At 61.7% G+C, this 54,151-nt stretch carries 48 protein-coding genes and 1 pseudogene (1 of these 49 cut by a window edge); 39 read left to right on the top strand and 10 right to left on the bottom strand.

All coding sequences use genetic code 11. The features are described from left to right. The 8 genes and pseudogenes from BLR51_RS18725 to BLR51_RS27805 all read left to right on the top strand — a co-directional run. Positions 1–233, top strand: a 233-nt coding sequence (locus BLR51_RS18725; protein ID WP_375342690.1) for a tyrosine-type recombinase/integrase, incomplete at its 5' end; no start/stop codon positions are given. Positions 234–421: 188 nt separating this feature from the next. Continuing rightward, a pseudogene (locus BLR51_RS28260) lies at positions 422–664 on the top strand (recombinase family protein); the annotation flags it as partial. A 366-nt stretch (positions 665–1,030) separates the two neighbouring features. Further along, positions 1,031–2,230 carry a plasmid partitioning protein RepA gene (gene repA / locus BLR51_RS18715; protein ID WP_028288490.1) on the top strand — a complete coding sequence of 400 codons (1,200 nt, stop codon included), beginning with the start codon at positions 1,031–1,033 and terminating at the stop codon, positions 2,228–2,230. Continuing rightward, a complete protein-coding gene (gene repB / locus BLR51_RS18710; RefSeq protein WP_233678008.1) occupies positions 2,230–3,198 on the top strand; it encodes a plasmid partitioning protein RepB in 969 nt (322 codons plus the stop codon). The genes repA and repB overlap by 1 nt, the downstream gene beginning before the upstream one ends. A gap of 240 nt (positions 3,199–3,438) precedes the next feature. Continuing rightward, positions 3,439–4,494 carry a plasmid replication protein RepC gene (gene repC / locus BLR51_RS18705; RefSeq protein WP_089849822.1) on the top strand — a complete coding sequence of 352 codons (1,056 nt, stop codon included), beginning with the start codon at positions 3,439–3,441 and terminating at the stop codon, positions 4,492–4,494. Between the two features lie 106 nt (positions 4,495–4,600). Then, positions 4,601–6,769 (top strand): ParB/RepB/Spo0J family partition protein, encoded by a 2,169-nt coding sequence (locus tag BLR51_RS18700; protein ID WP_089849819.1) that lies wholly within the window; start codon positions 4,601–4,603, stop codon positions 6,767–6,769. A gap of 99 nt (positions 6,770–6,868) precedes the next feature. Then, a complete protein-coding gene (locus BLR51_RS18695; RefSeq protein ID WP_038068687.1) occupies positions 6,869–7,342 on the top strand; it encodes a UCP036055 family protein in 474 nt (157 codons plus the stop codon). A 388-nt stretch (positions 7,343–7,730) separates the two neighbouring features. Beyond that, positions 7,731–7,895: a hypothetical protein gene (locus BLR51_RS27805; protein WP_009574204.1), complete on the top strand. Its 165-nt coding sequence runs from the start codon at positions 7,731–7,733 to the stop codon at positions 7,893–7,895. Positions 7,896–8,261: 366 nt separating this feature from the next. On the opposite strand, the gene BLR51_RS18690 is transcribed toward BLR51_RS27805, so the two are convergent. Both BLR51_RS18690 and BLR51_RS18685 read right to left on the bottom strand, forming a co-directional pair. Then, positions 8,262–9,599, bottom strand: a complete 1,338-nt coding sequence (locus BLR51_RS18690; protein WP_038147426.1) for an ATP-binding protein — start codon at positions 9,597–9,599, stop codon at positions 8,262–8,264. Then, positions 9,596–10,255, bottom strand: coding sequence for a response regulator transcription factor (locus BLR51_RS18685; protein ID WP_089849816.1), 660 nt, complete (start codon positions 10,253–10,255; stop codon positions 9,596–9,598). Before BLR51_RS18685 ends, BLR51_RS18690 begins: the two co-directional genes overlap by 4 nt. 145 nt (positions 10,256–10,400) lie before the next feature. Between BLR51_RS18685 and BLR51_RS18680 the strand changes: the two genes are divergently transcribed. The 9 genes from BLR51_RS18680 to BLR51_RS18635 all read left to right on the top strand — a co-directional run bounded on the left by BLR51_RS18680 (position 10,401) and on the right by BLR51_RS18635 (position 19,905). Further along, positions 10,401–10,718 (top strand): PepSY domain-containing protein, encoded by a 318-nt coding sequence (locus tag BLR51_RS18680; RefSeq protein WP_054540793.1) that lies wholly within the window; start codon positions 10,401–10,403, stop codon positions 10,716–10,718. After that, positions 10,675–12,060 (top strand): ferredoxin reductase family protein, encoded by a 1,386-nt coding sequence (locus tag BLR51_RS18675; protein WP_089849814.1) that lies wholly within the window; start codon positions 10,675–10,677, stop codon positions 12,058–12,060. The genes BLR51_RS18680 and BLR51_RS18675 overlap by 44 nt, the downstream gene beginning before the upstream one ends. 181 nt (positions 12,061–12,241) lie before the next feature. After that, positions 12,242–12,622: a PepSY domain-containing protein gene (locus BLR51_RS18670; RefSeq protein WP_038070264.1), complete on the top strand. Its 381-nt coding sequence runs from the start codon at positions 12,242–12,244 to the stop codon at positions 12,620–12,622. 38 nt (positions 12,623–12,660) lie between these two features. Continuing rightward, positions 12,661–13,131: a DUF2271 domain-containing protein gene (locus BLR51_RS18665; protein WP_054540790.1), complete on the top strand. Its 471-nt coding sequence runs from the start codon at positions 12,661–12,663 to the stop codon at positions 13,129–13,131. 11 nt (positions 13,132–13,142) lie between these two features. Then, a complete protein-coding gene (locus BLR51_RS18660; protein ID WP_089849811.1) occupies positions 13,143–15,350 on the top strand; it encodes a PepSY domain-containing protein in 2,208 nt (735 codons plus the stop codon). Beyond that, on the top strand, positions 15,331–16,311 hold the full coding sequence (locus BLR51_RS18655) for an FAD:protein FMN transferase (RefSeq protein ID WP_089849808.1): 981 nt from the start codon (positions 15,331–15,333) through the stop codon (positions 16,309–16,311). The genes BLR51_RS18660 and BLR51_RS18655 overlap by 20 nt, the downstream gene beginning before the upstream one ends. Before the next feature lie 5 nt (positions 16,312–16,316). After that, positions 16,317–18,224: a heavy metal translocating P-type ATPase gene (locus tag BLR51_RS18650; protein ID WP_089849805.1), complete on the top strand. Its 1,908-nt coding sequence runs from the start codon at positions 16,317–16,319 to the stop codon at positions 18,222–18,224. Beyond that, the gene (locus BLR51_RS18645; protein ID WP_038070015.1) at positions 18,221–18,922 is read left to right on the top strand and encodes a VIT1/CCC1 transporter family protein; all 702 of its coding nucleotides are present in this window, start codon (positions 18,221–18,223) and stop codon (positions 18,920–18,922) included. The genes BLR51_RS18650 and BLR51_RS18645 overlap by 4 nt, the downstream gene beginning before the upstream one ends. A gap of 578 nt (positions 18,923–19,500) precedes the next feature. Next, positions 19,501–19,905 (top strand): single-stranded DNA-binding protein, encoded by a 405-nt coding sequence (locus tag BLR51_RS18635; RefSeq protein ID WP_089849802.1) that lies wholly within the window; start codon positions 19,501–19,503, stop codon positions 19,903–19,905. Positions 19,906–20,043: 138 nt separating this feature from the next. On the opposite strand, the gene BLR51_RS18630 is transcribed toward BLR51_RS18635, so the two are convergent. Further along, positions 20,044–21,183: a hypothetical protein gene (locus BLR51_RS18630; RefSeq protein ID WP_235939876.1), complete on the bottom strand. Its 1,140-nt coding sequence runs from the start codon at positions 21,181–21,183 to the stop codon at positions 20,044–20,046. Between the two features lie 303 nt (positions 21,184–21,486). Here BLR51_RS18630 and BLR51_RS18625 point away from each other — a divergent pair, with 303 nt between their 5' ends. From BLR51_RS18625 to BLR51_RS27205, 10 genes are all read left to right on the top strand, one after another. Next, entirely contained in the window at positions 21,487–22,686 is a 1,200-nt protein-coding gene (locus BLR51_RS18625) for a DUF932 domain-containing protein (protein ID WP_089849796.1), read from the top strand. 93 nt (positions 22,687–22,779) lie between these two features. Then, a complete protein-coding gene (locus BLR51_RS18620; RefSeq protein ID WP_038147453.1) occupies positions 22,780–23,280 on the top strand; it encodes a hypothetical protein in 501 nt (166 codons plus the stop codon). A gap of 96 nt (positions 23,281–23,376) precedes the next feature. Next, a complete protein-coding gene (locus BLR51_RS18615) occupies positions 23,377–23,895 on the top strand; it encodes a hypothetical protein (RefSeq protein WP_038147455.1) in 519 nt (172 codons plus the stop codon). Between the two features lie 97 nt (positions 23,896–23,992). Next, positions 23,993–24,484, top strand: a complete 492-nt coding sequence (locus BLR51_RS18610; protein ID WP_089849792.1) for a DUF6878 family protein — start codon at positions 23,993–23,995, stop codon at positions 24,482–24,484. A gap of 10 nt (positions 24,485–24,494) precedes the next feature. Beyond that, positions 24,495–24,872, top strand: a complete 378-nt coding sequence (locus tag BLR51_RS18605; RefSeq protein ID WP_066707390.1) for a DUF6915 family protein — start codon at positions 24,495–24,497, stop codon at positions 24,870–24,872. Between the two features lie 274 nt (positions 24,873–25,146). Further along, entirely contained in the window at positions 25,147–25,566 is a 420-nt protein-coding gene (locus BLR51_RS18595) for a hypothetical protein (protein ID WP_089849789.1), read from the top strand. Then, positions 25,559–26,203, top strand: coding sequence for a DUF8835 domain-containing pootine (locus tag BLR51_RS18590; protein ID WP_089849787.1), 645 nt, complete (start codon positions 25,559–25,561; stop codon positions 26,201–26,203). Before BLR51_RS18595 ends, BLR51_RS18590 begins: the two co-directional genes overlap by 8 nt. Before the next feature lie 65 nt (positions 26,204–26,268). After that, positions 26,269–26,670 (top strand): MbcA/ParS/Xre antitoxin family protein, encoded by a 402-nt coding sequence (locus BLR51_RS18585; RefSeq protein ID WP_028095451.1) that lies wholly within the window; start codon positions 26,269–26,271, stop codon positions 26,668–26,670. After that, positions 26,667–27,368: an RES family NAD+ phosphorylase gene (locus tag BLR51_RS18580; protein WP_089849784.1), complete on the top strand. Its 702-nt coding sequence runs from the start codon at positions 26,667–26,669 to the stop codon at positions 27,366–27,368. Before BLR51_RS18585 ends, BLR51_RS18580 begins: the two co-directional genes overlap by 4 nt. 36 nt (positions 27,369–27,404) lie before the next feature. Continuing rightward, positions 27,405–27,581 (top strand): DUF1778 domain-containing protein, encoded by a 177-nt coding sequence (locus BLR51_RS27205; protein ID WP_110506215.1) that lies wholly within the window; start codon positions 27,405–27,407, stop codon positions 27,579–27,581. A gap of 82 nt (positions 27,582–27,663) precedes the next feature. Here BLR51_RS27205 and BLR51_RS18575 read toward each other — a convergent pair whose 3' ends face one another. From BLR51_RS18575 to BLR51_RS18565, 3 genes are all read right to left on the bottom strand, one after another. Further along, positions 27,664–28,581 carry a nucleotidyl transferase AbiEii/AbiGii toxin family protein gene (locus BLR51_RS18575; RefSeq protein WP_089849781.1) on the bottom strand — a complete coding sequence of 306 codons (918 nt, stop codon included), beginning with the start codon at positions 28,579–28,581 and terminating at the stop codon, positions 27,664–27,666. Continuing rightward, positions 28,571–29,383 (bottom strand): type IV toxin-antitoxin system AbiEi family antitoxin domain-containing protein, encoded by an 813-nt coding sequence (locus tag BLR51_RS18570; protein ID WP_089849778.1) that lies wholly within the window; start codon positions 29,381–29,383, stop codon positions 28,571–28,573. The genes BLR51_RS18575 and BLR51_RS18570 overlap by 11 nt, the downstream gene beginning before the upstream one ends. 365 nt (positions 29,384–29,748) lie before the next feature. Next, positions 29,749–30,045, bottom strand: coding sequence for a hypothetical protein (locus tag BLR51_RS18565; RefSeq protein ID WP_038070220.1), 297 nt, complete (start codon positions 30,043–30,045; stop codon positions 29,749–29,751). Positions 30,046–30,222: 177 nt separating this feature from the next. On the opposite strand from BLR51_RS18565, the gene BLR51_RS18560 reads away from it, so the two are divergent. From BLR51_RS18560 to BLR51_RS18520, 9 genes are all read left to right on the top strand, one after another. Then, entirely contained in the window at positions 30,223–34,611 is a 4,389-nt protein-coding gene (locus BLR51_RS18560) for a strawberry notch family protein (RefSeq protein WP_089849776.1), read from the top strand. Positions 34,612–34,614: 3 nt separating this feature from the next. Then, on the top strand, positions 34,615–35,646 hold the full coding sequence (locus BLR51_RS18555) for a DUF7146 domain-containing protein (protein ID WP_089849774.1): 1,032 nt from the start codon (positions 34,615–34,617) through the stop codon (positions 35,644–35,646). A gap of 363 nt (positions 35,647–36,009) precedes the next feature. Then, positions 36,010–36,942: a DUF2493 domain-containing protein gene (locus BLR51_RS18550; RefSeq protein WP_089849772.1), complete on the top strand. Its 933-nt coding sequence runs from the start codon at positions 36,010–36,012 to the stop codon at positions 36,940–36,942. 84 nt (positions 36,943–37,026) lie between these two features. After that, positions 37,027–37,293, top strand: coding sequence for a WGR domain-containing protein (locus BLR51_RS18545; protein WP_074855038.1), 267 nt, complete (start codon positions 37,027–37,029; stop codon positions 37,291–37,293). A gap of 183 nt (positions 37,294–37,476) precedes the next feature. Beyond that, positions 37,477–38,334 (top strand): BrxR family helix-turn-helix transcriptional regulator, encoded by an 858-nt coding sequence (locus tag BLR51_RS18540; protein ID WP_089849828.1) that lies wholly within the window; start codon positions 37,477–37,479, stop codon positions 38,332–38,334. Further along, complete coding sequence (locus BLR51_RS18535; RefSeq protein WP_089849768.1) at positions 38,321–41,593, top strand: helicase-related protein; 3,273 nt, start codon at positions 38,321–38,323, stop codon at positions 41,591–41,593. The genes BLR51_RS18540 and BLR51_RS18535 overlap by 14 nt, the downstream gene beginning before the upstream one ends. Beyond that, entirely contained in the window at positions 41,590–42,351 is a 762-nt protein-coding gene (locus BLR51_RS18530; protein WP_089849764.1) for a DUF4391 domain-containing protein, read from the top strand. Before BLR51_RS18535 ends, BLR51_RS18530 begins: the two co-directional genes overlap by 4 nt. Before the next feature lie 10 nt (positions 42,352–42,361). Continuing rightward, positions 42,362–44,335, top strand: a complete 1,974-nt coding sequence (locus BLR51_RS18525; RefSeq protein WP_089849762.1) for a site-specific DNA-methyltransferase — start codon at positions 42,362–42,364, stop codon at positions 44,333–44,335. Positions 44,336–44,343: 8 nt separating this feature from the next. Next, a complete protein-coding gene (locus tag BLR51_RS18520; protein WP_089849760.1) occupies positions 44,344–47,478 on the top strand; it encodes a type III restriction-modification system endonuclease in 3,135 nt (1,044 codons plus the stop codon). On the opposite strand, the gene BLR51_RS18515 is transcribed toward BLR51_RS18520, so the two are convergent. The 4 genes from BLR51_RS18515 to BLR51_RS18500 all read right to left on the bottom strand — a co-directional run bounded on the left by BLR51_RS18515 (position 47,450) and on the right by BLR51_RS18500 (position 50,482). Continuing rightward, a complete protein-coding gene (locus tag BLR51_RS18515; RefSeq protein ID WP_089849758.1) occupies positions 47,450–48,589 on the bottom strand; it encodes a Fic family protein in 1,140 nt (379 codons plus the stop codon). The genes BLR51_RS18520 and BLR51_RS18515 overlap by 29 nt on opposite strands. Positions 48,590–48,709: 120 nt before the next feature. Then, positions 48,710–48,949, bottom strand: coding sequence for a hypothetical protein (locus tag BLR51_RS18510; protein WP_089849756.1), 240 nt, complete (start codon positions 48,947–48,949; stop codon positions 48,710–48,712). Between the two features lie 161 nt (positions 48,950–49,110). Next, on the bottom strand, positions 49,111–49,752 hold the full coding sequence (locus tag BLR51_RS18505; RefSeq protein ID WP_089849754.1) for a hypothetical protein: 642 nt from the start codon (positions 49,750–49,752) through the stop codon (positions 49,111–49,113). Between the two features lie 10 nt (positions 49,753–49,762). Then, positions 49,763–50,482, bottom strand: a complete 720-nt coding sequence (locus tag BLR51_RS18500; RefSeq protein WP_089849752.1) for a ParA family protein — start codon at positions 50,480–50,482, stop codon at positions 49,763–49,765. Positions 50,483–51,070: 588 nt separating this feature from the next. On the opposite strand from BLR51_RS18500, the gene mobC reads away from it, so the two are divergent. The 3 genes in view from mobC to BLR51_RS18485 are tightly spaced (each overlapping or abutting the next) and all read left to right on the top strand, a layout consistent with a single transcriptional unit that may run on beyond the window. After that, complete coding sequence (gene mobC / locus BLR51_RS18495) at positions 51,071–51,622, top strand: plasmid mobilization relaxosome protein MobC (RefSeq protein ID WP_235939880.1); 552 nt, start codon at positions 51,071–51,073, stop codon at positions 51,620–51,622. Next, positions 51,609–53,957: a relaxase/mobilization nuclease domain-containing protein gene (locus BLR51_RS18490; protein WP_089849745.1), complete on the top strand. Its 2,349-nt coding sequence runs from the start codon at positions 51,609–51,611 to the stop codon at positions 53,955–53,957. The genes mobC and BLR51_RS18490 overlap by 14 nt, the downstream gene beginning before the upstream one ends. Then, positions 53,950–54,151, top strand: partial view of a type IV secretory system conjugative DNA transfer family protein gene (locus tag BLR51_RS18485; RefSeq protein ID WP_089849742.1) — the start only. It continues 1,754 nt past the right edge of the window; 202 of the gene's 1,956 nt are visible here — the first part of the coding sequence; it begins with the start codon at positions 53,950–53,952; its stop codon lies beyond the right edge, outside the window. The genes BLR51_RS18490 and BLR51_RS18485 overlap by 8 nt, the downstream gene beginning before the upstream one ends.

Below are 54,151 nucleotides of genomic sequence, written 5' to 3'. Positions count from 1 at the left end.
GACTGATCAAAGCGAGCGTTCTAAAAAGCGGCGTCAGGTCCGATCTGCCGGACGCCAAACGGCTGGCAATGTTCTCCGGCCATTCCTTACGCGCCGGGCTCGCCTCGTCGGCAGAGGTTGATGAGCGCTATGTTCAAAAGCAACTCGGACATGCGTCGGCCGAGATGACCCGGCGCTATCAGCGCAGGCGCGACAGGTTCCGAGTGAACCTAACCAAAGCCGCAGGGCTGTGATGCCCAGGATTCTTGACGTGTTTGGTGAAGCGCTAAGATGAAATTCCAGCGCTTCAGTTTCAGCTTACTGCTTCAATTGAAATCGGGAACTAAACGCGACAATTCTTGACGTGTTTGGTGAAGCGCTAAGATGAAATTCCAGCGCTTCAGTTTCAGCTTACTGCTTCAATTGAAATCGGGAACTAAACGCGACAGTGGCGGACGAATTCCTGCCCGCTGAAGTGCTTGGACGCGCTGGACGTCGCGAAACCGACGATCGCCTGCCTGCGATTGTCACCGCAATCAAAGGTGCTGACCCCGAGATCACCTTGCAGGCAATCTGCGACCGACTGGAATCTATGCGTGAGCGCACCCCTCGCGGTCGCACCAGCTGGCAGCCTTCCTCAGTCAGAATGCTGCTGGAGCGTGCAGAGCGCCTCGGCCTTTTGTAGGCGCTAATGGTCGGCAAACCACTCTGTTCGCTCGGCCCAAATCTTCCAGAATCATCGCCTCAATTGGACGAAAACCACGTAAATATCCAACAATGCCTAGAGGTTAGTTCGCGCGAGCAGAAAATATCTCGAAGGGTGTCGGCTGCGACCGACACGGTCTTTATCGTTGATAATCAATGCGTTATCTAGCGCACGCCCCGCGCGACCAAATTGGTGCTGTGGATAACTTTTCCACTACATCTAGATTCTTCTTGCCGGACTCAGATGTTCGTGGCATTTCCATTCTGACGGCAAAACGCGTCAGACGTGGCTTCGACCGTCAGAACGACGAAGAGCCTTAGCAAAGGCCATGAGAGGCGGCAGAACATGGATGATCGAAATACGGGCTACGCGCAAGGCATCGGCTCTTCCGACATCGGAGCATTCGCAGACAGTCTTGCCGAGTCGCTTGACCGGCAGATGAAAGTTGCGTTCGAGCCAGAAGAACGCAAGTCCTTGCGCCGCTTCAGCTCGACCGAGGTCGCCGAGTTGCTGCGCGTTAGTACGTCGAACCTGCGCAACCGCCACAAAGATGGCAGCTTCCCTGAAGTTCACACTGACGGTCGCGGTCATAGGTTCTACACGGCCGAAGAAGTTGACGACCTCCGCAACATTTTGGCGCGGACAGGCAAAAATGCTGACGCGTACAGACCTGGCCGCCGGGACGGCGACCGTCTTCAGGTCATTTCGGTCGTGAATTTCAAAGGCGGCAGCTCGAAGACAACAGCGACGATCCATTTGGCACACAGGTATGCCCTGCGTGGCTACCGCGTGCTTGTGCTGGACCTCGACCCGCAAGCCAGTTTGACGACATTTTTCGGCTTCCGGCCTGAGCTCGAATTTGCCGAAGGCGGCACAATCTACGACGCATTGAGATACGATGATCAGGTTCCGCTCTCGGAGGTCATCCAGAAAACATACTTCCACAAGCTCGACATGGTCCCGGCTGGCTTGATGTTGTCCGAGTACGAAACCGAGACAGCGAATGCCCTTGCGCGCAGGGTTCAGCCGATTTTTGCAGAGCGTCTTGCTCTGGCGCTAGAGGAAGTCGACTCAGACTATGACATCGTGCTGATCGATTGCCCTCCGCAGTTGGGCTTCCTGACATTGACAGCATTGGCAGCGTCCACGGGCTTACTTGTGACGGTCGTCCCCGGCATGCTCGACATCGCTTCGATGAGCCAGTTCCTCAAACTCGCTTCGGAAACGGTCAAAGCTGTCGAAGAGGCGATTGGACGACATGTCACTTGGGACTTCGTAAAGTTTCTGATCACACGCTACGAGCCGTCGGACGGACCACAAACGCAAATGGCCGGGTACCTGCGTTCAATCCTTGCGGGCCAAGTCATGACTGAACCGATGCTGAAGTCGACAGCCATTTCTGACGCCGGCATGACTCAGCAAACCATCTATGAGGTAGACCCGAGCCAGCTCATTCGGAAGACCATTGATCGGGCTTTGACCAGCGTGAACAGCGTTGCCGATGAGCTGGAGCAGACAATCCAAATGGCATGGGGGCGTCGCTGATGGCTCGAAATATCTTCAACCAGCCACCGAAAGACGAAAAAGAGTCGGCAGCACCCTCCCCTGCCCCGGTCAAATCCTCGAAGCTACCTGGCTCGGTTGGCGGATTGCGGGATTCTCTCCGGGAAATCACTGCCAACTCAATCCGAGATATCGAACCCGACCGGATCGATATGGATGGTCTCCGAGATCGCCTGATCCTGGAAGATAGTAGCATTGAAGATCTCGCCGAAAGCATTCGCAAGCATGGTCAGCAAGTGCCGATCATGGTTCGCCCCTCTGACCAACCGGATCGATACCGCATCATCTACGGGCGTCGCAGGCTTGCAGCCATTCGAAGAGTTGGTGGAACCGTCAAAGCGATCGTTCGAACGCTCGATGATGATGCTTCTCTGATCGCGCAAGGTCAGGAAAACAACCTGCGGCTGGATCCGTCCTTCATTGAAAAATCTCTTTTTATCAAAGAGATGCAGGAAGCCGGTTACAAACCTGGCGTCATTCAGGACGCCCTAGGCCTCACCCGGCAAGGTGTGTCGAACCATCGTGTAGTCATCGAGCAGCTGCCTGACGAACTTGTCCGGCTCATCGGCCCGGCTCATGGCGTAGGTCGACGCCAATGGGGTGATCTTGCTGCACTTTCAGAGAAGGTTCCGCTTGTCGACATTGCGCGTGAGACACTTGCCTCTCTGCCTGACACCACTCCAAGCTCGGACAAGTTTCAAGCCGTCTATGTTGCTTGCTCCAGCAAGGCGCGTGGCGCAGCCGACCAAAGCGCCCGTGGCCAAACGACCGTGGTAAAGGACAATAGTGGTAGCCCTGTCGGCACACTTTCAGTCGATGGCAAGTCGATCGCTATCAAGATCACCCGCAAGGACAACCCGGAATTCGGCCAATGGCTCGAAGAGCGCGCGGAAACCACGCTGCGACAGCTTTTTGAACAATGGCAGAATGAGAGAGGCTCGGGAAGCTGATCCCCGGTCATAACCAAAAACACGAGCAGAGGAGAAAGGCGAAGACCAAAAAGAAAAGAGCCCCCCAAGGTTTCCCCCGGAGAGCCCTCATCATCTGATTAGCACCTGTGATGTAGCAATCTCCGACATACCGGTCAAGAGTCACCGATTCGGTGGACGTCTTTTTGTTGCCTTTTCTCGCCAAGAACAGCGGGAAGAGCCGGGGAAGTTGTGGGCCGCAACGGTCGTCGTTCAACAAACATGGCATTCACAAAGCTTTCCGTTCAGACCTTTGGCGTCGGCAAGGGCACCCCCGCCACGTCAACACCTGAAACCGACATCTGGGCAGTCTTCCGCGCGCTCAGAGATACTCGCAGCCTGTTCGGTCTCCGTCCAGGACATGTTCAAACGCTCCAAGCGATGCTGAGCTTTCTCAAGCCTGGGCATGGAGACACAGTCTTCGCTTCCAACGACGAGATCTGCCGTCGAGTTGGCGGGATCGATGAACGAACCCTCCGTAGGCACATCGATCGCTTTGTTGAACTCGGTTTCATGAAGCGCCACGACAGCCCAAATCGCAAGAGATACCGAGTGAAGTCCTCCGAAGGTCAGTCCATTAGCTATGGGTTGTCGCTGGCTCCGTTGCTCGCGCGTGCCGGCGAACTACTTGCGACAGCCCAAGCGATGGAAAACGCTCGTCGGGATCGCGTGTTTTTGCGAAAGCAAATCCTAACCAAACTTGCTCAGATCGACGAAGCTGACCCCGAGAACGAACTCACTCATCAGGTACGCCGAGTTCTTCGGAGGAAGCTCTCGATCGCGGAGTATCGTACTTTGCTCGGCGAACTGGAGGCTCAATGCAAACAGATGTCCACCGCGGTGGACGCAACAGAAACAATGAAACTGCCCGCCAATGACGGGCAAACTGTCCGCCACCATTCTAAGTCTAAAAAAGAACAAAAAGATTTAGAAAGCGGGACCAACAGCCAAACACCTCCCCTGCAAACGCTCACAACAGTTTGTGACCAGGCTACATCGTTCGCAACGAACTCACTTAGGAACTGGCACGATGTCGAAAGCCACGCGAGAACGCTCGCTCCAATGATGGGAATCCACGAAAGCACCTTCGAAAAGGCTGCTAAGAAGATAGGCTCTCAAAAAGCATCATGCGCCATCTTCATAATTCTCCAGATGAGCAATCGCATCCGAGACTTTGGAGCGTATTTCCACAGCATCACGCTCGGTCGCAGAGAAACTGACTTCAACCCATCACTGTTGTTGGAGAGGCTTTCTCGTTCTGGGGCAGCAACTGCGTGATGTCCACCGCGGTGGACATGTCGAGAGATAGAGATGGGCTGTGAAAGGGGTGACGGGAAGTGAGATCGGGAGAGTGGCTTCCGGCGCCCGTCGCGGAGAAGATCTAATGGCGAAATCTGCCCAGAAAGTCACCCTGTCCCCGTCCCGGGACATTCCCTTCGACAAGCTCGTGCTGAGCCAGTCCAACGTCCGGCGCATCAAGGCCGGCATCTCGGTCGAGGAACTGGCCGAAGACATCGCCCGCCGCGGGTTGCTGCAGAGCCTGAGCGTTCGGCCCGTTCTGGCGGATGACGGGTCCGAGACCGGCAAGTTCGAAATCCCCGCTGGCGGTCGGCGCTTCCAGGCCCTGTCTCTCCTGGTGAAGCAGAAACGCTTGGCCAAGACGACGCCCATTCCCTGCATCGTGCGAGATGCCACTTCCGCGATCCTCGCCGAAGACGATTCGCTCGCTGAGAACATGCAGCGTGCAGCCTTGCATCCGCTCGATCAGTTCCGCGCCTTCGTGGCGCTTCGGGATAAGGGTCAGGGCGATGAAGAGATCGCTGCCGCTTTCTTCGTCACGCCGCAGGTGGTCAAACAGCGCCTGAAACTCGCCGCCGTGGCCCCTGCCCTGCTCGATCTCTACGCCGAGGATCTGATGACGTTGGAGCAGCTGATGGCCTTCACGGTCAATCCGGATCACGAGCGTCAGGTTCAGGTCTGGGAGGCGATCAAGTCGTCCTGGAACAAGGAGCCTTATCAGATCAGACGCATGCTGACCGAAACCTCGGTGCGGGCCTCCGATCGTCGTGCCGTCTTTGTCGGCGTCGATGCCTATGAGGCTGCTGGCGGCACCATGTTGCACGACCTCTTCCAGGGCGATGACGGCGGCTGGCTGGAAGACCCGGCCCTGCTGGATCGTCTGGTTAGCGAGAAGCTTCAGGCTGAAGCCGAAGCGATCGCGACCGAGGGCTGGAAGTGGATCGAGGTCTCTCTCGACTTGCCCTATGGCTACAGCCACGGCTTCCGCCGGCTGAGCGGAGACCCGGCGCCGATGACAGATGACGAAGGCACGGCCCATGCCAAGCTGCTTGCCGAGTACCGGGCGCTCGAGGAGGAATACGAGGGCCAGGATGAATTCCCCGAAGAGATCGACGCGCGTCTTGGCGAGTTGGAAGTCGCGATGGAGAAGCTGGAGGCTAGGCCGCTGATCTTCGACGCGGAGGAGATCGTACGGGCAGGGGCTTTCGTGACGCTTGACCGCTATGGCGAGCTTTCAGTTTATCGGGGCTTTGTCCGGCCCGAGGATGAACCTCGGCAAGATGCCGACGTCCACAGCGGTGAACAGGCGGCAGACGGGCAGGGCGTTGAGCTTTCAGCGGGGCGCAGCGCGGACGGTGTCGGCCATGGCACGGTGATCACCTCTGCCGGTCAGGCGCTTGGCGGAATTATGCCCGACGACGAGGACGATGGTGCGTTGAAGCCCTTGCCTGAGCGGCTGATCATGGAGTTGACGGCGCACCGGACATTGGCACTGCGGGAAGCTGTCGGGCGCTCACCTGACGTCGCGTTGACACTGCTGCTCCTGAAGCTCGTCAATGACACCTTCCGGACGTCCAGTTCGGCCGGCAGCTGCCTCGAGGCCTCGGTGCGTCACGTCTATATGTCGGCGCAGGCGAGCGATCTGAAGGACAGCGTGGTAGCCAAGCTGGTTGACGATCGTCATGCGGAGTGGGAGGCCGACCTGCCGCTCGGCGACGATGCCGCTCTCTGGGATTACCTGGCTTCCCTCGATCAAGGGAGCCGGCTTTCGCTGCTCGCGCATTGCCTCAGCTTCGGGATCAACGCGCTCCATGAGAAGGTGAACCCCTATGGTGCCGGTATCTCCGCCAGCGGCTTGACCAAGCGGATGACCCAGTCCGACTTGGTTGCACAGGCGGTCGAACTCGACATGGTCGAGGCGGGTTGGGAGCCGACGGCCGATACCTACCTGAACCGCGTGCCCAAGGCACGGATACTCGAGGCTGTGCGCGAGGCGAAAGGGGAGGGGACGGCGCAACTCCTCGATCACCTGAAGAAGGGCGAGATGGCGACCGAAGCCGAGCGTCTGCTGAAAGGCAGCGGCTGGTTGCCGGAGGTTCTTCGCCGTCACGATCTGGCAGCACTCGACGACGCAGAAGGGCAGGGGGCGCCTGAGCCCGTTTCCGACGCCGGCCAGACCGAGGATGTCGACCTTCCCGCCTTCCTCACCGCTGACCTGCCGGGTGATGATGCGTCGATGATGGCCGCAGAGTGATCTGCGCCATCCGAGGGCGGGGAAACCCGCGCTCAATCACATAAAATACAACAATATCAATAAGATGAATGCAAAATGACGCATTCAGGATGAGGAATCATGTCTCCAACCACCATTCTCGAAACCGCGCCCCTGGGCGCGCTCATTCGCTACACCGATAGCACAACGAAACCGCCCGCCCGGTTCACAAAGAAGCTCGCGGCCTGGGAGCGCTCGAACGGCGTCGGCCGTCTCGTCAAGAAGGAGCCGCCGCGACCCTATCCGACCTGGACGGCGCCGGCGTCGTTCACGCTGCACGAGGGGAACTTCTCTTCGGACGGGGTCATTCTTGTCACCATCATGCGGACTCATTCGGCTGACAGTGCGTTGACATTCGAAGTGGCTGAGGAGCCGAAGCCCGGACAGGTGCGCGTCGTGCTGGATTTCGGCGGCTGCACGGAGCTGCTCCACCTGGCCGAGTCCGTCACGGCTGCCGAACTCTGGATCGCCAGAGAAGGCTATCGCAACGCGCGGCTGGAGATTGTCGGCGAAGAAGACGCCGGTAGGGCAGGGGACGCGGAGCTTGCCGCCTGAGCCTATGTAGAACCCAAGGGGCCCGCCCAAGAGCGGGCCTCTCATCCATGACGACCCTGTCCCGCGAGATCGCGGGGCACCATAGGATCCATTCCAATACGGAAAGGGATCGTCATCCAAGAGCCTGCCCGGGAGGCTGGCAGCGAAAGCATCAGTGGAACATACGGCTCCAGTCAGCGGTCGCACCATCCCCCGCTCGCCATTCCCTTCCTTGCCCCGAATCCTGTCTTCGAGATCAACCCGCGAGGGGTCGGACTACGGGCGAACCCGTGCCGCCGGGTGGATTCGGACGAGCCGAACGCACCCGGTGATGTCAGCCAGTCTTCGGGCCTGCGGGGTCCTGTCGCGCGGGGGATGGTCCTCCGCCTCCAAGACAGGAGCCAAACAGATGTCCCGCAAAGATGCTCACGCCTTCGCCGCTTCCCTCGCCGCCACGCTCATGGTCTCGATCGTCGTCTTCCAGGCAGGTGATGGAACCTATGGTGCCGTCCCCGCCGATGAAATCGACGGCGACGAGGTCGTGATCGTCTCGGAATACGACCCGTTCGGGTGAAGCTTCGGCCTCACTTCCCGAGGGCCCAGGCGTGGCACAGGTGTGCACCTGGGCCTAGTAATGCCCCCGTGACCGGGGATAGTCAGTCGGCTAACAATCGCTTCCGACAGTCTGCTTCTACCATGTTCGGGAAGCCTTTTCGTCGACCATCCCTATATGCTGGAAACAGCGGTCACCCTCATGGTGAGCGCTGGTTACATGACGTTCATCAGCGCGGGGTCCATTCCGAACAGGCTGCTGGCGCTGTGCGCTGCCTTTCCGAGCGTGACGCTGCATAGCACGGTAACCGACGCGCCAGGCCAGGCCCTGATGATCTTGATCCCAAGGCTGCATTTGACCCTTTGGGAACCAAAGTGGATGTCGCTGTCACTCGCTGTCGTCTATCGGCAACCTGAGCGATACTTGAAAACCTGTGGTCCGGCCCGGCCGCGGCGATTGAAGGACAAGGCGGCTGCTGATCCGCTCTGCGATTGCGGCGACGATGGCAAGACCCAGGCCGCTGCCGTCGGAGGTGGCAGAGGCCCGCTCGAAACGCGCTGTCAGCCGGTCGAGTGTTTCGCCTGGCACGACAGGGCCGTCATTTGCCACGGTGAACTGGCCAGATGCGGTCAGCGTGACGTCGACCGGGGTAGTCTGTCCCCCATGACGAAGAGCGTTTTCCACGAGGTTCCGGCACAGAATGGCGAAGGCGTCGGGATCAAGATCTGACATGACAGCCATGTCGGGAAGATTTAGCCTGATACGATCTGGCGTGCCCGTGCGGCCAATATCGTCCACCACAATTCTCGCAACGCCCCTCAGATCCGAGCTTTTGTCCATCCTCAATCGCCCGCCTTCTGCCCGCGCGAGTTGCATCATGCGTTCTGTGCGTCGCGTCAGCCTTTTCAGCGTCTCCTCGATGTCGGTCGCACGTTGTGCAGCCGCTCGGTCCTTGGTTTCCGACCTGAGCCTCTGCGCCTGCGCGATCGCTCCCGCGAGTGGTGTGCGCAACTCGTGAGCGGCGTTCGCGGCGAAGCTTCGCTCGGCCTCGAACGCCTCACGTAATCTGGCCAGCAGGCTGTTCAGCGTATCAGCCAACGGGCCGATTTCAGTTGGAAGCCCCTCGTGAGGAACCTGCGAAAGGTCGCGAGCGCCACGTGCTTCCAGCCGCGCGCGGAACCGGCGCAGAGGATCAAGGCTGAAGCGAACTGCCAGGATGATCGCGATCAAGGCCACTGGAAGCACGATCAGCAAGGGCAGGCCGAGACCCATCTGGATTTCGCGAGCCACCGACATGCGATGGGCCAGCGGCTCGGCCACTGTGATGCGGATCGTGTCCTGAAGCGCCGCGTCGCTGTAGAGACGGTGCGTCGCGGTCTGGCGAAACCCGGGCCCGTCATAGGAGGGGAACACGGTGGGGTCCGCCGCATGCGATTGCAACAGGACGCGGCCTTCAGCATCGCGCACGAGATAGGTGAAGAACTCGTCGTGCTCACGGATCGGGGCGAGCCGCTGGGTCACACCCTGATCTTCCCGCCCGACGATGTCGGTTGCTGCCAGCGGCAGGATCCGCTCCGCTGTCTCACGGAGCGCGCTGTCGAAGACCTCGTCCATTTCGGCCCGGACGATTACGGCCGTCACCGTCGCTGCGAGAAGCCACAGCACCGTCAGCACCAGCCCCACCGACAGGCCGAGCCGTGCCTCTAGGCTGACGGGCCACTTCATGGCCTGCCCAGGCGGTAGCCCATGCCGCGCTCGGTCTCGATGATTGCGCTCCCCAGTTTCTTCCGCAGGCGGCTGACATGGACCTCGATGGTGTTGCTCTCGACCTCGGCGTCGAAAGCGTAGAGCTTCTCCTCCAACTGCGCCTTGGACAGGAGCTGCCCGGGACGCGCGAGGAAGGCTTCGAAGAGCGCCCATTCCCGCGCCGTCAGCGGCACATGTCTGCCATCCCGATGGACGCTGCGCGCGGCAAGGTCGATGTCGAGCGGTCCGTGGGTCAGGATCGGGTTGGGGTTGCCGCTGTAGCGCCGCGCGACCGATCCGATCCGCGCCGACAGTTCCGACAGGTCGAAAGGCTTCACAAGATAGTCGTCAGCGCCTGCATTAAGCCCGTCGATCCGATCGGACACCTGGTCGAGTGCGGTAAGAATGATGACCGGTGTCACGTCGCCCCGCGTGCGCAAGCCCTTGAGAAACCCTATACCGCGCCCGTCCGGCAGCATCAGGTCAAGCAGGATCAAGTCGTAGGACGTAGCAGCCATCGCATCGCCCGCCGCATCCAACCGCGTAACCCAATCCACTGACTGGCCATCGGCTGCGATCTGGTCGCGCACGGCAGCGCCGAGAGTCGTGTCATCTTCGATCAGCAATATGCGCATGGTCGTACCCGTCCTTGTCCGTTGTCCCTCCATGATCCGTCTGCCTGACACGAAGCTGAAGCCTGCGGGTCGACCCCGTTCAGGCTGCCGTCAGTTTCGCAGCGCATGAAGTGCATCAAGAGGCCAGCCACTAGGAGTGTGCCCCATGAAGAAGACATTGACAATTATCGGCTTTCTCGCGGTCTTCCCGGCCGGCGCGGTGCTGGCTGACGACGACTGCTTCGTCCCGATGGCCGATTGGCAGCCGCGCGACGCGGTTGCCCGTCTTGCCGAGGAAAATGGCTGGGCGGTGCGCCGCATCAAGATCGACGATGGCTGCTACGAAATTGACGGCCGGGATGCCCAAGGGCGTGCGATCGAGGTGACGGTCCACCCGGCCACGTTGGAAGTAATCGAGTTCGAGTTTGAGGACGACGAGCATGATCGTCGCGACCGCGATCACGAGAGACGCGACGATGACTGATACGGCGCATCGTGATGGTAATGTCTCCGCGCCGGGCCTTCCCACACTCCCTCGGCTTTCCCTCAACTCTCCTCTGGCCCTGACGGGCCCGGTGCTGGTGGCGCTGCCATGCCTGCTGGCGGCTCTGCTCGGGATGAACACCTATGCGCCTTATGGTGCGGATGCAGCATTTGGTATTGCCGTCGGGGCCGCGGCAGTTGTCGCGATGGCACAGACCTTGATCCTCGCCGCACGGCCGCCACTGGTGGAACCATTGTTCGGCGGTCTCGATCGAATGTACCGGGTCCACAAATGGCTCGGCATTTCCGCGATGGTCCTGATGATACTGCACCAGCAGATAGAGCCGGATTTCGAGCGTTTGGTGCGTGAAACCTCCCTTGGGGACCTAGGTGAAGAGGCGGGCGAACTTGCCTTCAACGCACTTCTCGCCCTAGTCGCTGTCAGCTGGTTCCGGAGATTGCCCTTCATCGGGCTCGAGATTCCCTATCAGCTCTGGCGGTTCAGCCATCGTTTCATGGGAGCCCTTTTTGCAATCGTGGTGTTTCACCAGTTTTTTGTCGACATGCCTGCTGGGGTAGACCCGACATTCATGTTGGTGCTGAATGCTTTCGGCATCGCCGGAGTGGTCGCCTGGATCTTCACCGAGTTGCTCGCTCCGCACCTACGGCGTAGAGACTTCACCGTCAGCCAGATCAGGCAGACCGGTGACACGACCACCTTGACCCTCCGCCCCGAGGGGCGGGCCATGCGGTGGCGGCCGGGGCAATTCGCCTTCTTCCGCGCGCCAGAGGCGGGACTGTCCGAGCCGCACCCCTTCACGATCGCCAGCGCCCCGCGCCCTGACGGCACCCTGACGTTCTCCATCCGGGGCTTGGGTGGCTGGACACGAAGCCTGCCCGCCATCTTGCGGACCGGAACGCGTGTGCAGGTCGAAGGGCCATATGGACGGTTCAATTTCCGCAAGGGCGGTGCGCGCCAAATATGGCTTGCCGGCGGCATCGGTATCACGCCGTTCCTCGCCTGGGCGGAAAGCCTGACAGAGGCGGAGAGTCGCGACATTCACCTCATCTACTGCGTTCCGACACAAGATGAAGCGATTGGCGTAGAGACGCTGCGCGCTGCGGTTGCCCGCAACCCGAGGTTCAGTTTCGAGGTGTTCGTCACGGCGCGCGATGGCAGGCTCACGGCTGAGCGGCTGATCAGCGCCACCCCTTTCGCAGTCCGGCAAGCCGATCTGTGGTTCTGTGGCCCAACCGGCCTGAAGGACGGGGTCCTGAAGGGCTTGAAGGCGCAAGGCCAAACGCCTCGCCGTGTCCGTTTCGAGCAGTTCGAATTCGCTTAACCGCGGGGCAGGGCGCATCGCCATGTCAGCCCTGTGGCCTGCGCTCGCACCTTTTTGGCCCCGCCCTCTTCGGCGGGGCCATTTTCCTGACGGCAAGCTGAAGCGGGAATCGCCGACGCGTCAGGAAGGCCTCAGGTCCTGTCTCCAGATTGTCCTCAGCAGATGACAAGGAGACCCTGCCATGAAGAAGACCCTGACCGCCTTCGCCCTGATCGCCCTGTTGCCCGCTGGCGCCGCCCTGGCCGACGACGACGAGTGCCGCGTGCCCCGTGACCAGTGGCAGCCGCGCGAGGCCGTGATGCAGCTGGCTGAGCAAAACGGCTGGACCGTGCGCGACTTCGAGATCGACGATGGCTGCTACGAGATCGAGGGCCGAGATCAGGATGGCCGGGAGATCGAGGTGAAGCTCGATCCGGCGACGTTGCAGATCGTCGAGATGGATTACGAGGATGAGGACGACGACCGTGGCGGCGCCCGCAATCCCGCGCCCGCCGGCACGGTCGCCCCTCCGCAGAACGGCCTCTTCGGGAACGGCACCCCGCCGCAGGTTCAGGTGAACTGAACCGCTCTCAAGCTCCTCTCCGAACAAGGATCAACCCGATGAAATCGCTTCTCGCAACGCTCGCGCTCACCACCGCGCTGACGCTCCCCGGCCTCGCCATGGCGCGGCCGGTGACGCTCACCACGACCCTCAACAATTACGGCGGCGACGGGGCCTATCTCGCGCTCTACGTCACCGACACCTCGGGCGCCTATGTCGGCAGTCTCTGGATGGCTGGCGGCAAGTCCAAGTACTACGAGCACCTCAGCGATTGGTACCGCGCCACCGGCGGCGACACCGCGCAGGTGAACGGAATCACCGGCGCCAGCGTCGGCGCGGGCCGCACGCTCGAGATCACGCTCGACCTCGCCGACGCGCTCTTTGATGCGGGCTACACGCTCCACATCGACGCGGCCGTCGAGGACATGCGCGACAGTCCGAACGAGGTGGCCGTACCGCTCACGACCGACGGCGCGGGCACGCCGGTGCGCGGGCGCCGGTACATCGCCAGCTTCGCCTACGACATGTGAAGGGTGGGGCCATGATCCGTGCACTCCATCGCTGGCCGGGTCTTCTGGCCCTTGCGCTCGTCACCATCCTGGGCCTGAGCGGCGCGGCACTGTCGGTCTTCCCTGCGGCCGAGCGCATCGCCGCGCCGCAGGCGGAAGCCGGACTGACCGTAGCCGCTCTCGCGGACCGCATCCAGGCCGTCTATCCGGGCGTCGAGCAGATCCGCCGGTCGCCCTCCGGTCGGATCACTGCCTACTGGTTCGATCAGGGCGCGCCGGGTGCCGCCGTAATCAACCCGGCGACGGGTGAGGGCGTAGCCTCGGCCGACCCGAACCAGGCCGAACGCTGGCTCACCAACCTGCACCGCTCGCTGTTCCTCGGGGACGGCGGCCGCATCGCCATGGCCGCAGGGGCGGCCGCGATGCTGATCCTCTCGCTCTCCGGCGCGACGCTGGTCGCGCGGCGGGTGGGCGGCTGGCGACGCTGGTTTTCACCCTTGCGCGGACCGCTTGCCGGGCGGCTGCACGCCGAGATCGCACGCATCGCCGTTGTCGGCCTCGTCCTGTCCTCCACGACCGCGCTTTGGATGACGGCGTCTACCTTCGATCTCCTGCCGGACGGAGGCGTCCTGCCGGTCGCCCCTGCCGAGGTCAGTGGGGAGACCGGCTTCGCTCCGGGCCGGATGCCCACGCTTCGGCGAACGCCGGTCGCCGAGTTGCGCGAGCTGAGCTTTCCCTATCCCGGCGACGCAACAGACGTATTCACGCTCAAGACCGACCGGGGCACCGGATATCTCGATCAGGGCGACGGGGCGCTGCTGGCCTGGGCCGACCTGACCGGGTGGGAGCGCGTCTCGGAGACCATCTACATGCTGCACACCGGACAGGGTGCGGCGACGCTGGGGCTCGTGCTGGGGCTCATGGCGCTCGGCGTGCCGGCCATGGGCGCGACCGGCGTGCTGGTCTGGCTCGCCGGGCGGCCCGGGCGACCACGCATCCGGGGCAACCAGCCCGCCGGACGCGCCGAGACGATCTTGCTTGTCGGCAGCGAGGGCGGCAGCACCTGGGGCTTTGCCGCGACGCTGCACGCCGCGCTGACGAAAGCCGGGCAGAGCGTCCATGTCGGCCCGATGTCGGGCTTCGGCCCTGAGCGCTACACCAACGCCCGGCGGATCATCCTGCTGGCCGCGACCTATGGCGACGGCGCGGCGCCGGCCTCGGCGAAGGGCTTTCTCGACCGGCTGAACGCGACCGACCGCGCGCCGGACATTCCTCTGGCAGTGCTCGGCTTCGGCGACCGCAGCTTTCCGGCCTATTGCGCCTTCGCCAAGTCCGTCGCGACTGCGGCAGAGGCGAAGGGCTGGCCCGAGCTTCTGCCGCTCGACACAATCGACCGGCAATCGCCGCAGGATTTCGCGCGCTGGGGCGGGGCGCTCGGAGACGCTCTCGGGATCGAACTCGAACTGACGCACCAGCCGGTCCAGCCGCAAACGACCACGCTGACCCTCGTCTCGCGCCGCGACTACGGCGCCGAGGTGCAGGCGCCGACGGCGATCCTGCGGTTTGCCCTTCCCCGCGTCTCGCTCTGGCAACGGCTGATCGGGGGCGGCTTCGCCCGGTTCCAGGCGGGCGACCTGATCGGCATTCTGCCCAATGGTGGCACCGTCCCGCGGCTCTATTCGCTCGCCTCTGGGCGCCGCGACGGCTTCATCGAAATCGTGGTCAAGAAGCACCCCGGCGGGCTCTGCTCGGGTCAGCTCATGGCGCTGGCGCCCGGCGACACGGTGAGCGGTTTCCTGCGCCCCAACCCCGGTTTCCGTCCGGGGCGGCGCCGGGCGCCGCTGATCCTGATCGGCGCAGGGACCGGCATCGGGCCGCTTGCGGGCTTCATACGCGGCAACGCGCGTCGCAGGCCCGTTCACCTCTTCTTCGGCATGCGCCATCCCGACAGCGATTTCTTCTACGGCGAGGACTTCGCCGGCTGGCAGGACGAGGGTCGTTTGACCGGGCTGGTCACGGCCGTCTCACGCGGGGCGCGTCCGCACTACGTGCAAGACGCGCTGCGCGGCGAGGCCGCCCAGGTCGCGGACCTCATCCGCAACGGCGCCCGCGTGATGGTCTGCGGCGGGCGCGACATGGCAGCTGGCGTGGCCGACGCGCTGGCCGAGATCCTGGCGACCTCCGGGCTGACGCCGGCGGTCCTGAAGGCGGAGGGGCGGTATGTCGAAGATGTCTACTGAACGGGTGAAGGTTGCCCTGAACGGACCGACGATGGGCACGCGCTGGTCCGCGCTGTTCTTCACGGAGCCCGAATTTGACAAGGCCCCGGTCCGCGCGGCGCTGCAGGGGGCCGTGGACGAGGTGGACAGGCAGATGTCGACCTGGAACGCGGGCAGCGACCTGATGCGGGTCAACGCGGCGCCGGTGGGCGAATGGGTGGCGGTGCCTGCGCAACTGGCCGCGGTCCTGCGCCTCGGCCTCGAGATCGGGCGCGCCTCGGGCGGGGCGTTCGACATCGGCATGGGCGACGCGGTGATGGCCTGGGGCTTCGGACCGGAGGCCGCCGCGCCGGATGGCATCCGCACCGCGATGGCCGCCTCGCGCCGCCCGGCGCATGACGTGCTCGAGATCAACGGCGAACACGTGCGCAAGGCCGCACCCATCGCGCTGGACCTGAATGGCATCGCCAAGGGCTACGGCGTGGATCGACTGGCCGAAATCCTCCGCAATCAAGGCATATCCGACGGACTCGTCGGGATCGATGGCGAGATGCGTGCAATGGGCCTCAGGCCGGACGGTGAAGCCTGGACCATCGCGGTCGAGGCGCCGGACGCCGAGCGCCGGACGCCGCATTCGATCCTCGCGCTTCAGGATGCCGCCGTCGCGACCTCGGGCGACTACCGTCACTGGGTCGAGGTGCAGGGGCGCCGCCTGTCGCACACGATGGACCCGAGGCGGGGAGCGCCGCTGATCGCGTCGCCGGCCTCCATCACGGTCGTGGCCCGCAGCTGTGCAGAGGCAGATGCCTGGGCGACGGCCCTCATGGTGCTTGGGCCGGTCAAAGGCGCGACGCTCGCAAAACAAAGCGGCCTCGACGCCCTGTTCCTCTTGCGCGATGATGTTGTCAACGTAAGGGGCGTGGGAGTCGGACGACTATTTTCCGAAGAGCCAGCGGCAATCGCCTCAGCCGAGGGGAGATGAGCCGCATGGAGACGACACGGACCGACCGCTTCAAGACCGCTATCCTGCTCATTGCCGCGACCGGCCTGATTGCGGGACTTGCCTTCTACTTTTCCGGCGAACCCGACGTCGCGAACGCGGTCTGGATCGCGGGCGTCGTTCCCGCGCTCGCCGCGCTCGTGGTCGAGATCCTGCGCAGCCTGCGTTCCGGCGAAGTGGGCCTCGATATTGTCGCCGCGCTCTCCATGTCGGCGGCGCTCGTCTTCGGCGAGACCCTCGCCGCGGCGGTGGTCGCCGTAATGTATTCCGGCGGCACCTTCCTCGAAGCCTTCGCGGAAGGGCGTGCCCGCCGTGAAATGCACGACCTGCTGTCCCGTGTGCCCCGGACCGCGACAAGACACCGGAATGGCGGGCTGGAGGAAGTGCCGCTGAACGAAATTGCGCCCGGCGACCGCCTTCTGATCCGGCAGGGCGACGTGGTGCCGGTGGATGGCACCTTGAGCTCAGAGACGGCCTTCGTCGACACCTCGGCGCTGACGGGGGAATCCCTGCCCGTCCGGCTCCGTTACGGCGCCGAGGCCATGAGCGGATCGACCAATGCGGGCGAAGCCTTCGACCTGATCGCAACTCACGAGGCCAAGGACAGCACCTATGCCGGGATCGTCCGGCTGGTGGAAGAGGCGCAGGCCTCCAAGGCGCCCATGTCGCGACTGGCCGACCGTTGGTCGCTGGGGTTTCTGGCCGTCACGGTCAGCATCGCCTTCGCGGCATGGTGGTTCACCGGCGATCCGATCCGGGCCGTCGCCGTGCTTGTCGTCGCAACGCCATGTCCCCTGATCCTGGCCGTGCCGGTCGCGCTGGTCGCAGGCCTGTCGCGCGCGGCGCATTTCGGGGTGCTGATCAAGGGAGCGGGGCCGCTCGAGACGATGGCGCGCATCCGCACGCTGATCCTCGACAAGACCGGCACGCTGACGGACGGACGGCCGCAGATCGTTGCAATCGACAGCCACGACGGCATGGCAGAGGAGGACATACTGCGCTTGGCTGCCGCGCTCGACCAAGCGTCCAAGCACCCCGTGGCTCAGGCCATCGTCGCCGCCGCAAAGGAGCGGGGCTTCTCTCTACCCGTTCCGTCAGACGTGGCGGAGATTCCGGGCGAAGGCGTCGTCGGCTATGTCGAAGGCCGGAAGATCATCGTCGGCGGGGATGCCTTCGTCGCATCCCGCGTCGGACGGCGGCCCGGCGATCATTCCGCCATCGCCGCTGGTTCGGTCCTCGTTGCTGTCGCGGTCGACGGGCACATGGTAGGGCATCTCGTCATGTCCGATCCCCTGCGCGACGGCGCGGGCCAGATGCTGGACGGGCTGCGGCGCGAGGGGATCGCGCGTATCCTGCTCGCGACCGGAGACCGCGCTGACGTGGCCGAGCGTGTCACCGAAGGGCTTGGGCTCGACGGTCTGCGGGCCGGGCTGACACCGGACCAGAAAGTGTTGCTCGTTCTCACCGAGCGCAAGAACGGCCCGGTGATGATGGTGGGCGACGGGGTCAACGACGCGCCCGCGCTCGCAGCGGCAGACGTGGGCGTCGCCATGGGCGCACGGGGCGCGGCGGCCTCGGCGGAGGCGGCGGATGTCGTGCTGCTTGTCGACCGTATCGACCGCCTCGGGCTAGGGATCGAGATCGCGCGCGGCGCGCGCCGCATCGCTGTCGAAAGCGTTGTCGCCGGGATCGGCCTTTCGGTCATGGGCATGATCGCGGCGGCTTTCGGCTATCTCACTCCGGTGCAGGGGGCGCTCCTGCAGGAGGTCATCGACGTTGCAGTGATCCTGAACGCCCTCCGCGCGCTGCGCATCGCGCCCCATGAACCCACTATTCCGAAACCAAAGGCTGTCTCCTCCGGGCAGGATGACATCGCGCAAGGAGCCACGCCATGAGCCGCCTCTCGCATTCCGAAATCCACATGGTGCATCGCATCGGCTGGCTGCGGGCCGCCGTTCTCGGCGCGAACGACGGGCTGGTGTCGACGGCAAGCCTCGTGGTCGGCGTCGCCGCAGCAGGATCGGGAAAGCCGGAGGTCCTTATAGCGGGGCTGGCTGGCCTCGTGGCCGGCGCGATGTCCATGGCGGCAGGCGAGTACGTCTCAGTCAGTTCTCAGACTGACGCGGAAAACGCTGACCTTGCGCGCGAGACCCGCGAACTGGCGGAAACACCCGAGGCCGAACTCGAAGAACTTACCCAAATCTATGTCGAGCGAGGGCTGGACCGAGACCTTGCCGAAAAGGTGGCCGTGCAACTGACCGAACGTGACGCGCTCGGATCGCATGCCCGCGACGAGCTTGGCATCTCCGAGACCGTGACAGCCCGCCCGATCCAGGCCGCCTTGGTGTCGGCGCTGACCTTCGCCGTGGGTGCGGTGCTGCCCTTGATCGTCGTACTGGTCGTCCCGGATGCACGGATCGTTTTCTTGGTCGCCGTGTCGACGATCCTCGGCCTCGCGGTTCTTGGTGGATTAGGCGCTTCTGCTGGCGGTGCTGGTGTTATTCGAGGTGCTGCAAGGGTCACGCTCTGGGGTGCACTCGCCATGGCGGCGACCGCTGGAGTCGGTGCGCTGTTCGGGGTCGCCGTAGGCTAGGGAGTAGCCGAGGTCTCGGGCGGAAGCTTCCACGTTGGCGCGGGCTTCCACCTTGTGCCGATCTTCGAATGTGGCAATCGCTTTGGCGACGTCATTCTGCATTTTCTTCAGCTCGCTGAGCGACAGTACGTCGAGATCGAAAGCAGCCGTTGGTGCGGTCCGTGTCCTGAATATTCCGGTATCGATAGCCCGTCGCGGCAAGGCCCTGCATTCCGCAGCACGGAAGGGCAGGGGGGCGAGAGCCGGTGATAGCCACTTGGGCCGCTAGCGGCGTGCTGGGCTTGGGGTAAAGCAGTCCCGATGGGCAAGGGGACATGGTCTGGCATGGGCTCCCCGTATCTCTCTGTCTCCTGGGCCATCCCTTCGACTGACAATCCCCTAATCCCGTTCGATCTCCTGCGCGCAACCCCGCGTCAGTCCGGGCCGTGTTGGCCGCCTTTGGCGTCCTGCCCGCTCCACCCCGGTCCTCTGGGGGTGTCCGGTGTCCATGCTGTCCACCGTGCACGCGTCACCCGACGGGCTTTTTCAGGGTCTTGTCGAAGGGACGGTCCCGAAGACAGGAAACACAGGAGCTTATCATGCAGAACATCGTCATCCTCGCCGGCAACATCGGTCAGACCCCCGAAGTCCGCACCACCCAGAGCGGCACCAAGATCACCAACTTCAGCCTCGCCACCTCGCGTCCCCGCCTCTCGGAAGGCCGTGTGATGCGCGACGAGAACGGCTACCGGGTCATGGACACCGAATGGCACCGCATCACCTGCTTCAACGGTCTCGGCAAGACGGTCGCCGAGCATTGCGAAAAGGGGATGAAGGTCCTCGTCCACGGCCGCATCCACTACACCAAGTGGATCGACAGCCTGGGGAACGACCGCTACGGCTGCGAGATCATCGCCGAGAAGGTCGACTTCCTGAGCCGTCCGAAGTCGGCCGAGAACGAAAACCCCGAGTTGGTCGACCGCGACGATGAGATCCCGTTCTGAGGAGCGGGGTCACCCCCTCGGGCCCGGCGGGTTAAACCGCCGGGCTAAAGTCTTTTCGGGCCACTGGAAAAGGCACCCACGCTTGCCTTCCGGTGCTGAGCGCCTTGAATGCGCCTAATTGTTCAACGTGCGCACGAGCTAGATTTCGTCTTTGGTTATGGTCGCGCCGTGACTGAGATACGTGTCGAGCATCAACCGCGTATAATCGGCCGTGCTCTGGGTCACGGTGCCCAAACCGGGCCATGCGAACAACGGATCCGACCAAGTAACTTCCAACTCAATCTCGATCCCAAGCAGTGCGGCCACTTCGATCGCAGCGGTCGGCTCCTTGTCCTCGGGCCAGTAGTGATCCTCGAAGGAAACAACCACGTCGAGATCGTCATCAACCCAGATTTCGGCCAGACTCGCTCCCATGCGCTCGCTTGCATTGGTCGCATCCTCGAAAAGGGCAGCCCGGATCAAATGGGTCACCTGGTCACTGTCGAGGTCAAGCCTTGGCCGCGGATCTATAATTGACACGATGGGTTCAATCTCTTGCCTTTCGGCGCGGGATTGGACTGGCACTGGTTTTTCATCGGTCGGTTCCAGCCAGAAGGCTTCTGGAAATATGTTGATTGGTGATGCGCCGCAGCTGGGGCAGTGCCATTGGTTTCCAGCGATCTGTGGGCCGGTGATCTCTGAGTTGCAGTGAAGGCAGTACCAGAGGTTCGATTCCTCCATCTCCAAGAACGGGTGCCGCACATTTCCTTCCGCATCCGGCTTTGTGGCGCGCCGTGGCCAATCGGCAAATCGCCGCGCCTTGACGCTCTGCATCAATTCCCTCGCAATCCCGATGGCTTCTTCACGTAGCACGCGATCGTTCATCGGGCTGGTCTGGGCATGCTTGATGTCGATCTCGACACGAGGGGCAGCCGAAGGGTTTTCTGGCAGCACGATCTGCCAACCCTCACCATCCATGCGGACGTCACCAAGCATTGTTTTCAGTTCGTATGGATGCCCCCGTACTTCTCCTCGAGTGACGGCATCGGGGCTTCCGAAGATATGGTCGAAGGTCGCACCCTCGTAGGAAGTGATCCGTTCCACGAAGGCCTTGATCGTGGCAACTTGTGCTTCGGAGGGAACCCACTCTCCTTTGGCGCTGCCTGTCAACGCATTCCAATGAGCAAAGCCCATTCGACTGGCAACAAAGTCGAGCGCTACGTGCTGTGGTTGACCCGTCGCCCTAGCGTAACGCTTCGCCAGGAGTTTCAAAGTTATAAGTTGATCGTTCTCTGTCATGATCCATGTCCAAGCTGGATCTGACTAGGTGCCCGCTGCTAATCAGACCCGCCGATGGCATGAGGTCTGCTGTTCGAAATCAAGATCGCTGCAAAGCTTCGCGTGGCGGGCACACCGGCCTGCGAGAAAGGCCTTGTTTAACCTCTGCCATTTTTGAACGCAGGTCAACACCAGCGAGTTGCGGGCGTGCGGCGCATCCGACTTAGCGCCGTTTGCCCGAGAGAGTTTGAGGTTGGCCGGTTTCCCGGTGACAGGTTGAGGGCTGGGAGAGTGGCTCCCGGCACCTGTCGCGGAGGAATGCCGATGGGCGTTGTGGAAGTTCTGGATGCGGTACAGCCGACGCGGGCTGGTGGCTGGAAAGTGGATGTGAGCCGGGGTGATCGGAATGGGCGGGTGTCGTCCGAATGGTTCAACAGGCCGGATGACGAGCGGTACCTGTCGCTCGACGATCTCTGGGCCAATGTGAAGGGTCGCTCTGAGCGCAGCCGCAGCCGGGTGGTGCAAACCGCCGACATCCGTGTCGAGGCAGCGCGCGACAGTGCAGAGCGGCTCGACTTGGTCCTGCCGAAAGCGCATGAGCCGGTCGCACCCACGCACTGGGCCTTCGGCCAGCTTGCCAGCATCGTCGGTGCCCCGGCATCCTACCTGCGGCAGCTTCCCGCGCCTCTGGCGGGGATCAACCTGCAATACGGTTTGACCAACCACCGCGCCGAGCAGGTGAAGACCTTCGAGACCGAGGATGGCCGCACGGAACTGCGCGCCGTGACCGGTCCCGACTACGGCCGCATCCATGACTTCGAGCTTGTCGAGGCGGTTCAGCGCATCGCGGGCAATGGCACGGGCGATACGCGCTGGAAGGTACCGGGTGTGCTGGATTGGTCGACCGGGGTCTACAACCCCGATGTCGAAATCAGCCGCGATACGACCACGCTTTACGCTTCGGACCGCGATGTCTTCCTGTTCCTGGTCGATGATCGCAACCCGATCGAGGCGGGCAAGCTGGCGGACGGCTCCCCCGATCTCTATTTCCGGGGCTTCTATTGCTGGAATTCCGAGGTGGGCGCGAAGACCCTCGGCATGGCGAGCTTCTATCTGCGGGCGGTGTGCCAGAACCGCAACCTCTGGGGCGTCGAGGATTTCCAGGAGATCAAGATCCGTCACTCGAAATACGCCGCTTCGCGCTTCGCACATGAGGCCGCGCCCGCGTTGACGCGGTTTGCCAATTCCTCGCCGCAGGGGTTCGTGAACGGCATCAAGGCGGCGCGCCAGCAGATCGTGGCGCGCAGCGACGCGGACCGCGCGGATTTCCTGCGCAAGCGCGGTTTCTCGAAGGCCGAATCCGGCAAGATCATCGAGAAGGTGCTGATGGAGGAAGGCCGCCCGCCCGAGAGCATCTTCGATTTCGTGCAGGGCATCACGCGGCTCGCTCGCGACAAGACTCAGCAGGATGCACGCCTCGACATGGAAGGGCGCGCCAAGAAGCTCCTCGACCGCGTTGGCTAATGTGGCGACCGGAGGCGATATCGCCTCCGGTCTCGTTCCTGTTTCATCGACCTGCTACCGTGCCCGAAATGTTTAGGTGTTGGAAGTACGCGCATGGAAGAAATCGATTGGTCAGATCGTGCATTTTATGATGACGGCGAATGGGTTACCTGGTCGGAAATCGACGAGCAGCTTCGCTACAAGGAGTGGGGCGCAAAATACCCGAACGCGATTAGGTCTATGATCCCATATTTTGAGGATCTCCTGTCCCTCGCGGAAAGCTACCACCTCGAGACCGGCCTTCACCTCTCTGTCTACGGCGATATCGGTGAGCTGTTTGGTGCTATCACGTATGGTATCAAGCTGAACAAGACCTATGCCCAGGGTGCTGACGGAAGACTTGGCAATGATCATGTCGAGGTCAAAACCATTACGCCATTCAAGACAAAGGATGTGGTTGTGGTCGATACAAATGGGCATTTCAACAAGCTCTTGGTTGTAAAGATCAACGAGGATTTTCAGGTCTCGGGTCGGATGATCGACCGAAAAGATCTCCCAAAGCGCGAAGGGCGCTACTTGCGGGTTCGATGGAGCGATTTACCAACGCCGAAATGATCGACCCGTTCAGCGACAGAGAGTCCGAGGGGGTGGTTTGGTCTTTGACGGTTTGAAGCGGGGAGAGAGGCTCTCCGCACCGTCGGAGATATGCCCATGTTCGACCTTCCTCTCCAAACTCAGCCGGAAACGCAGAAAACAGGTTTGCCGCCGAGCCTCCTGACCGTTTTTGCAGATCAAGACTTGCCGTTCGCACTCACGACGGCTTGCCATGCGCCCGCAGCTCTCATGTCCGGGCAGGCACACCCCAAGGTACTGGAGCGGTTTGCCACGCTGGCCGAGGCCATGCAGGGGGCAATCGTTCACGCCGAAGATATCACACCTGAAGACGCTCCGCGCATCCTGGCAATCCTCGATCGGGAGGGCCGTCTCGTTCTGGCCGGAGCTACCTGTGATGGCGGGGTCGCATGGTGCCACCCGGTCTCGGATGCCGCCGAAGCCCGCGCCGTCGTGTCCGAGGCCAGCCAGACCCGCGCGCAGGCCATGCGGGCGGCCGAGTGGCATGAACATAGCCTCGCGCGACGGCTGCGGCACCACGCCGACGTTCTCGATGCCCGTCTTGTCGATCCGCTCTGGCGTGTCTTCGCGTCTCGCGCCCTGCAGATCGCGGCGTGACGCCCGAGAGTCAGAGAAGGGCAGGGGAGGATGTGAGCCTAGGAGGACGAGAGAGAGCCTCGGGGTTCAGATCCTTTCCCTCATTTCGGAGTTTCCAATGTCCAAGATCGAACCCACCCTGGCCGCGCCGATGGCGCCGTCCAGGATCGATTTCACCGCCGTGCTGGCCCGGCAGGCCGAGCGAGACGCGCGGATCGCAGCTTTGCGTCCGGCCAACAAGGAGCGCCTCTTCGATGCTCTGACTGCCGCGGGCATCACCCATGTGACCGTGAGTTTCGACGGCTATGGCGATAGCGGCCAGGTTGAAAGCATCGAAGCCTACGCTGGCGAGACCGAGGTTGCTTTCCCCAAGACCGAGATCGCCTATGCCGCATTGACCTGGGACGACCCGGAGGTCGAGATGCGGGCGCTTTCGCTCGAAGATGTCGTGGAGCAGCTGGCCTACGACTTCCTCTCCGACACCCATTGCGGCTGGGAGAACAACGACGGGGCTTACGGCGAATTCTGCTTCGACGCGAGCGCTCGCACCATCCACCTTGAGTTCAACGAGCGCTTCACCTCGTCCGAACTCTACACGCACGATTTCTGAGGGGGCGGCGATGGCACATCCGTATCACCACGCCCTGTCCTCGGTGAAGAAATGGGGCGGCACGGTCGACGACTACCTCGCCGTGCATTCCTGGTTCGACCAGAGCAAGGAGATCACAGCCGACTTTCGGCACCGGGCGCTGCGCCACCATGCGGAGGGCATCTTCATGGCCGAGACGATTTTCGGCCCGACCCTCACGCTCTCGACCGGGCGCGTCATCCCGACCCGCTGGGTCGGCGAGCAGCATGTTAAGGAGGACCTCGGCTTCATCCCGAGCTTCGCCGATTGGGTGAAGGCCATTCGGCCCGAGCTTTGGATGGGGCGGACCGAACGGATCGAGGCACAGGTCGATCCGCATCTCGTCTCGCCCGTGGTCGAGGTCACGTGAAATGACCGATCCCACTTATCGACGTCTTGGCTTGCCGCCGACCGCTTCGCCACTGGCAGTGGTTCGCGCGGCGGTCCGGTCGCTACATCCCGACACGCGCGCTGTTTGCGGTCTCCGGCTGGCGCGCAAGCGCTTCTACCGGCATATGCTCTGCGCTCATGCCGCACGACAGGCGGCGGGCGACACGCCGACCGGCTGATCGTTCCCAACTACCCCTTCATCCCAATCGATCGCCCGGCCTCCTGGCCGGGTCTTCCCCATTCAGGAGGTCCCCATGGCGGATTACTTCACCCATTTCTCGTGCCTGCTCGACGTCGGCACTCCCGAAAAGGCGGCCCGTGCACTTGCGCTGTTTCAGGATCTGCGCGCTGCGGATCAGGACGCCGACGATCCGGATGTCGCGGGCTTCGATCTCGTGCGCCAGGATGCCCCCGATGGCAGCAGCCTCTGGATCCATGATGACGAACACGGCGATGTCGAAGCCGTCATCCGCTTCGTCTTGCGGCTCGCCGAAGACCTCGACCTCACCGGCCTTTGGGGGTTCCAGTATGCTCTGACCTGCTCCCGCCCGCGGCTCGACGCCTTTGGCGGCGGTGCGCATGCCATCGATCTCGGCGCTCGTAAATCCATCGGCTGGTCCAGCACGCAAGAATGGTTGGTCGCGGCGCTGAACGGGGAGGACGTCGATGCCTGAGATCATCTGCACCACCGTCTACCTGTTCCCCGAGCTCTCGGATGCCGCCAAGGAAAAGGCCCGCAGCTGGTATCGCGAGCTCGGCCCCCATGACGATTGGTGGGACGTGGTCTATGAGGATTTCGAGCGGGTCTGCGAAATCCTCGGCATCTGCCTGAAGACCACCGCCGTCCGCCTGATGGGTGGCGAGGCGCGGGCCAAGCCTTGCATCTGGTTTTCCGGTTTCTGGAGCCAGGGCGACGGCGCCTGCTTCGAGGGCTACTGGTCCCACGCCAAGGGCGCGGCCACGCGCATCCGGGACTACGCCCCGACCGACGCGACGCTGCATGGCATCGCCGACCGTCTGCAGGCCATCCAGCGGCGAAACTTCTACCAACTCGCCGCCGAGGCCAGCCACCGTGGCCGCTACTACCATGAATACACCATGTCGATCGACGTCACGCGGGACAGCCCGAGGTGGCAGCCGCCGACCGAGGACGCCGAGGAGCTCGTGACCGAGGCGCTGCGCGATCTGGCCCGCTGGCTCTACCGCCAGCTTGAAGCCGAATACGACCACCTCACCTCGGACGAGGCCATCGAGGAGGGGATCATCGTCAACGAGTATACGTTCACGGAAGGAGGGCGGCGGTTCGGGTAACAGTGATCAAAGCGCAAGGTTCATTTGATCTTTACCGTAAGTCCATATGGACTATATTGAAGCCAATGGAGGACGCCATGTACGTTGCAGAGAAAATCCGGGAGCCCGCACAGATCAACGCCGTCGCGTTGAAAGCTTATGCACGCGTGGCCGATGCTTGGGGTCTCAGTCTCAAGGAAGCGGCTGGCCTTGCCGACATGTCAGAGAGCACGTGGAAGCGCGCCAAGAAGCCGGATTTCGCCGGGGAGCTCACCAAGGACCAACTGCTGCGGCTCAGCGCTGTAATTGGCATCTTCAAGTCGCTCGAACTCTACTTCTCGGAGCCTCTGGCAAAAAGCTGGTTCACCCGACCGAACAAGGGGCCGCTCTTTGGTGGAAGCAGACCAGTCGACACCGCCATCGACGGGGGTTTGCCGCAGATCCTCGCGGTGCGGACCTATCTTGATGCGTTGCGTGGTGGGGCATGAAGCAGACCGAGATTTCCGATCGTGGTCTCGTTCGTCTCCTGCCTGCCACCTACCACAAGCCGCCATCGCTGCGCGGTCTCGTCGATACCGATGACGAGATGGAGATCTTGGCAGAGATCGAGGGCATGACCAGTGGACGTCTACAGGCCGAACGTGGGCGCAACCCGCACCTGGACCCGCGCGAACTCGCTTGGCAACGCCGCAGCCGCGATCTGCGCATCTATGGGGACAGTCACGTCAACGCAGCCTTCACTTACACCCGCGTCGGCGGAAACCGCTTCAACGTCGAGGAGCGCGGCGCGTGGTACTGCGCATGGGATGTGATGGTTTCTGTCAGCGAAGTGGCTTGGCACCGTACACGCGAACTCGGCTTTACCGGCAGCTTCCACGATAGCACCCGCTATGTGGAATTGCTGGCCGACTTCATCGGCGTCTTCGACGACATGACCGATGAGGCAGGTCATCCGGCGCTGCATCCGGATCCGGCTGTCGGGTATCCCGAGGGCCAAAGCCTGGCACAGCATCTGCGTCGGGGCGGATCCAAGGGCCTGATTTACCCTTCGGTCCGGGCTCCTGCACCGGGCGGGAATTGCTTGGTCTGCTTCGAGCCCCACGCAATTCAGAACGTTCGTCCAGGCGCGTCTTGGGATCTTGTGTGGGATGGGACTCCGCACTACTCGATTGCGGCCGTCGGCTGATCCAAAAAACCGTACTTGGCCTGGAGGCCTACAAAGATGGCAACGCCTGATATCGAAAGCCCAGACCGCACCGATCTCAAGCAGATCGACCATGAGCACTTCTTTGAAGCGATAGACTCGCCGCCTTTGCCGACCGAAGCCCTGCGCTCTGCCTTTCATCGGGCGAAAACGCGGTCATTTCAGCGAAACACAGAGCTTGGAAGCGCCGACTGAGTTCACCCGCCTTCGGCGCCTCCCATCGGCGCGATGAGGACGGCCAACGCAAAGCTCCCCTCACGACGGTGCTGGGCGTGGCTCAGCCCAAGAGCTTCAACAAGGCGTCGCGATGCGCGGCATGTTTTTCGGGGTTGTCGCGCTTCAGTTTGTTCAGGTTGAGGAGTTTCCACTTCACGGCCGGTAGGTCAGCGGCTTGCGAGCGGTCGATCGCCGCAAAGTCAGGCTCGCCGTCCTGAAGCGTCAGGAGGAACTGCCTCGCCTTGTCATCGAGCCTCGATTGCAGATCGGCGACCAACTTCAGGCGCGTCGCCAGAAGCGTATCGAGAGGGACGGGTGCTCTGGTCATGCCCTCGAATTCCCGCGCGTAGGGTTGCTCGAGATCGATCAGGTTCGGATCGAGCAGCTCATGCGCCGGGCGCGGCGAACTGGCGACATAGATCAGGAAGGTCTGGAAGAGGTCCTGCGTCAGGCCTTCGTTTTCGTAGAGGAGCGTGACGTCGTAGAGATCCCGTGGATGCTGCCTGTCGAGGGCAGCGTGCAGTTTGCCAGCGAACAGGTCCTCGAACGAGACGATCTGCATTTCGGCATAGCCATAGGCATCTTCCACGGCTGCAGAGACGGTCCGGATCTCCGGGTCGTGGACGACGCCACGGGTCACAGGCGAGGTTTCGATCTTGATCTCGGCATTCCCAAAGCGTGCCAGCAGCCGCGTGGCCCCGCCGCCGCCCCCTTGGATGCGCTGAGATTTCGCGCCGCGAATGCCGGTCTCGATGGCGGCCGCGATGCGATCCATCGCGGCATTGATCTCGTCCAGGCTCTCGGCGCGGTCCTTGATCGGAAGATAGGTCAGGTCGATGTCGACCGACAACCGTGGCAGATCTCGGTAAAATAGGTTAATGGCCGTCCCGCCCTTGAGCGCGAAGACGTTCTCGTCCGCGACATGTGGCAGAACGCGCACCAGCAGTGCAACCTGGGCTTCATAGGTCTCACGCGCCACTGTCGGCCTCCGGTTTCACGAAATCTTCCGGCACCATGATCCGATAGCGCGGGTGGATTTTGCCACCTCGGACTAGGGCTCGGTCACCGCTTCCGAGATCGAAGGCCTGCGGGTCGATCCGTTTGCGCCAGGGATGATCGTGGCGGTCGGCGAAGACGAAGAACAGACGCTTTACCTTGATCTTCTGGCACGCTTGTAGGAGGTCGGAAATCAGCCTTGGGCGCAGGGTTGTCAGGCTCTCGAAGACCATGTCGAGCGTGTGGAAACTCTCATGGTGGGGCAACTCGTCCATGGCTTCCAGGATTGCGCGCTCCGGCGTCGACATTGTCAGACCCCAGTCCCATGGCTGGCCTGTCGTTTTGCCCTCGATCACACCCAGCTTCTGATTGGTGAACAAGGAACGGGGGCGGATATTGATCGGGGCATCCGTCGGCAGTTTGATCAGCCAGTTCGGGACCTTGTCCCCGTAGACCCAGACTGGAGCGCTTTCCCCCAGGCGGAGGTAATGGGCATGTCCTTGTTCACCGAGTGCCGTCGTGCTCCCGACATGCAAATCATGACCCATGATATGTTGCATCGAAAGGATGCAGGTCTTCCAGTCGATGCTGTTGGACGCCTGCATATTCGGGACTGGCCGGCGGAAGACACCGCGTGCGATGCGCTCCAGCCAGCCGCGTTTCACATAGTCACGGAAGCTCTCATAGGCGATGCCTTGCGAGACGAGCCATGCCGCATCGACCAGATACCCGGCGGGTACGGCATCGAGCACTTTCTTCAGATTCTGTGACCTTGCGGTGTCCATGATGCCTAAAGTGACAGATTTTCAAAGAGACATCTACAGGTTTCTTTGATGAGAATGCTTTTCCAGCGTTATGGACGCTTCTATCTCACCATTTCCAAAGAACTGAGGGACTAGCCCCAAGGGGTGTGAGATCTGAAGACGCTGGGTTGAGAGACGGCTACGACTTGCGGTGGTTACCGAAGGTCGCAGCGGTGCACCTCCCGGCGTGCCGCCGGAACCAGACCTTGGTCCTTCGGACAGGAGCTTGACCGAGGCTGATGTCCCGAAGGTCCAGTCTGCCAACCTACAGCTTGGCAGCTGCGCTCGGTTTGCCAAACCGCGGTATGGCAGAATCTCCGGCAGGTCGGAGCCAGCCGGTGCCGTTCTCACCTGTTCCCGTCGATCCACTTCGACATGAGCCCCCTGTCGCGAAAGCATTCGTCCGGAACGGCGCGCCTTTTGATCCGGGCGAGTTTCTCAGCGAAGGCCACCTGCTTGGACGTGGGCAGCCGGTCCATGTCCGATACCGGTTTCAGCTGGGCCTGAGCCTCGATCCAGGCGCTCAAAGATCGCCGGTCTTGCTGAACCTCCCAGGGCAGGAGCGTCCGGTTGCGCAGGGCGAGCGACCGCGCATAGGCAATCTGCTTGGGCGTTGCGGGCAGGGCGTGCTTGGTGCTTTCCATGGTGGAACCCCCTTTCTGACTTGGCTCTGAATATAGAACATAACAAGAACAAAATCAAGCCAAGCGTCGGGAACACCTTGGTGCGAAAGGGAGAGAGGGGCCGGGAAAGATCAGGTCCGAGGCTGTCCGAGAGAGGGTGTCCGGGCCTGATCCTGTCCTTCATTCCGGAGTTTCCCGATGACCCATCTTGCCCCTGTTGCGCAGGCGTCCTTGCCTGCGCCCGTTGTTCCGTTGGCAGCAAATCCCGCCCCTGCGATCGTTGCTGTTGCTGAAGCGCTGCAGCCCGATCTGGCGCAAGGGCTTCAGATCGACGCGCTGCGCCTACGCCGCGAGATGGAACATGCTTTTGGCGGTTCCGATGCGACCGGTGCTTGGGACTGGAAGCTGGCCTATGAGGCGGGCGAGGTGGCGCTGGTCCTCTTCCTGCGGAAATTCGGTCGGGCGCTGCTTGCGCGTGCCGGCACGCCTGCGGCGCTCTCGCCGATCCTCGCCAAGGTGGCAGGCCTCTTGCCCACGCACACCCGGCGGTCGGAAGAGATGGAGCGCTTTCAGCAATTCTCGACGCCGCTGCCCATGGGGCTCGCGGCTGTGGCGGCAGCACAGATCACGCCCCGTGATCTTGTCCTAGAGCCGTCTGCCGGGACCGGGCTTCTGGCGATCCTCGCCGAGATCGCCGGCGGCACTCTGGCTCTGAACGAGTTGGCGGACACCCGCGTCGACCTTCTTCGCTTGCTGTTCCCGGGCCGACCGGTCACGGGGTTTGATGCCGCGCAGATCGATGATCATCTCGATGTCTCCTCAAGCCCGAGCGTCATCCTGATGAACCCGCCCTTCTCGGCCCAAGCCAATGTCGATTGTCGGTCGACCGAGGCGACGGCCCGGCATCTGCGCTCGGCCCTCGCGCGTCTGGCCCCCGGCGGACGGCTCGTCGCCATCACCGGAGCCGGTTTCGCTCCGGATGCGCCGGCCTGGGCCGAGACCTTCGGCCGTCTGACCGAGACGGCCCATCTCATTTTCACCGGCGCGGTGTCGGGCGCAGCTTTCGCCAAGCACGGCACCAGCTTTGAGACGCGGATTTCTGTCTTTGATAAATGCCGCGGCGGTGAGCCGGGCGGCATCACCGCTGACCTGCACCAGCCCACGTCCCCGGACGTGGCGCATCTAATGTCCAGGGTCACTGCAGAGGTTCCGCCGCGCCTCGAGATGGAACGGGCCGCAAATGCGGGTCTGGGCCACTCTCCCATCTTCCCGGGAAATCCTGCCCCCACAACATGCAAGCCCGTCAACCGATCGCGCGCGACCTCTGCGGCTCAACCGGAGAAACATGGAGCGCAGATCGAGGTCGAGGACCTAAGCTACGAACTCCGCGACAACGCCGAGGACGCGACACGTCTGTCCGATGCGATCTACGAGACCTTCCGTTTGCAGGCGATCGACATCCCCGGCGCAGCCCCACACCCGACCAAGCTTGTGCAATCGGCGGCCATGGCCTCGGTCGCGCCGCCGAAACCCACGTACCGCCCCAAGCTTCCGGCGACCATCCTACGCGACGGCCTGCTGTCCGACGCGCAGCTCGAGACCGTCATCTACGCGGGGGAGGCGCATGGCGCGCGTCTCGCGGGGTCTTGGACCGTCGATGAGACCGGAGACGTGGTATCCGCAGCACCGGAGGACGCCGCTGACGCTATCGGCTTCCGCCGGGGTTTCTTCCTCGGCGATGGCACCGGGGCGGGCAAGGGCCGTCAGTCGGCCGGGATCCTGCTCGACAACTGGGCCCGAGGAAGACGCAAGGCGCTGTGGATCTCAAAGAGCGACAAGCTGCTGGAAGATGCGCAGCGCGACTGGTCGGCGCTTGGCCAGGAGCGGCTTCTGGTGACGCCGCTGTCGCGTTTCGCACAAGGGCACGACATCCCTCTGACCGAGGGCATCCTCTTCACCACCTATGCGACGCTGCGCTCGGAAGAACGGGGTGCCAAGAAATCCCGCGTCGACCAGATCGTCGACTGGCTCGGGGCGGATTTCGACGGGGTGATCCTCTTCGACGAAAGCCATGCCATGGCGAATGCTGCCGGCGGCAAAGGCGAGCGGGGCGATACCATGGCCTCGCAGCAGGGCAGGGCGGGCCTGCGCCTGCAGCACAAACTGCCCAATGCCCGCGTGGTCTATGTCTCGGCCACGGGCGCAACGACGGTCCACAACCTCGCCTATGCTCAGCGGCTCGGGCTCTGGGGTGGTGAAGACTTCCCCTTCGCGACGCGGGCGGAATTCGTGCAAGCCATCGAAGCTGGCGGCGTCGCCGCGATGGAGGTCCTCGCCCGCGACCTGCGGTCCCTCGGCCTCTACACGGCGCGCTCGCTGTCCTATGACGGTGTCGAATACGAGATGCTGGAGCATGCGCTCAGCCCCGAGCAGCGCGGCATTTATGATGCCTATGCCGGGGCCTTCGCCATCATCCACAACAACCTGACCGCGGCGCTGGAGGCGGCGAACATTTCCGGCGCGGCCGACGGGCCGAGCGGGTCGGGCACACTGAACCGTCAGGCGAAATCCGCCGCGCGGTCCGCCTTCGAGTCCGCCAAGCAGCGATTCTTCGGCCATTTGCTCACCTCGATGAAAACCCCCACGCTTATCGCATCCATCGATGCAGATCTGGCTGCGGGTCACGCGGCGGTCATCCAGATCGTCTCGACGGGTGAGGCGCTGATGGAACGCCGCCTGTCGGACATCCCAACCGACGAATGGAATGATATCCGTTGTGATATCACACCCAGGGAATACGTTCTGGACTACCTCGCCCATTCCTTCCCGGTGCAGCTCTACGAGCCTTTCACCGACAGCGAGGGCAACCTCTCGTCGCGCCCCGTCACGCGCGACGGCCAACCGGTGGAGTGCCGCGAAGCCGTCCGGCGTCGTGACGCGCTGATCGAGAAACTGGCTTCGCTTCCGCCGGTGCCGGGTGCACTCGACCAGATCGTCCAGCGCTTCGGCACCGAACTTGTGGCCGAAGTCACAGGGCGCTCGCGGCGCATCGTGCGGAAGGGCGAAGGGCATTCGGCACGGCTCGTGGTGGAGAACCGGGCTGGAGCCGCGAACCTCGTGGAAACCCAAGCCTTCATGGATGACGAAAAGCGTATCCTGATCTTCTCGGATGCCGGCGGCACCGGGCGCAGCTATCACGCCGATCTCGGGGCCAAGAACCAGCGCCTGCGGGTCCACTACCTCTTGGAACCCGGCTGGAAGGCAGACGCGGCGATTCAAGGTTTGGGCCGCACCAACCGCACCAACCAGGCGCAGCCGCCGCTGTTCCGGCCGGTGGCCACCGATGTCAAAGCGGAGAAGCGGTTCCTGTCGACCATCGCGCGCCGCCTCGATACGCTCGGAGCCATCACGCGGGGTCAGCGCCAGACGGGCGGGCAGGGACTGTTTCGCCCCGAGGACAATCTCGAGTCACCTTACGCCCGCGATGCGCTGCGCCAGCTTTACCGCCGCATCTATCGCGGCGATGTCGTGGGCTGTTCCCTCGGGGCCTTCGAGGATGCCACCGGCCTGAGCCTGACCGATGACAACGGTCTGAAGGACGACCTGCCGCCGATCACGACCTTCCTCAATCGCCTGCTGGCGCTGACGATCGACATGCAAGCCGTGCTATTCTCGGTCTTCGAGGAATTGCTCGACCAGCGGATCGAGGGCGCCATCGCCGCCGGGGTCTATGACCTTGGGCTCGAGACGCTGCGCGCCGAGAGCTTCCGCGTCACGGACGCGCGGGTGATCTACACCCATCCAGGCTCGGGTGCGGAAACCCAGCTTCTGACCATCGCGGAAAAGCGCCGCAACACGCCGACAGCGCTCGTGGATGCGCTCGACTGGCTCGATGATCCAAAGGCGCGGCTCTTGGTCAACAGCCGCTCAGGCCGGGCGGCGGTGCAGGTGCCCGCCACCAGCCTGATGCTGGACGATGGCACCATCGAGCCGCGCCTGCGCCTGATCCGCCCGCTTGATGCCAGCACGGTCCCGGCCAAGGTCATGGAGGACACCCACTGGCTCGAGGCCGACCGCGCGGCCTTCACTGCGGCGTGGACTGCGGAACTGGCCGAGGTGCCGGAGTTCTCCGAAGCCACGCTGCACATCGTGGCAGGTCTGCTGCTGCCGATCTGGAAGCAGCTTCCCCAGGATGAAACCCGCGTCTACCGCCTGCAGACCGATGACGGGCAGCGCATCATCGGCCGCCGCGTCTCGCCTGCCTGGGTCGCGACCACGCTGGCCGCCGATGCGCCCAAGCTCTCGGCCGCGCAGGTCCATGCCCTCGTTCTGGAGGGCAAGACCGTGGTGTGCCTGTCCGAAGGGATGGAATTGCACCGCTCGCGCGTCATGGGCGCGAACCGGATCGAACTGTCGGGCTTCTCGGAGGCAGCCAAGGATCGGCTCAAGGCCGATGGCTTCTTCTCGGAGATCATCAGTTGGAAGCTTCGGCTGTTCTGCCCGACCGACGCCGATGGTGTCGCGATACTGGATCGTTTGCTTGCACGTTGTCCTGTCGCAAGGCTACATGATCGCGGAGGTTGTTAACCCATGTATTCCGAGACCGAAGACCTCGTGCGCGATCTGGCAGAAAATGCCGAAGGCGTCTGTCGTGCCTACCTTCCCGCCGGACGGCGGGAAGGATCCTACTGGATCGTCGGCGATCTGCAGAACAACCCCGGCCGCTCGCTCTTCGTGCGTTTGACGGGCCCTGCGTCGGGACCAGGGGCAGCGGGCAAGTTTACGGATGGGGCCACAGGCGAGCATGGCGATCTCCTGGACATCATCCGCTCCCGGACGGGGATCACGCGCTTCCCCGACCTTCTCGCCGAGGCCCGAGCGCATCTTGGCCGTCCGCAGCCGGTCGTCCCGGATAGGCAAGAGCCTAGGAAGGCCAAGGCGCCCGGTGGCACTCCTGCGGCGGCGGCGCGCTTGTTTGCTGCCTCGAACCCGATCACAGGCACGCTTGCGGAGACCTACCTCCGTTCCCGAGGCATCACCCAATTCGGGGCGAACGGCGCCTTACGCTTCCACCCGAAGTGCTGGCATCGGGAAGAGGGGCAGACCCGGAGCATCCCCAGACCGGCGATGATCGCGGCGGTTACCGATGGGGCAGGGGCCGTGCAGGGCGTGCATCGCACCTGGTTGGCAGCTGACGGGCAGGGGAAGGCGGCAGTGAATCCAGAGCGTCGGGCTATGGGTCACCTCCTCGGCAATGCTGTCAGGCTGACCCCGCAGGATGACATCCTCGTCATCGGCGAAGGCATCGAGACCATGCTGTCCCTGTCCGAGGCAATCCCAGGTCTGCCCGTCTGGGCGGCGCTCTCTTCGGGTCACCTCGGGGCGGTCCTGCTGCCAGAGGGGCTGAAGCGCCTCTACATCGCGATCGATCGCGATCCGGCCGGGCAGCGCGCGGCAGAGAAGTTGAGCGCCAGAGCCTCCGAGGTCGGGGTGCGCGTGCGGGTGCTGGAACCGCGGCTCGGGGATTTCAACGATGATCTTCGGGCGAACGGCAAGGACGCGCTGCGCCAGCATCTGGCAGGTCAGATCGGGCCAGAGGATCGGCATCGCCTATTGGGCTGAGCTGCATCGCGCAGGGGGTCTGGAAGTGCGGGGCAGGGGGCGGCATCCCAGTCGTGGCTCTGGATCGTCGTTCTCACCCCATCCCGGGCCTTGCGCATCCACCCGTCAGCCCTGCGCGGCCTTCAAGAGATGGGCAGGCCGTCAATGCGGTTGCCCCTGCAAGGTCGGCAGGGAACCTATTTCCGCCGGCGGCAAAGCCGCCTTTGCATCGCGAGACAAATAGCATCCCTGCCGACCTCCTCCACGCTGTTCCGGCCCCGGTGAAGCCGGGGTGAAGGGGCAACCGCCCCGACGGCTCGGGTCTGCCCATGAAGGCCGCGCGGGATGACGCGCGGACGAGACAGGCCCGGAGGCAAGAAACCGATGACGATCCACACCCACGACGACGCGTATGAACCCGCCCATAGCGCATCCCAGACCGCCCATGCGCTCGACGAGCTCCAGCTCTACGGCTATCGCCCCTTTGACGAGCCCGATCCGCGCCCGATGCCCGATGGACAGCGCCTCGCCGTCGCCGTCGCCGACATCTTCGACGCCCTCGTCGCGACCCTGGAAGACACCCGCATGGAACCCGATCTCGAAGAAGTGCTCTGGGGCCAGGTCAACCTCTTCCACCGCGCCACGGCACGGATCGAGCGGTCACTCGATGAGAACGAGCAGGCGCAGCGCCGCCTCCAGCGCGAGCAGGACGGCTCCGAGGTGAAATCCGTCGAACTCGAGCGCCTGACGGCTGAAGGCCTGACCCTCGTCGAACGGCGCAACTGCATGGACATGATGCGCGATCACGCCGCCACCGAGTTCGTCCATCATACGGGATCGACCTGGCGCCCCCGCACCGGATCAATCGTGAACCGCCAGCACATGACCGCCGCCCTGATCGACAGCCGCGACTTCCTGGTCGCCAAGCGCCGCGCCGAGACCGAGGTAATGCTTCCCGCAGGCCCCAAGGTCGCCCTCACCGGCGGGACCGATTTCAACGATCACCGCCTGATCTGGGGCAAGCTCGACCAGGTCCGGACCAAGTATCCCGACATGGTCCTCCTGCACGGCGGCAGCCCGAAGGGCGCAGAGCTCATCGCCGCCAAATGGGCCGAAGCCCGGGGCGTGACGCAGGTGGCCTTCAAGCCCGACTGGACCAAGCACGCCAAGGCCGCGCCCTTCAAGCGCAACGACGCGATGCTGGATGTGCTCCCGGTCGGGGTCCTTGTCTTCCCCGGAACCGGTATCCAGGAAAACCTCGCCGACAAGGCCAAGAAGCTTGGCATCCCGGTCATGAAGTTCGAGAAGGGGGCGTGAGCCCCCGACTTCAATCCGGGACAGAACATTGTGGAAACGTCGAAGAGCGCTTGATATTGTGGTCTGGAGAGAGGCGCCAACAACATGTTCGACATATCGCAGCAAATGGAAGTGTTCCCGACAACGGTCGATCTCAAGCGGATCGACCCGTCTCTCAACATGCGCCGCTTCTATCGAATGAGCGTTCAGCCGGACCTGTTTGGCGGCGCATGCCTTGTGCGGGAATGGGGCCGTATCGGGTTTCGAGGGCAGATGCTAATCGAACAGCACCCGGACGAGGGGCATGCTGTGACCGCCCTACTGAAGCTCGCAGCGACGAAGCATCGCCGAGGATACTTGCGTTCGAGCTAGCTGATCCTTTGGGCTTTGATAGTCCAAGACCAGTCCCTGGGGTATCTACGCCTGAATGGTCGACTTCCAAGGCAACGTCTTGAAATTCGATTGATAATCTCGGTGTCACTCCCTAAAGTTGTCGCAGGCCCAGAAAATGGGCGCGCATAGTTACAATGCGCATTGGGATACCGGGAGGCCAGGGTGGATAACGACAGGTCAGAACTTCGATGGGGAGTCGAGCAACGTCTCGAGTTCATAGAGTTCCGCTTGTTCTGGGAGGGGCATGTAAACCGGAGTGACCTCATGGATCAGTTCGGTGTCTCGGTCAACCAAGCGTCCACTGACCTGAATCGCTACATCGGCTTTGCTCCGGCGAACATGGTCTACGACAAGAGTGCGCGGACTTATGTGCGAGGCAGTGCATTCCAACCACAATTTCTGGAACCTGATGCCAGTCGCTATTTAGCTCAGCTACGGTCCGTGGCCGAAAACATTCTTGACCGTGAAGACTCCTGGATCGCTAATCTTCCGTCCTTTGCCTCTGCGCCGACGCCGGTCCGTGGTGTTGACCCCGTGACGCTTCGGTCCGTTGTGGGAGCGATCAGGCGATCCGAAGAGATAGAGATACGATACCAGTCCCTTTCCAGCCCAGATCCGCGGTGGCGTTGGATTGCGCCTCACGCGATTGCCTTCGATGGATTTCGCTGGCACGCCCGCGCGTTTTGTCTAACCGACGAGTGTTTCAAGGATTTCCTTCTCTCCCGGATGATTGAGATTCGTGGCTCACGCGAAAGCGGGACATCGGCCGATGATGATCTCGACTGGAATTCAGAAGTCGTCCTTGAAGTGGCTCCTCATCCCGAACTGTCAGAAACGCAGGCTAAGGTCATTGCCCTCGACTACGGGATGCGTGGCGGCAGCGCGAAGATAAAGGTGCGCCGCGCGCTGCTCTATTACACGCTCAAGCGTCTTGGGCTCGACACTGCTCCATCCGCCAGGGAGCCCGAAGATCAGCAGATTGTTCTTCTGAACCGGGAGGTTGTCGATGCAAATTATTGATAACACATCGCGCCTGCTAGGGGATGACCTGAAGGATTCCATCGAACGCGGGTCACGCTTGCGGATCGCGGCATCGTGTTTTTCGATCTATGCATTCGAGGAGCTGAAATCTGAGCTATCGAAAATCGATAGTCTGCAGTTCATTTTTACGGCTCCGACTTTCGTTCCGACGGAGGTTACGGATCGCCTTCGGAAAGAGCGCCGGGAATTCTTCATCCCCAAGGCTCGGCGCGAAAGCGGCCTTTATGGTACAGAATTCGAGATCCAGCTTCGCAACAAGCTAACGCAGCGAGCTGTAGCCCGCGAATGTGCAGATTGGATCCGCAAGAAGGCAAGGTTCCGCTCAAATACGAGCAAGGCGCCGATGCAGCAGTTCATGCACGTTGCAGGCTCTGACGGAGAGGTGGGATATATGCCCATCAGCGGCTTTACCGCTGTGGATTTGGGTTACCAAAAGGGCGATGCGGTCTCAAACTTCGTCACACGTTTTGAAGACCCTGCGCATGCGAAGATGTACCTTCAACTTTTCGACCAGATCTGGTCGGATCCGGACAAGGTGAAGGACGTAACCTCTGCCATTTGCGAGCATATTGAGTCCGTCTATCAAGAGAACTCTCCTGAGCGCGTCTATTTCGCGATGCTATATAGCATTTTCCAAGACTTCCTTGATGAAGTCGACGAAGATGTTCTGCCGAACGATCTTACGGGTTATCAGGACAGCCTCGTTTGGAACAAGCTGTTCAACTATCAGAAAGATGCAGCGACCGGCATCATCAACAAGCTCGAGACATACAACGGCTGTATCCTCGCTGACTCGGTCGGCCTTGGTAAGACGTTCACTGCCTTGGCGGTGGTCAAATACTATGAGTTGCGGAATCGCTCAGTCTTGGTCCTTTGCCCCAAAAAGCTTGCAGATAACTGGCGCAACTATAATTCGAATCTGACAACAAACATTTTTGCCAAGGACAGGTTCAATTACGATGTGCTGTGCCATACCGATCTCTCACGGACGTCTGGGGAATCCTTTGGCATCCCCCTCAATCGCGTGAACTGGGGAAATTACGATCTCGTCGTGATCGACGAGTCCCATAATTTCCGGAACAACGATGTCTACAAAGACCGGGAGACGCGGTATCAAAAGCTCATGAACAAGGTCATCCGCGCGGGCGTTAAGACCAAGGTCCTGATGCTTTCCGCGACGCCGGTGAATAACAAGTTCACCGATCTCCGCAACCAGTTGGCACTGGCATACGAGGGGCAGTCGGAGGCGCTCAGCAAAAGCCTAAAGAGTCAGGCCACCATTGAGGAGATTTTCCGACGGGCCCAAACCGCATTCAACGAATGGTCCGCTCTGCCTTCGGAGGAAAGGACCGCCGCATCGATATTGAAGTCGCTGGACTTTGACTTTTTCGAGCTTCTCGATGCCGTCACGATTGCCCGTTCGCGGAAGCACATCGAAACTTTCTACGACACAAAAGACATCGGAAAGTTTCCCCAGAGACGCAAACCTCTTTCACATCATCGGCCAATCACCGAACGAACCGACGTGATGGGTTTCAACGATATCTTCTCGCAGCTTTCGGTACTCAAGCTGGCAGTCTATGCGCCTATCAGCTACATACTGCCGAGCCGACTGCGGAAGTATGAGGAAATCTATGACACACAGACCGAGGGCGGTAGGGGCAAACTGAGGCAGGCCGATCGCGAGCGCAGCCTTCAGGCCCTCATGACGACCAACCTGCTGAAACGCTTGGAGAGCTCGGTTGCAGCGTTTCGTCTCACGCTTCGGTCTCTAGGTGCGAATGTTTCGCGCACGCTCGATGCCATCGAAGAATTCGAAAAGACGGGACGCAGCGGGAGTGTAAGCGACCACCTTGCTGAGATGAGTGACTTCGACCCGGAAGACGATGATCTTTCGGGGCTCGATGAGTTCACTGTCGGCAAGAAGGTGCAGATAAGTCTCGCAGACATGGACCTGCCCTCCTGGAAGCACGATCTGGCTGCCGACCTTGTCCTGATCGAAGACTTGATCGCATCAATGGAAAAGGTCAAACCGGCGGACGACGCCAAGCTCCAGCATCTGCTTGCCCTTATCAGAAAGAAGGTTGATGAGCCTCTGAATCCTGGAAACAGGAAAGTGCTGATCTTCACCGCTTTCGCTGACACCGCAAATTACCTTTACGACAACCTAGCGCCTTTCGCACACCAGCTCGAACTGCATGTCGGTAAGGTCACCGGGTCGGACTCCCCCAAGACCACGCTCAAGAAGTCATACGACTTCCAAAGCGTCCTGACCTTGTTTTCTCCGCGCTCGAAAGAGAAAGCTATCGTCATGCCAAACGATCCGGCTGAGCTGGACATTCTCATCGGCACCGACTGCATCTCCGAAGGTCAGAACCTGCAAGACTGCGACTTCCTGATTAACTACGACATCCATTGGAATCCGGTGCGTATCATCCAGCGCTTTGGTCGGATCGACCGGATTGGCTCGCCCAACAGCCAGATCCAGCTGGTCAACTACTGGCCCGACATCACGCTCGACGAATACATCAACCTCAAGGAGCGCGTCGAAAACCGGATGGTGATCACCGACATCACCGCTACCGGCGACGATAACGTGCTCACGGCCAAGTCGAGTGACATCGCCTACCGCAAGGAACAGCTCAAGCGGCTTCAGGACGAGGTCATCGAGCTCGAGGACGTGAAGGCCGGCATATCGATCACCGATCTCGGGCTGAACGACTTTCGGATGGACCTGCTCAACTACGTCAAGGCGCATGGCGAGCTCGACAACGTGCCCTTCGGTATGCACGCCGTCGTCCCGGCGCAACCGGAGTTGGGGTTGCATCCCGGAGTCATCTTCGCCCTGAAGAACATCCACGACAGTGTGAACGTCAACCAGCAGAACCGGCTACACCCCTTCTACCTGGTCTACATCGACGACGACGGGCAGATCGTCGCCGACCACACCGAGGTCAAGCGCCTGCTCGACCTGATCCGATCCAGCTGCAAGGGGCGGATCGAGCCCATGCGCGATGTCTGTCGCATCTTCAACGAACGCACCGACGACGGGCGCAAGATGGGCCGCTATTCCGACCTGCTCTCCAGCGCGATCCGATCGATGATCGAGGTGAAGGAAGAGAAGGATATCGACAGCCTGTTCAGCGGCGGGCGAACCACGGCGCTGACCCACACCATCAAGGGGCTGGACGACTTCGAGCTGATCGCCTTCCTGGTCATCGAAGGGGGCGGCTCATGACCCTCTACGACTGGCCTCGCGCGAGCGCCTTCGGGCGCGTGATCCCCAAGAACAAGATCTACGAGCACGCCGGGGCGAATTCGGGCCTCAAGGACCTCTTCGTGCGCGAGGTGGATCAGATCACCTGGTCGCACAAGCTGGCGCCCGAAACGGTCAATCTGGCGGCGACGAAGCAGGTGGCCGAGATACAGGTCTTCCGCATCACCGCGCGCACCGCGACGCTGGAAACGAGCGTGCTGCGCGCCATCGACAAGGCCATCCCCTTTCCGCTGATCTTCGAGGTGGCCCATGGCGGCCGCGTCAAACTGGCCGCGGCCTACAAGCGGCCGAGTGAGGCCGACGGTGCCCGTTGGGTGCTGGGTGACTATTTCCAAGGGGGCTGGTTGCCCGAGGATGCGCCACGCGCTCCGCTGCCTGTGGCGCTGAACATGGGAGCGCTGTACGAGCGGCTGCTGGAGCCGCTGGTGGCAGGGCAGACGGCTCGGTTAATCCCCGGGGCCGCATCAGGGTTTGGCGAGGTGCCGCAGGCATCCCTTTCCCCTTCTGAGGCGGAGCGCCCCCTGTCTCTGGAAGAGCGCATTGCACAAGCAGAGGCGATCAAGGCGCAGACGCGGGAGGTCGAGCGGATTACGGCGCGGCTGGGACGCGAAAAGCAATTCAACAAGCGCGTGGCGATCAATGCCGAGCTGCGCGCGGCGAAACAACAACTTGAGCGGCTGGCAGCGGCACACCCCGGAACCGCCGTGACGAATGATTGAGAGGAAGAGCATGGACAAGCTGAAGATGCACAGCCCCGACCTGAGCCAGGACAATATCGCGAAGATCCGCGACCTGTTCCCCGGCTGCGTAACCGAGGCGCAGGACGAGACGACGGGGGCGGTGCGTCTGGCGGTGGACTTCGATCAGCTGCGTCAGGAGTTGAGCGACCACATCGTGGAAGGGCCGCAGGAGCGGTACCGGCTGGACTGGCCGGGGAAGCGCGACGCCTTGGCGCTTGCGAACGCGCCGATCAACAAGGCGGTACGGCCGGTCCAAGGTGAAAGCCTTCAATTCGATGCGACGAAAAACCTGTTCATCGAGGGCGACAACCTCGAAGCTCTCAAGCTGATCCAGGACACTTACCTCGGACAGATCAAGCTGATCTACGTCGACCCGCCCTACAACACGGGCAAGGATTTCATCTATCGAGACAGCTTTGCCTCGGATCAGGTGACACAGGAAATTGCTTCGGGAGAACGAAGCGAGGAAGGCGCGCGCCTTGTCGCGAACCCGGAAGGCAATGGCCGATTCCACTCTAACTGGCTGACGATGATCGCCCCGCGCCTCCGGTTGGCGAAAAACCTGCTGACGCGAGATGGGGCCATCTTCGTGTCATGCGATGAGGGCGAGCAGCCACGGTTGCGCCTGATCATGGACGAGATTTTCGGTCAGTCGAATTTCGTCGCCGACATGGTTTGGGCGGCTGGGCGCAAGAACGACTCGCGGCTGGTGTCGGTCTCGCACGAATACATCGTCTGCTATGCGCGCGATTCTGAATACTTGCGCGAGAACGGAGTGACTTGGCGGCAGCGCAAAAAGGGTCTGGACGAAATCTATGCGCAGTATGAGCGGCTGAAACGCCAGCACGGCGGAGACCACAAGGCGATGACCGTCGGCCTAAAGGAATGGTATCGCGACCTCGCGGACGGAAATCCTTCGAAGGCTCACAAGCATTACAGTAACGTTGATCGCAGAGGAGTGTACTTCGCTGCGGATATTTCGTGGCCCGGTGGCGGGGGGCCCAAATATGAGGTTCTTCATCCTACCACCGGCAATCCCGTGAAGGTTCCTGCACGGGGATGGATGACGCCGGACCCGAAAAAGATGGCCGATTGGATCAAGGACGAACGCGTCCACTTTGGGGATGACGAGAACTCGGTCCCTTGCATGAAAAAGTATCTTAAGGACAGCGAATTTCAGACGCCATATAGCGTTTTCTATCAGGACGGCCGCGCCGCATCGAAGCGTTTGCGGGCTCTGATGGGAGGCGACCTTTTTGACTTCCCCAAGGATGAGTTGGTTCTGCAGGAGGTCATCGAGATGATGACCGAGGGTGAAGACATCATACTCGACTTCTTTGCAGGGTCGTCGACCACCGCGCATTCAGTCATGCTTCAGAACGCGAAAGACGGCGGCAACCGGAAATTCATCATGGTCCAGCTTGATGAAGCGGCGGACGAAAAGTCAGAAGCCTTCAAGGCCGGGTTCAAGACGATCCCAGGAGTCAGTCGGGAGCGTATCCGACGTGCTGGCGCGCAGGTTCTTAACGGCGACTGCCATGCAAACTGGAACCGCGATGTCGGTTTCCGAGTGCTCAAGGTGGACAGTTCGAACATGAAGGACGTCTATTACCGCCCGGACGAGCTGAAGCAGTCCGACCTGCTCGACATGGTAGACAACGTGAAGGACGGCCGCACAGCCGAGGACCTGCTGTTCCAGGTGCTGGTCGATTGGGGCGTGGACCTGACGCTGCCCATCCGCCGCGAGACGGTGCAGGGCAAGTCCGTATTCTTCGTCGACGACAACGCCCTTGTCGCCTGCTTCGACCGCGGCATCACCGAGGATCTGGTGAAGGAACTGGCGGGCCACGAGCCCCTGCGCGTCGTCTTCCGGGACAACGGCTTCGTCTCGGACGCGGTGAAGATCAACGTGACCCAGATCTTCCGTCAGCTTTCGCCCAGCACCGAAGTCAAAGCGATCTGAGGCCGACCATGAAACTCAAGTTCAAGGTCCAGCCCTATCAGACCAATGCCGTCAACGACGTGGTCGACTGCTTCGCCGGGCAGCCTATAACCGCTGGCCTGACTTTCCGCATCGACCCAGGTGTGGTAAAAAAGGGCCAGCAAATAAGGCCCGAAGCCGAATACGAAGGCTTCAAGAACGCCGACTTTGCGCTGACCGACGCGCAGATCCTGGAAAATATCCAGAAGGTCCAACAACGCCAGAACCTGCCCGTCTCGCAATCACTGACGGAATTCACGACCCAGAATGCGCGGGGCGAGCGTGGCCCCGTGGCCGCGACCTACAAGCGCGATGCCTTGGCCGCGACACGTGTTCACCTCGATGTCGAGATGGAAACCGGCACGGGCAAGACCTACTGCTACATCAAGACCATCTTCGAGATGAACAAGCGCTACGGCTGGTCGAAGTTCATCATCATGGTGCCCTCGATCGCCATTCGCGAAGGGGTCTACAAGTCGCTGCAGATCACGGCGGACCACTTCACCGAAAGCTACGGCAAGAAGGCGCGGTTCTTCATCTACAACTCCAAACGCCTGCACGAGTTGGAGAGCTTTTCGTCCGACGCTGGGATCAACGTGATGGTGATCAACATCCAGGCGTTTGCGTCGCGCGGAGCTGACAATCGGCGGATTTACGACGAGCTGGACGACTTCCAGTCGCGCAAGCCCATCGATGTGATCGCCTCGAACCGGCCAATCCTGATCCTGGACGAGCCGCAGAAGATGGAAGGCGCAGCGACCATGGAGGCGTTGCCGAAGTTCAAGCCGCTGTTCATCATGCGCTATTCGGCCACCCACCGCACGCAGCACAATCGCGTTCACCGGCTGGATGCGCTGGACGCCTACAACCAGAAACTGGTGAAGAAGATCGCGGTGCGTGGTATCCAGACCCGTGGTCTCGCCGGCACCAATGCGTACCTATACCTCGAAGGCATCGACATCTCGAAAAAAGCCCCCGTGGCGCGGATCGAGCTGGAGGTGAAGCTGAAGTCGGGCGAGATCAAGCGCCAGCTGCGGCGACTCTCGTTCCGCGATGACCTGTTCGTGGAGTCTGGCGAGTTGGATCAGTACCGCGGCTTCACGATCAGCCAGATCGATGCTGTGAACGACACGGTAGAATTCACTAACGGGGAAGTGCTGAGGGCTGGCGAGGCGAACGGTGACGTCTCAGAGCGCGACATCCGCCGCATCCAGATCCGTGAGACGATTAAAGCGCATCTGGACAAGGAAAAGCAGCTTTTCGCGCAGGGCATCAAGGTCCTGTCGCTATTCTTCATCGACGAGGTGGTTAAGTACCGGGACTACGGTCAGGCCGATGAGAAAGGCGAATATGCCCGGGTTTTTGAGGAAGAGTACGAATTGCTGAAGGCCGAGTATCTGTCCGAACTCGCAATCGACAATGAAGCTTACCGGAAATATCTCGCCGGCATCGACTCTGCCAAGACCCACAATGGCTACTTCTCTATCGACAAGAAGACCGGCCGCGACATCGATGGGTCGATCAAGCAGGAGAAAGACGCTGAAACTGGTCGAAAAGTCGCCGTTTCTCAGGATGTGGACGCCTATGATCTTATCTTGAAGAAGAAGGAGCGTCTGCTCTCTTTCGAAGAACCTACACGGTTCATCTTCTCGCACTCTGCGCTGCGCGAAGGCTGGGACAACCCGAATGTTTTCGTCATGTGCATGTTGAAGCACAGCGACAACACCATCTCCCGGCGCCAGGAAGTGGGGCGTGGCCTGCGGCTATGCGTCGACCAGCATGGGGACAGGATGGACCACCCGGCAGTGGTGCATGACATCAACGTGCTGAACGTCGTCGCGAGCGAGAGCTACAAGGACTTCGTGGCCGGGCTCCAGAAGGAGATCGCGGATACCCTATCGTCGCGTCCGCGGCAGGCAACCGAGGAGTACTTCACGGGCAAGACACTCACGACCGAGGAGGGCACGGTTGAGGTGACTGCCGCCATGGCAAAGCAGATCTACCGCTATCTGGTGAAGAATGACTACACGGATGATGCGGACCAGATCGCGGACGCCTATCACGAGGCCAAGGCCGAGGGAAAACTGGCCGACCTACCCGACGACTTAAAGCCGTGCGCGGCGCAGGTCTTCCAGCTCATCGAGAGCGTCTTCAGCGATGCGCAATTGCCCAAGGTCGATGATGGTCGTAAGCCAAAGACCAATCCTCTGAATGCGAACTTCGAGAAGAAGGAGTTCCAGGAGCTTTGGGCGCGTATCAACCGGAAGGCGGTCTACCGGGTCGAGTTCGACTCGGTTGAGTTGATCCGCAAATGCGTCAGCGCGCTGGACAGCCAGTTGCGGGTTACCCCGTTGCAGTACACGGTTCAAATCGGCGTGCAAAACGACGGATTGACCGACGGCCAACTGCGAAGCGGTGACGGTTTCAAGGTCACGAACACGACCACCAGCCATGGTGGTTCGGTCCACTCCTTGGTGAAGTATGACCTCGTGGGCAAAGTAGCCGAGAATGCCCAGCTAACCCGAGACACGGCAGCTTCCATCCTAGGCCAAATCGAACCAGCGGTTTTCGAGCAATTCACCAAGAACCCCGAACACTTCATCGCCGAAGCGTCGCGTATCTTTGCTGAACAGAAGGCGGCGATGGTGATCGAGCGACTAGCCTATGATGAAGTCGACGAGCGGTACGACGTAGACATTTTCACTGCCAACCAGACCGGCCAAGATTTCTCGCGGGCAACGGCAAAGCTCAAGAACCATGTCTATGACTACGCGATCACGGATTCCGACGTGGAAAAAGCGTTCGTGCAGGAGCTGGATACAAGCAGCGAAGTCGTAGTTTACGCGAAGCTGCCGCGTGGCTTCCTGATCCCAACTCCGGTCGGCGACTATAACCCAGATTGGGCAATTTCCTTCAAAGCTGGCAGTGTGCGGCACATCTATTTCGTTGCTGAGACCAAGGGCACGATGTCATCGATGAAGTTGCGCGAAATCGAGAAGACGAAAATCGAGTGCGCCCGAAAGTTCTTCGACGAGATCAGCGAGCGTGTTGCTCCTGACAGGGTTAAGTATGATGTGGTTACGGACTATTCGAAACTCATGGATATTGTCGGGCGACCTGTGTGATGATTTTCGGATTCAGGTTCAACCAGTACCTCGTATGGCGTCGATCTCCAGTTCGGCTGAGCGCACCTTTCTCGACCAGGTCCTGCAGATCGCGGGTTGCGGTTGCGCGTGAGGTTCCGGTGATCTTGAGATAGTTGTCGGCGCTGAGGCCGCCTTTGAAACCGCCAGGGCCTTCCCGAAATATTCGAGCGATGGCCTTGGCTTGGCGTTCGTTCAAGTGGTCTCTGTGACGATCGTAGAAGTGTGCCTTGCTGATGAAGAAGCCGACGCGGTCGAGTGTTGCCTGTTGGGCCTTCAAGACAACTTCTGCGAACCAGACGAGCCAATCGGTCACGTCGAGCGTTTTTTGATGCTGCTCAAGCTGATCGTAGTATCCCTTGCGCTCCTTCTCGATGGTGAAGGCGAGCGAGATGAGGGTCGGCTGGCCAATGTTCTGCGCCAGCGACTTTTCAGCGAGGGCGCGACCCAAGCGGCCGTTGCCGTCTTCGAAGGGATGGATGCTCTCGAAATAGAGGTGGCTTAGCCCTGCGCGCGTCAGCGCTGGAAGCGGCTCTGCTCCCCCCGGCCCGGTCTTGTTGAACCAATCCGCGTATCGCTCCATCTCAGGCATGACCCGCTCCGAGGCCGGCGCTTCGAAATGGATCGTGGGCCGGTCAAGGCGGCCGGAAACGATTTGCATCGCCTCGGCGTGTTGTCGGTAGGCCCCAATGGTTTCCAACCGACGGTCATGGGACAGGAGCATCCGATGCCAGCGGTACAGTGTCTCATGGGTTAGCGGCTCTGCAAAACTGGAATAGACGTCGACCATCATTTCCGCGACGCCCTGTTCGCGCGGTTTGGCAGGGTAGCTGTCCGGATCGAGGCCCAGATGGCGGCGCAGCGAAGATTGCACACTGAGCCGATCGAGGATTTCACCCTCGATGGCGCTCGTCTGCATCGCTTCCTCGCTGAGCAGTTCGATGCGGAGTTGCTCGCGTTCCGGCTGGCTGACATGATGGACCGCGCCGAGGATTTCTCCGGACGACAGCAGGAACGTCTGCTCAAACGGCTCCAGAGCGGAGGCGTCATACCGGAAATCCGGCCAATCAGGCAGCGTCCAGTTCCAAGCCATGAGTTATAGACATCCTTTCTATAACTCACATCTAGACCACTTCTGAGGCATAGAAGTCAACTCTATCGCTCAAAGGACCTGCGCGATGGGGTGACCCACAAACCGACGCGAGGCCTTGAGCTATGCCTTTTCAAGGTGCGTCAGACCTTGCTGACGCGGTCTGGGGGCCTTCGGATCGGCGGGGTTTTGTTCCGGCGCTTGAAAGAATGGTTCATAGCGAACGTCCGCCATGGCGCCGTCGAACCAGGCAGGCTGCACGTCACCATTGTTCCATTGGTACAGGTAGCCAACCAGATTTTCAGATGTCTCGCAGAGGATGCGCATGATCGGTTCGCCAGTCAGGCGGGGCTTCGTGTTCATAATGCGTTCCTCCAAAATGGACCTCGTAACTCATCACCACTGAGGTCTGAAATTCTATATGACGCTCATTAGCGCCACGCTCTCCGCAACTGCAAGGCGAGCTTCCGCCGTTGGGCGAAAATCCACCGGCGAAATGCAAGTTATCTTTTCAGATAGGTCTCTTACGGTGTGTGCTGCTCATGCGGCGATGCAGCGGGAACAGCAATTTCTTCCAAGATTTTGTCGATCTCGCCCCATATGCGTGGTTCCACTTGGCCGCGGATCAGAGCCCATTTACTCAAGACGTCGAGGGGGTCGTGGTCCCGGAGGAGGACACCCAGGCTGGCCGCATCGACTGCCAGAGATGTACGGGCCTGCCACTGCGTGTTTCGAGTGCGTCGCTCCTCCGCGACTGGGGCGAAGACCGGCGATAGTTGCCAGCCTTTGACTGCACGGCGCAGGGCGGCACGCACCACATGTGCTGGCTCAACACCACAAGTCTCCAGCGCTGCTTCCTGTCGTTCGAGTGCGTTGACCCTGATGTCGATCTTCCGGGTCGGGCTCAAAGCGCGCGCCGATACGGGAGCTCTCAGGCTGGTATGCGGGTCAGAGCTTTCCGCGGTGACTTGGTGCGGCGCCACGGCACCTTCCGGGACACGCTCTGACTCGTGCGGATCAGCGTCAACGTCAGCGGCTGGGGTCCCAGTCTTTGTTGCTGTGACCTGTGCCTCTTCCTCCTTCCCGGGAACCTCGCGGTCACCCTGTTGCAGGGTGGCGGCGTAGGCTGGGTCGGGCCTAGTGATGGTCGGGATCTTCTTGCGCAATCGACTGTCCTCACGCAGCAAGAATATTGTTGAGGATGTCCGTCGCCTCCTCGAGCGCCTCGACGACATGACGTACATGTGGACGCATCAGAGGGTTTGGATCGGTTTGCTTTTCCAGCGCCAAGGCGTGGAGAAGCCCCTTCTGGTCCATCTCCTTGTAAGTGTTCCGCCGCATCATGACGGTCTCAATCACCGGAAAACGGGTGAGCGCTTCTTCAATTAGGGCGGCGTCAGCACGGGTCGTTTTCGGGTCAACCATGTTGAGGACGACGTGGTGGCGCGGCAGGCCGGAGGGGTCGTCAACACGGGATTTCAGCTTCTCAAACCAATCAGCCGTCTGCGCTCCGACATCGAAATCAGATGTCGACAGCATGACGGGCGTCACAATGTGGTCCGCAAGCACCGCGATGCCGTCTGACCATTCGGCACCGACCCCCGCGGTATCGATGAAGATGAAGTCTGCTGTGCCTGCCATGTAGACCTGATCGATCTGACCCTCGACACCCGCCACGCTTTCGACGGTGGCCGAGCAGAGAAGCGACGAACTCAGCCCACCGGCTTCCGCCCGAGCATGCCATGCCCCGAGTACTCTCGTGCTGTCCGTGTCGATCAACATCACTCTGCGTCCGGCGGCGATCGCGGCGCTGATCAAGGCGCGCGAAAGCGTCGTTTTTCCACTGCCCCCTTTCCGGGCCATCGCTGCGATCACCACAAGATTTTCGTTCGGCATTCTGATCCTCCGCAAAAATAGTGAATCGCAACGATAATGCTAAAGTGTCGCTAAACGCATGAGGCGGAGGGGTCAAGCAGAAGTCGGGATGCGACCCGCGCCTGGCATGCTGCGGGCGGCGTTTTGCGATGACCGTGCGACGTCTGCCGTGGTGCCTTCAGCATTCGTCGCGGGGCACCACACACCCTCCAAATGTCGGGATGCGTTTGGCGATGTGCTGCGGACGGAATGCAGGTGACGGATAGCGCGCTCCAGACGACGGGAGGCAGTCTCGCGTATGTCGTTCTGCGGGTGACGCGAGACGGTTAGCACGCGGCAAAACCCGTCTTGCGGGGTGCAAGAGACGGGGCGCGAAAGACGCGATGCGCGATGCGGGGACCGCATCGCGTGGTGCCATGAGCGCGAAGCGCGATCCATTTGACAAAGGACGGGAAATCGCCCCTGCAAGGAGATTTTCTACATTGAGTACAAGCCCTTATAGCCGACTCCACTTGCGTTGGGAGTCGGCGGGCTTGTACGAAGTTGGCAAGAAATAGGAACGTTAACTTCAAAATGCCCCGCCGCCGCAGACTGTCAGAGATCGAGCGATTGACCATCGCCCAGGAGCGCCGGAACGGCGTCTCCGCGGCGTCATTGGCCGCGCGCTACGATGTCAGCCTGAAGACGATCTACAACGTGGTGAACCACCGGGATGAGCGTCAGACAGCGAACGGCAGCCGATCGCGGGTTGTGGGGATCCGGGTCTCGGACGACGACCTGCGCCGGTTCGACGCGGCGCTGTCGCGGCGCGGGATTGCGCACCGCTCGGATGCCATGCGCCGCCTGATGCTGGCGGCCGCAGGTGTCTTCCTGCCCGACGACGAGATGTGTGACGAGTTGCGCTGCCTCGGCGCCGCGCTCAACCGGGTCGGCAACAACGTGAACCAGATCGCGCGACGTCTGAACGAGGCCAAGGTGCGGGGCGAGAGACTGTCCTACCCGGCCTCAAGTCACCGTGACGTCCGCGCCCTTGCGGGTCTGGTCTTCGATCTGGCCGACCAGGTCCAGGAGATGTCGCGTGCGCGGCGCAGCCTGCTGGACCTTGAGATCAGCTCTGCCCTGGCGGGCCTCGCCGAGAGGGATGAGAATGGCGCGGAGTGACCGGGTCCGTGGCATCGACCCGGCGCTATTTGAACGAGGCTGGAGCCGGGTTTCGGGATCCTGGCAGGGGCTTTCCATGGGCGCGCAGATGGTTCGGGCCGCGCGCGGCTATTCGCCAGCGATCTTCAAGGCTATCTCGAAAGGGGGCTGCCACACCGGGGCGCAGCTACGGGCGCAGCTCACATATCTCACGACGAAGTCGACCCATATCCTCGACAGTCGCGGCACCCATGACGGGAAGAAGCAGCTCTCGGAAGCCGAGATCAACCGAGTGGCGCGGCGGTTCGAGAACCAGTGGAACGAGCGCTACAGCCCCAAGCTTGGCCATACGTCGCATCTGCTGATGGCATTCCCGGTTGGAACCAGCGGCGAGGAGGTGCGCGATATCACCCAGGCGGTCTGCGAGAAGTTCTTTCAAGGTGAGGGGTCGCAATTCGACTATATTGCTGCAATACACCAAGATCGCGCGCATCCACATGCGCATATCGTTCTGAACCGCCGCAGCAAGGATGGCGAAATGTTCTTTCTCGGGAAGGATCATCACTTCAACTACGACGCCTTTCGCGAGGCGATGGTCGAGGCGGCCCAAGTTCATGGGATCCGCCTTGAGGCGACGCGCCGTCTGGATCGCGGCGTCACTACCTACCGCGCCGAGATCGATGAAATCTACAAGGCTCGCGACGAAGGTCGTCCCCCGGTCGAGCGCCGGAGAACCGGTGCTGACCTGGCGGCCGCTCTGGAAACCGTCCGGCACAACGCTTTGATCTATCGCGGGCTCGCGGCGGAGGCGTCCCGTTCGAATTTCGAAGACGTGGCCGAAGCGCTCGAGAGGGCCAGCACCATCCTTGCCAGAGGCGGTCAGATTCAATCTGACGGAGCCATCTACATGTCCCAAGACGAAGCAGCGTTCGACACGCTGATCACCGAGTTTTCTCAGAACATTCGCCAGATCGAGGCGGCGATCGACAGGGCGCCGGCGGCCGAGAGGCCGGTGATCGAGCGCAAGCTGACCGACGTTCTGGCCTCGGTCGCGCATTTGAACCCGCTCGGGGATCGCTCCGCCGCCCTGGTCGATGCCCCATCCAGGGACGGCATCTATGCAAGGCCGAACTTAAGTGAAGAACACCTCGCGCGTCTTGACGATGGAGAGGTGGCACCAAAGCTGGCCGAGGCGTTGCAAGGCACGGGCATCGATGCCGAGGCTGTGGCCGCGCGCCTGCGGGAGGGGGCAGGCAATGCCGCATTGGAGCGCCAGTGGCTGGCACAGGATCTGCAGGGGATTGCCAAAGCAAGCGATCTCGATCTGGAGAAATCTGCGGACCGGGAAGAAGCGCTCGACCGGCTGGAAGCCGTGCATGTTCGGTTGGGCGATGTCCTGACCGACGTACGCGTCCTTCGCGCGCCAACCGAGATCGACGAGGTGGACAACGCTGAGCCAGCGCTCGGCGAGCGGTTGGCGGCATCAGGGGGTGATCTCGAGAAGGACGGGCCCGAAATCTTTGCCCCATCGGAGCGGCAGGCGTTCAGGGCGCTGGTGGCGCAGTTCCGTCGGACGGATTTCGATCATCCGTTCTCCGACGACCCGTCTGTAAGGCGGGCCGGCGCCGTGGAGGTTGAAGAGGCCCGCGTCGCGTTCGACGCCTATGCGCAGAGATCTCCGCAACATGCCGAATTGGCCTCGATGGCTTGGGAACAGATGACTGACAGTCGAATGCCGCCGCAATATGCGGTATCGGAGCAGGACCGCACGCTTCATGCTGGCGACATGGACCTCGCCTTGCGGGATCCTTCGGATCATCTCGGTCCGATCACCGAAGAGCTCCGCATCCTCGCCCGTTATCGCACGGAGATGCCGGATGACGAGTTCGGGCAGGCCGTCCAGGACGAAATCAATCACCTTCGTTCGCTCGGCGCGTCGCGTGCCTATATCAGCGAACGCAGTTTCGAGATCGAGGACCAGGCGCGACAGGACTACGCCGAGCGCCGGTATCTGGAGGAGACAGCGCCAACCGTCATGGCCTTTGTGCGAAACGCCGACGTCGAGGGCCCACTCTCCGAGTCAGAGCAGCAGGACATCGTGCAGCAGATAAACGAGCGACTAAGCCCTGACGCAATCGACGCGCTGCGGGCGGGAAATGCGGACGTCCTGGACAAGTTCACCGAGGATCCGCTGCGCCAACTGGAACTCGCCAAGACCTATCTTCAAAGCAGCGAGGTCACCGCGCATGGCCCGGCCATGGAGCGCGTTCTCGATGCTCTGGCCGAAGAGCAGATCGAGGCGCAGCGTGCGCGCCACGCCGCGGCACATGGTGAGAAGGGGATCACCCATGGATAAAGGCAAGATTGCCCTAGGAGTTTTGAGCCTCGTGCTGGTCGGTCTCGCCATGGGCTATGTCGTGGCGACCGGCTTTGTCATGTTCCGCTATGGGCTTTCTCCCACCCGTTTCGACGTCACCCTGCTTGCCCGCGAATATCGGGGTCTGTCTCAGTCCGCGCCAAAAGACTTCCTCTGGGTGAACCTTATCCTTG

Source organism: Salipiger marinus, assembly GCF_900100085.1.
Taxonomy (GTDB): Bacteria; Pseudomonadota; Alphaproteobacteria; order Rhodobacterales; family Rhodobacteraceae; genus Salipiger; species Salipiger marinus.
The sequence above is the reverse complement of the archived record's forward strand: the minus strand, read 5'-3'. Positions and strand labels throughout refer to the sequence as shown.

Coding starts and splice junctions, on each gene's coding strand:
- BLR51_RS18595 (WP_089849789.1), top strand. CDS start 25,147: ATGGCGGATTACTTCACCCATTTCTCGTGCCTGCTCGACGTCGGCACT.
- BLR51_RS18665 (WP_054540790.1), top strand. CDS start 12,661: ATGAAATCGCTTCTCGCAACGCTCGCGCTCACCACCGCGCTGACGCTC.
- BLR51_RS18570 (WP_089849778.1), bottom strand. CDS start 29,383: ATGGACACCGCAAGGTCACAGAATCTGAAGAAAGTGCTCGATGCCGTA.
- BLR51_RS18620 (WP_038147453.1), top strand. CDS start 22,780: ATGGAAGAAATCGATTGGTCAGATCGTGCATTTTATGATGACGGCGAA.
- repC (WP_089849822.1), top strand. CDS start 3,439: ATGGCATTCACAAAGCTTTCCGTTCAGACCTTTGGCGTCGGCAAGGGC.
- BLR51_RS18670 (WP_038070264.1), top strand. CDS start 12,242: ATGAAGAAGACCCTGACCGCCTTCGCCCTGATCGCCCTGTTGCCCGCT.
- BLR51_RS18525 (WP_089849762.1), top strand. CDS start 42,362: ATGGACAAGCTGAAGATGCACAGCCCCGACCTGAGCCAGGACAATATC.
- BLR51_RS18695 (WP_038068687.1), top strand. CDS start 6,869: ATGTCTCCAACCACCATTCTCGAAACCGCGCCCCTGGGCGCGCTCATT.
- BLR51_RS18565 (WP_038070220.1), bottom strand. CDS start 30,045: ATGGAAAGCACCAAGCACGCCCTGCCCGCAACGCCCAAGCAGATTGCC.
- BLR51_RS18530 (WP_089849764.1), top strand. CDS start 41,590: ATGACCCTCTACGACTGGCCTCGCGCGAGCGCCTTCGGGCGCGTGATC.
- BLR51_RS18590 (WP_089849787.1), top strand. CDS start 25,559: ATGCCTGAGATCATCTGCACCACCGTCTACCTGTTCCCCGAGCTCTCG.
- BLR51_RS18675 (WP_089849814.1), top strand. CDS start 10,675: ATGATCGTCGCGACCGCGATCACGAGAGACGCGACGATGACTGATACG.
- BLR51_RS18605 (WP_066707390.1), top strand. CDS start 24,495: ATGGCACATCCGTATCACCACGCCCTGTCCTCGGTGAAGAAATGGGGC.
- BLR51_RS18680 (WP_054540793.1), top strand. CDS start 10,401: ATGAAGAAGACATTGACAATTATCGGCTTTCTCGCGGTCTTCCCGGCC.
- BLR51_RS18515 (WP_089849758.1), bottom strand. CDS start 48,589: ATGGCTTGGAACTGGACGCTGCCTGATTGGCCGGATTTCCGGTATGAC.
- BLR51_RS18555 (WP_089849774.1), top strand. CDS start 34,615: ATGTATTCCGAGACCGAAGACCTCGTGCGCGATCTGGCAGAAAATGCC.
- BLR51_RS18690 (WP_038147426.1), bottom strand. CDS start 9,599: ATGAAGTGGCCCGTCAGCCTAGAGGCACGGCTCGGCCTGTCGGTGGGG.
- BLR51_RS18700 (WP_089849819.1), top strand. CDS start 4,601: ATGGCGAAATCTGCCCAGAAAGTCACCCTGTCCCCGTCCCGGGACATT.
- BLR51_RS18630 (WP_235939876.1), bottom strand. CDS start 21,183: ATGACAGAGAACGATCAACTTATAACTTTGAAACTCCTGGCGAAGCGT.
- BLR51_RS18520 (WP_089849760.1), top strand. CDS start 44,344: ATGAAACTCAAGTTCAAGGTCCAGCCCTATCAGACCAATGCCGTCAAC.
- BLR51_RS18650 (WP_089849805.1), top strand. CDS start 16,317: ATGGAGACGACACGGACCGACCGCTTCAAGACCGCTATCCTGCTCATT.
- BLR51_RS18625 (WP_089849796.1), top strand. CDS start 21,487: ATGGGCGTTGTGGAAGTTCTGGATGCGGTACAGCCGACGCGGGCTGGT.
- BLR51_RS18535 (WP_089849768.1), top strand. CDS start 38,321: ATGCAAATTATTGATAACACATCGCGCCTGCTAGGGGATGACCTGAAG.
- BLR51_RS18510 (WP_089849756.1), bottom strand. CDS start 48,949: ATGAACACGAAGCCCCGCCTGACTGGCGAACCGATCATGCGCATCCTC.
- BLR51_RS18585 (WP_028095451.1), top strand. CDS start 26,269: ATGGAGGACGCCATGTACGTTGCAGAGAAAATCCGGGAGCCCGCACAG.
- BLR51_RS18635 (WP_089849802.1), top strand. CDS start 19,501: ATGCAGAACATCGTCATCCTCGCCGGCAACATCGGTCAGACCCCCGAA.
- BLR51_RS18580 (WP_089849784.1), top strand. CDS start 26,667: ATGAAGCAGACCGAGATTTCCGATCGTGGTCTCGTTCGTCTCCTGCCT.
- BLR51_RS18655 (WP_089849808.1), top strand. CDS start 15,331: ATGTCGAAGATGTCTACTGAACGGGTGAAGGTTGCCCTGAACGGACCG.
- repA (WP_028288490.1), top strand. CDS start 1,031: ATGGATGATCGAAATACGGGCTACGCGCAAGGCATCGGCTCTTCCGAC.
- repB (WP_233678008.1), top strand. CDS start 2,230: ATGGCTCGAAATATCTTCAACCAGCCACCGAAAGACGAAAAAGAGTCG.
- BLR51_RS27805 (WP_009574204.1), top strand. CDS start 7,731: ATGTCCCGCAAAGATGCTCACGCCTTCGCCGCTTCCCTCGCCGCCACG.
- BLR51_RS18685 (WP_089849816.1), bottom strand. CDS start 10,255: ATGCGCATATTGCTGATCGAAGATGACACGACTCTCGGCGCTGCCGTG.
- BLR51_RS18490 (WP_089849745.1), top strand. CDS start 51,609: ATGGCGCGGAGTGACCGGGTCCGTGGCATCGACCCGGCGCTATTTGAA.
- BLR51_RS18615 (WP_038147455.1), top strand. CDS start 23,377: ATGTTCGACCTTCCTCTCCAAACTCAGCCGGAAACGCAGAAAACAGGT.
- BLR51_RS18550 (WP_089849772.1), top strand. CDS start 36,010: ATGACGATCCACACCCACGACGACGCGTATGAACCCGCCCATAGCGCA.
- BLR51_RS18660 (WP_089849811.1), top strand. CDS start 13,143: ATGATCCGTGCACTCCATCGCTGGCCGGGTCTTCTGGCCCTTGCGCTC.
- BLR51_RS18545 (WP_074855038.1), top strand. CDS start 37,027: ATGTTCGACATATCGCAGCAAATGGAAGTGTTCCCGACAACGGTCGAT.
- BLR51_RS18645 (WP_038070015.1), top strand. CDS start 18,221: ATGAGCCGCCTCTCGCATTCCGAAATCCACATGGTGCATCGCATCGGC.
- BLR51_RS18560 (WP_089849776.1), top strand. CDS start 30,223: ATGACCCATCTTGCCCCTGTTGCGCAGGCGTCCTTGCCTGCGCCCGTT.
- BLR51_RS18610 (WP_089849792.1), top strand. CDS start 23,993: ATGTCCAAGATCGAACCCACCCTGGCCGCGCCGATGGCGCCGTCCAGG.
- BLR51_RS27205 (WP_110506215.1), top strand. CDS start 27,405: ATGGCAACGCCTGATATCGAAAGCCCAGACCGCACCGATCTCAAGCAG.
- BLR51_RS18500 (WP_089849752.1), bottom strand. CDS start 50,482: ATGCCGAACGAAAATCTTGTGGTGATCGCAGCGATGGCCCGGAAAGGG.